Raw genomic sequence first — 56,280 nt, forward strand, 5'->3', positions numbered from 1 at the left:
GGAAACAAAAGCTCTTTGGCCTCGTAGAACCGCAATGTGCGGGGCGTGACATCATAGGTCTCGCACATTTCGCGGATGGTCAGCAGATCTTCGGTCATGGTTCAAACTCTCATCACTGGCGTCATGCAATCTGAGTTGCGCAGTCGATGAGCGTTTTACAACACACAAGTGACGTTTACGTAATGCGGACGCTGCGTCACAAAATAGTTGACGTAACATCCAGTCGCGTAAGCAGGGGTTTCGGCAATTTTCTTGCCGTAGGGGAAGGGGCTATTTCAGCAGGCCGACGGTCTGATCGCGCAATTGCTGAAGCGCATCCATTGCTTCATCCAACTGCGCGCGCTGCTGGCGCAGCTCTTCCATTTGACGATCGGCCATCTCGATAAAGGTCGCCATCTGCGCCTGATTGCCCTGATCTTCGTAGATCAGCAGCCACTGGCGAATCTCTTCCAATGGAAATCCAAACTTTCGACCACGCATGATCAGTTTCATCCGGGCGCATTCACGAGGCCCGTAAAACCGCGATCTGCCTTCACGATCAGGCTGCAGCAATTCGATGTATTCGTAATAGCGCAGGGTGCGTGGGGTCACGTCGAACTCGGCGCACATTTCTTTGAATGACAAACGGGTGTCGGACATTCCGGGTCTCCTTGGCAGCAACCTAGGGCGTCGTTGCGGCAAGCGCAACAGGTGGGCTTGCCCTTGGTGTAAACGCAGGCCCATAAAGGGGCAGGTACAAGGACAGGACCCAACCCCATGGTCGATAAGACAGTTTTAGCGCGCCAGTTCATCGAGGCGATTCCGCACGCCAAGGCCTTGGGGCTTGATCTGACCCACATCGGAGAGGGTGAGGCTGAAATCTCGATGCCCTATAACGAGCAACTGATCGGCGACCCTCGGACTGGCGTGATCCATGGCGGGGCTGTGTCGGCCATGCTGGATACCTGTTGCGGTGCCGCAGTGATGAGCCACCCCTCGGCCCCGGGAGGAACCGCCACCATCGATCTGCGTATTGATTACATGCGGGCCGCAACGCCGGGTCAAAGTATCCGGACCCGCGCGACCTGCTATCACATCACGCGCAACGTGGCTTTTGTGCGGGCGACGGCGACGGATGATGACAGCGACCGTCCCGTTGCCACCGCTTCAGGTGCCTTCACCGTGGAGGGTCGCTAAGATGGCAAGACCTCGCCCCGAACCCATGCAGGTGGTCAAGCAACGCCGTGATGCCGCTCTGACCGCGCTGGTCGAAGGTGTGCCGTATGTACAGTTCCTCAATATAACATTCGACCGGCGGGGGGACGAACTGACAGGCGTTCTGAATTTCGATGAGAAGTTGATCGGTAATCCTTTTCTGCCCGCTATCCACGGTGGGGTGACAGCGGCGTTTCTGGAAGTCACTGCCGTAATCACGCTGAGTTGGGAACATATGTTTCCCAGGATTGAAAGCGGTGAGATCGGTGCGGAAGACATCTTGACTGACGTGAATATCCGCTTTCCCAAAACCATCGACTTCACGGTCGACTACCTGCGGTCGGGCCTGCCGCGAGACGCCTATGCGCGCGCTTTCATCAACCGCTCGGGTCGACGTTATGCCTCTGTCCGGGTCGAAGCCTGGCAAGACAATCACGCCAAACTCTTTGCGCAAGGTACGGGGCACTTCCTGATGCCGCAATCTCCGACATCGAAAGACTAAAGATGGAGGACGCCTCAGCGCCCATTACCCATAGGCGCGTCCTGAAAATCGCGTTGCCGATCGTGCTGTCGAACGCGACCGTACCGATCCTCGGGGCAGTGGATACCGGCGTTGTCGGTCAGATGGGGCAGGCCGCCCCCATCGGGGCTGTGGGTATGGGTGCGGTGATCCTGTCGGCGATCTACTGGATATTCGGCTTTCTGCGGATGGGCACCACCGGGCTGGCGGCACAGGCGCGCGGTGCAGGTGACACTGCAGAAACCGGAGCGTTGCTCATGCGAGGCTTGCTGCTGGGCGGAACAGCAGGATTGGTCTTCATTGCCGCGCAGGTTTGGGTATTCCTTGGAGCTTTTGCACTGTCGCCCGCCAGCGCCGAAGTCGAGTCTCTGACGCGCGCCTATCTGGAGATTCGCATCTGGGGCGCTCCGGCCACGATTGCCCTTTACGCGGTGACAGGCTGGCTGATCGCAGTCGAACGCACGCGCGGCGTGTTCATCCTGCAGATTTGGATGAACGGGCTGAATATTGTGCTCGACCTGTGGTTTGTGCTTGGCTTTGGCTGGGGTGTCGAAGGCGTTGCAATTGCGACACTGATCGCCGAGTGGACGGGGCTTGCGTTGGGCTTGTGGCTCTGTGGTGATGCGTTTGGTGGAAATCAATGGCGGGATTGGCCGCGTATCTTTGATGCCGCCCGGCTGCGCCGGATGATGCAGGTGAATGGCGATATCATGGTGCGCTCGGTTCTATTGACCGGGGCATTCACCACGTTTTTGTTTGTCGGTTCCGACCTGGGCGACGTGAATTTGGCGGCCAATCAGGTGCTGTTGCAGTTTCTCGAAATCACTGCCTTTGCTTTGGACGGCTTTGCCTTTTCGGCTGAAGCGCTTGTCGGTGGAGCCGTCGGCGCGCGCGACCGCCGCAAGGTCCGGCGCGCATCAGTCATGGCCTCGCAATGGGGCGTTGGCGGAGCCATCGGGCTAGGGCTGGTGTTTTATCTGGCAGGGCCGGCGCTGATCGATCTGATGTCAACATCGCCCGAGGTTCGGGCGACGGCACGCGAATATCTGATCTGGGCCGCTCTGGCACCGGTCATCGGAGTGGCAAGCTGGATGTTCGACGGCATCTATATCGGGGCCACCTGGACCCGCGATATGCGCAACGCGATGATCCAGTCGGTCGCGCTATATGTGGTGGCGTTGTTCGTGCTGGTGCCGATGATGGGCAATCATGGGCTTTGGGCCGCGCTGATGGTCTTGAACATCGCGCGGGGCCTTACGCTTGGTTGGCGCTATCCTCGACTCGAGGCACAGATCGCTTAAAGCAAGTCCAGCAGGTTTTCTGGCGGGCGTCCGATGGCGGCTTTGTCGCCCGCGATGGCCAGCGGACGCTCGATCAGGATCGGGTGGTTGGCCATGGCCTGAATAAGCTCCTCATCGGGCGTGGTTTTGGTCAAACCCAGCTCTTTGAACGTCTTCTCTCCGGTGCGCATCATGCTGATCGCCGGGATATTCAGCTTGGCCAGAACCGTCCGGATTTCATCAGCCGAGGGCGCGTCTTCAAGATATTTGCGCACCTCAGGCTGTGCACCGTTTTCCCGCAGCAATGCCAACCCCGAGCGGGACTTGGAGCAGCGCGGGTTGTGCCAATATTCGATCATAGCCAGTCCTCTCGTTTGCTGCCCACGGCCTGCGCGACCGAATCGAAGCCGTCGCGTGCCAGTAGGGTGTCCAACCCCTGCGCGATTTCAGCGGCCAGAGAAATCCCTCCATAGACCATCGCCGTGTAGAACTGCACTGCGGACGCTCCGGCGCAGATCTTGGCATAGGCCTGTTCTGCCGTGCTGATGCCGCCGACCCCGATCAGCGGGATATCTGCGCCCGTCAACTGGCTGAGCTGCGCCAGCACCCGCGTCGATTTCTCGAATAACGGCGCGCCGGACAGGCCTCCGGCCTGATCCTTGTGCGCACTGCGCAGGCCATCGCGCGACAGCGTGGTGTTGGTGGCGATCACCGCGTCCACGCCGGTTTCACGGGCGACAGCGGCGATATCCTGCAATTCGTGCTCAGTTAGATCCGGGGCGATCTTCAGGAAGATCGGGATCGGGCGGGGCAGGGCGTTTCGGGTTTCGATCACACCGCTCAGCAACGCGCTCAGCGCCGCTTTGCCCTGCAGGTCCCGCAGCTTTTCGGTATTAGGAGAGGACACGTTGACGGTGGCAAAGTCCAAATGCGCAGCGCAATGGGCAAGCACTTTTGCGAAGTCTCCGGGGCGATCATCACTGTCTTTGTTGGCCCCAAGGTTCAACCCGATCACCGCGTCCTTTGGACGCCGCGCCAGACGCGCGGCCATGACCTCCATTCCCTCGTTGTTGAAGCCAAAGCGGTTGATGGCGGCGCGATCTTCGGTCAGGCGGAACAAGCGCGGTTTAGGATTGCCGGGCTGCGGACGGGGTGTCACCGCCCCGACTTCGATAAACCCGAACCCGGCACGCGAAAGCGGCAACAGTGCTTCACCATTTTTGTCAAACCCTGCGGCCAGTCCGACGGGGTTGGGCAAATCCAGACCCGCGACTCGGGTCTTCAGCCGGTCCGATGTGACCGCCCCAGGCGTCGGTGCAAGTCCCGAGGTCAGGGCCTTGATCGAAAGCCCATGCGCGGTTTCCGGGTCAAGACGGTGCAGCGCAGCGAGCCCAAGTTTTTCGGTCAGTTTCATCCGAAGGAATCTCCACCCTCTGTCGGCGCGCAACATATCAGGCGCGAGGTTTCAACGGCGGCCTGCCGGTGTATCACCGCGGCGCGATAGGCAGGGTCGGTCACCATCTCAAGAAATGCGTGGGCGGTGGGGTAGCGGGCGATGAACACAGCATCCCAAGCCTCATTTTGTGGACCGATCAGCATAGTCTGAAATGCGCCGCGCCAAAGGATCGACGCTCCTATGCGGGCGACGATAGGCGCGGTTTCAGACCCGTAGTTGCCATAGGCCTGTGCGCCGGTCAGATGTGCGCCGGCCAGTGCGTGATCGGACGGATACTGAGCTGTTTCGCGAAACTTCACCAGATTGAGCATCTCGATAGGATGGTCTCGATCGAGGGCCTTAAACGCCTCGAACTGTTCGCGTTCGGGATCGATGAAGCGGGTCATTCCATCTCCTGCGGGAACTGGTGCGCCTGACCGTCAAAGGGCAGATCGCGTGACCAGACCACATCCGACATTTTAATCTGGCGGTAGAGATGGGGGAACAATGCGCCACCACGCGAAACCTCCCATTTCAGATCATCGCCCATTGCTTGGCTATCACAGGCCAAGAGGGTCAGGCCCTCGATCCCGGCAAAGTGCTTGGCAGCGGTTTCAGCGGCCTGTTCTGCGGTTGAGAAATGAACATATCCATCCGACACATCAATCGGTGCACCATCCGAAGCCCCTTGTGCCTGCAGGTTTGCCCATTCATCGGCGCGGAAGATCTTGTAAATCAGCATGAAGTCCTGATGCCCCGCGCGACGGGTAGAATCAAGCCGGATTTCCCCCTTTGACTCTTCGCCACGCAACGCGCACCATCGCGCAAAACAATCATAGGGAGTTTCACGATGTTCACCCGTTTTCTGGCTTCGGCTGCGGTATTGGCACTCAGCGCCGGTATGGCGGCTGCCGAATACAAGCTTACGATTCTGCACACGAACGACATTCACAGCCGCATCGAGTCGATCAACAAATACGACTCGACCTGCGACGCGGAAGGTGAGGCCGAGGGCAAGTGCTTTGGCGGCGTCGCGCGCCTGAAGACCATGGTGGACTCAAAGCGTGGCGAACTGGCAGATGAAAATGTCCTGCTGCTGGACGCTGGTGATCCGTTCCAGGGTTCGTTGTTCTACACCACCTACAAGGGTGCAGCCGAAGCCGAGTTTATGGAGGCGATCGGCTACGACGTTATGGCGGTTGGCAACCACGAATTCGACGACGGCCCTGCGGGCTTGGCCGCATTTGTTGACACAGTCAGTTTCCCGGTGATTTCGGGCAATCTGGACCTGTCATCTTCGGCGGAACTGAAAGGCAAAGTGGATAACCACGTCGTATTGGATGTTGGCGGCCAGAAAGTTGGCATCATCTCTGCTCTGGCCACGGATACCGTGGAAACTTCGAGCCCCGGCAAAGATGTCGTCTTTCAGGATGAGATCGAAAGCCTTCAGGCCGATGTGGCTGCCCTGCAGGACGAGGGTGTGAACATCATCATCGCGCTGACCCATGTGGGTCTGCCCAAAGATATCGAGATCGCCGAGAAAGTGCCGGGTCTGGATCTGGTGGTCGGCGGTCACTCGCACACATTGCTGTCGAACACGGATGAGGACGCCGCAGGCGCATATCCGACCATGGTTGGCGACGTTCCGGTCGTTCAGGCTTATGCCTATTCAAAATACCTGGGTGAGATCACGCTGACCTTCGACGATGACGGCAACCTGATTTCGGCAGAGGGTGAGCCGATTCTGCTGGACGCCTCGGTCACGCCGGACGCGGATATCGCGGCGCGCGTTGCCGAAATGGGTGCCCCGATTGAAGAGATGAAACAGCGCGTGGTGGCCAATTCTGGCGCAACCATCGAAGGCTCGCGTGATGTTTGCCGTGTGCAGGAATGCGAAATGGGCAATCTAGTCGCGGATGCCATGCTTGCCCGTGTGGCGGATCAGGGCGCTCAGATCGCGATCGCCAACGCGGGTGGGCTGCGTGCCTCGATCGATGAAGGCGAAGTGACCATGGGTGAGGTGCTGACGGTTCTGCCGTTCCAGAACACGCTCTCGACTTTCGAGATCAGCGGTCAGGGTGTCATCGACGCGCTTGAAAATGGGGTGAGCCAAGTTGAAGAGGTCAAAGGCCGCTTCCCTCAGGTGGCAGGAATGACATTTACCTGGGATCCATCGGTTGCCCCGAATGAGGGCCGGATTGTTGAGGTCATGGTCGCCAAGGATGGCGGTTTCGAAGCTATTGATCCCGCGGCGACATATCTGGTGGTGACAAACAACTATGTCCGCAATGGCGGCGATGGTTATTCTGTGTTCTCGGGTGATGACAAGAACGCCTATGATTTCGGGCCTGATCTGGCGGATGTTACGGCGGAGTATCTAGCCGAGAACGCCCCGTATCAGCCTTATTTGGACGGGCGCATCAAACAGAAGTGATGTGACCGGAGAAGCAAAAAAAGGCCGTCTCTCGGGGCGGCCTTTTTTTTTGGTCAATCGAACCTGTATTCGGGCCACAACGCCTGATCCAGCCCATCCAACATCGGCTGAATTTGATCCGCAACCTCTTGCCAGCCACCAATTGACCCGGTTGAGATTTTCTTGCGCACCTGATCGGTGCTGGCGGTGCGGACTTTCATGGTATTTTTCTCAGGGGTCATCATCCGCTCATCCCAGTCGATACCGCAGAAGGCGGCGACTTGCTGGATACAGGTTTTGGGGTCGACTACCAGGTCCTCATATCGAACCGTCAGAATACGATCACCGAACAGCTTTTCCCAATGAGAAAGATAGCACCGGTACAGGTTGGCTGAGTGGGCAATCGATTCAAGATTGGATGCATAGCGCATACCCGGTGAGTGAAAACGCCTGATCCATTTTGATAGCCCCACATCCCTTGGATCGCGCAACATGTTGATCACGCGGGCATTCGGGAACGCTGACATTATGAAGCCGAGCCGCTGATAGTTATGTGGCATCTTGTCAACGAATGCAGTCGAACTTTCGGGTAAGGGTGGCATCAGCCTGCGAAACTCTGCTGCACATTCAGCAGCTGCGTCTGCGTCAAATGGTTTGCCGCTCTCTCTGACCTTCTGGGATAATTCACCTGCAATCGTCAGCTCTCCGCAGCCGGCGATATCCGGTGCCGAACTAAGCATCATTTCCATCAGTGTTGTGCCTGATCGTGGCTGTCCGACCACGAATATCGGCTTGGGCCCATCGCTTACGCCTGCAGTCGCAGGAGGTACATTCAGGGGAAAAAACGTGCTGATTTCTTTGAACCGTTTCTCTTCTTGCGTGCTGTCATACGGATTCACGTTGTGTTGAATGGCATTGGCCCGCGCAAAGTGGGGGAGCGCCGAGAACAGCCCATCACGTTTGGAGATCAAGTGCGCCTTTGCGAATTCAAGCACCGAGTTGGCGTGATCACTTTCTGAAATTGCGGTGTCGACAGCACGCGCAAGGCTCTCGGCATGGTCATTGTCCACCATTAGAGACATTTGGTAGAGCGCCGCCGCGCAAAACTTGTTTCTCTCGAGTACAGCGCGCAAAATGGTTTTTGAGCACTCTTTGTCGCCCGATTGATACAAGTCTACGGCTTTTGACAATGCGATTTTTTCATTTTCAGGTGCGATCCCATAAGCGCGGGCAATGTCCTGAGAGCTGTGATCGGAGAACCCGACCTCTCCGTAGGCGCGGGCCCGCAACCAAAGCAAATCTGCATTGTCAGGGTCTTTTTCCAGTTTTTTCGTCGTATGGTCGATGATCAGGCGCCAATTCTGTCCCTTGAGTTGAATTTCATCAATCACGCGGACCAGTTCTTTGTTATTCGGGAAGCGTTCAAGTTTCTGCTCGGCATAAGACAGCGCACGCGGAATTTGACCTGTCTGCATTAACGCGTTGGCGAGGTTTTCGACAAATTGAGCATCGTCCGGTTTCATTCGCGATGCTTCAGCGAAGTGTGGAATGGATTGCTTGTACCGCTTCATCTCGGTCAGGACAAAGCCTGCGATTGCTTGGTAATCGGCATCCTTGGGGTGTTTCTTGATGCCAAGCTGCGCTTTTTTCAAGGCCTGCGGCAACTTCCCTGTCTCCAGATCGGCCAATGCTTTGCTCTTGAGGGAATTTGCGGTCTGCTGTGCCATTTGTGCGCACGTCCCATGCCAATAAGAAACCAGTATCGATGGTTCATTACCCAAGCGAAGATGGTTTGCAATGGCTGTTCCGTATTATGGTTTGGTACCTTCAACAGCGGCTTGGGTTTTCTTCCGGCACCATGCGGGATAGACCGTTGATATGGTTTTGAAAGTCTCCAGCCTGCAGCAATTCTACAACCACACGTTTGATACGATTATCGACGTGCGTAGCCCGGCTGAGTTCGCCGAAGACCATATGCCGGGCGCTATCAATCTGCCGGTTCTGAACAATGAAGAACGGGCACGGGTCGGTACTATCTACGTCCAGCAAAGCCCGTTTCTGGCCCGCAAGCTGGGTGCTGCGCTGGTGTTTCGCAACGCGGCAGGCCATATCGAGGATCACCTGAGCCATCATGAGGGCGACTGGAAACCGCTGGTCTATTGCTGGCGTGGCGGGCAGCGATCAGGATCATTTACCTGGATGTTGCAACAAATCGGCTGGCGCGCCGAGGTGGTTGAAGGCGGCTATCGCAGCTATCGCCGACTGGTAAAGCAGTTCCTCTATGATGAAGTGTTGCCATATCGATTGGTCGCGCTGGATGGTTATACCGGGACGGCCAAGACAGACCTGTTGGGCCATCTAAAGGCGCAAGGCGCGCAAGTGCTGGACCTTGAAGGGCTGGCCAATCACCGAGGCTCATTGTTGGGCGAAATGCCGGGTGGGCAACCCAGTCAGAAAGCCTTTGAATCCGCGCTTGCCGCTTCCTTGGGCGAGCTGGATGCAGCGCGTCCGGTGGTTGTTGAAGCAGAATCATCCAAGATCGGAAACCTGATGCTCCCGCCCAGCCTGTGGTCGGCCTTGTGTTCTGCACCTCGCATCCAGATCACAGCACCGATTGCTGCGCGCACCGCGTATCTGGTGTCTGCCTACGATGACATTCTGTCGGATAGCGAACGGCTACGTGATCGATTGTCTCCACTGCGCATTCATCGCGGTCATGAGGTTGTGGATGGTTGGCTGGAATTGATCAATGCCGGCGACAAGCGTGGACTGACACAGGCATTGATGGAACAGCATTACGACCCGGCCTATGCCAAATCGCGTAAGGCGCAGCGTGCCGAAGTGATCGCGCAGATTGAGGCACCGTCACTTGATGATACCGGGCTGTCGGCGACGGTGGCTCGGATCAAGAATGTTCTGGATCAGCTTTGAACACGCAGGCCTGGTGCCGCGTCGATGTGACCAATCAAGGCGGCAGGGTAACCGGCGGCGCGTAGTCCCGAGCATACTTGCTCGGCTTCGTTGGCATCGACGGCCGCCAAGAGACCTCCCGCAGTCTGAGGATCGAATAACAAATCCGCCTTGCCGCCGGTCGGAAGGCCTGGGGCGATGGCACGGTTGTCGGTGTAGATTGTAGATCGAATGCCCTGATCACTGAGCTCTGCCGCACCTTCCAGAGCTGGAACCGCGTCCAAAGACAGCGTTGCCCCGCAGCCTGACGCTTCACATATCCCATGCAAATGACCCGCCAGACCAAAACCGGTGACATCCGTCATCGCATGGGCATTTTTCAGGATGCGGGACGCCTCACCCTGCGGCTGTATCATTTGCGCGAAAGCTGCCACGACCCAGGCGCCTTCCGCCTTGCCCGCCATTTCGGCCGCCATCAAAACACCGCTGCCCAACGGCTTTGTCAGGATCAAAGCGTCATTAGGTTTTGCGCCACCCAGCGTGATCGGTTCAGCATCACAGAGCCCGGTCAGAGTGAACCCGATGGTCATTTCGTCACCCATTGAGCTATGGCCGCCGACGATCTCAGCCCCGGCTTGGTGCATGACGTCGCTGGCAATATGCATGATCTCAGCCATTGTGCGCTGCTGCAACTCAGCTGACATGCGCGGCAGGATGATCGTTGCTGTCGCAGCCTGCGGACGAGCGCCCATTGCCCAGATATCACCAAGCGCGTGGACAGCGGCGATACGCGTCATCAAGGCGGGATCGTTGGTGAAGCTGCGTAAGTGATCCGATGTCATAACCTGTCGCGTGCCACCGGTTAGCAGCACCGCCGCATCGTCACCGGGCAGGGGTGTAATGTCGGGCCTGTCGAGCTGCGGCAACTCCTGCAATGCGGCCTGCAAAGCGCCTCGACCCACCTTTGCACCACACCCGCCGCACATTGGTTTTTCTCCCAACGCCTCTTGCAGCCCTGCTGCGTGATGACGGGGCAATGCGGTGGTGGGCATTTGGGGCAGTTCACGGAACCGGTACATGAACTTCTGATCGATATGGTTTTTCCATTGCCACATGAGCGGCCCGCTGAATGATGTTCCCAATCGCTCGGCCAGTGCGGATTTTCCACCCAGAGAGATGAGTTTCAGGTAATCCTTCTGCGGCACGTAACGCCGCATATTCCCAGACCCTAGCGCGGCGCGCAAATTGTCATACAATATTGGTGCCTCGCGCACTGCGTAGACCCCTGCCTTGGGGCGCGGGTTCTCGGACAGATGGGCGCAATCTCCCGCGGCGAAAATCGCCGGATCGCTGGATTGCAGGGACGCGTTCACTTTGATGAAACCGTCATGCAGCGCGAGGCCGGTATTGGATATCCACTCATAGGGCCGCGCGCCTGCAGCACCGGTGATGAAATCGGCTGGTATCTGGCGACCGTCCGTTAGCTCGATTTCGCCCGCAGAAATCTTCTGGATTGATGTGTTTTCCAGAACTTCGATCCCCAGGTGCGCCATCGCCTGCCGGATGGTGGCGGATGCCTTCGGGACAGTCGCTGTCAGGGCCGTTGCACTGTCGATCAAAGTAACCTGCGCTTCACGTCCTTTGGAACGCAGTGCATGGGCCATCGCCATGACTAGCTCTACTCCCGCAACGCCACCACCGATCACGGCGACCGAGGCGCGGCCCGTCCCTGAAAGATAGCTTTGCCATTGCGCGGCGAAGAGGCCGAGCGGCTTGGCCGGAACGGCATGCTCGGCGAATCCCGGCAATGCTGGCATATCCGAGGTGATCCCGACATTGACCGAGGCCACATCAAACGCCACCGGCGGGCGTCCGGGCACATGGATTTGGCGTGTGTCCGGGTCGATACCTTCAACTGCGCCCAGTATCACCCGCGCACCGGCAAAGCGGGCCAGACGCACCAAATCAATATCAAGCTCCCACCGCTGATAGTGACCAGCGACAAATCCTGGCAACATGCCCGAATAGGGTGCGGTGGGACCGGGGTTTATCACCGTAACCCGCGCGCCGGACAGTGGTTTCATACCCCATTTGCGCAGCAGTAGCGCGTGCGTGTGTCCTCCGCCTATCAGAACCAGATCGCGGGTTAGGGGCAGCAGAGGTTTGTGCATAGGTCTCAGTTCGTACTGTGGTCCGGGACGTCCTCGACCTGTTCGACCGCGTGGGTGGCCCAAAGCTCATCCTCGCCTGCGTCTGGTAGATCACTGGGTTTTTCATGGCGATGAATGTGCCATTTGGCAATGAACAGGGCCGTGATCGGGGCCGTCAGGAACAGAAAGAGCGTGATCAACAACTCGTGCATCGACAGTTTGCCCTCAAGCAAAACCGAATGCGCGATCGAGGCCAGTAGGACGCCGCCCACGCCCAGCGTAGTTGCCTTGGTGGGTGCGTGCAGGCGGGACATGGGGTCTTTCAGCTTGATCATGCCGAATGATCCGACAAAGCCGAAAATGCCCGATACGATCAGGAAGAATGCGATGAGCAGTTCGAAGATAAAGGTCATGCCACGCTCATTCGATGATATTGCCACGCAGCATAAAGCGCGCATAAGCCACGGTTGAGACAAAGCCGAGCATGGCGATGATCATGGCGGATTCAAAGAAGATTTCGGTCTCGATACTCAAGCCGTAAAGGATAAGCAGAGCGATGGTGTTGATCACCATTGTATCTAGGGCCAGAACACGGGTACCGACACCGTCGGCAGTAATGATACGCCACAAGCACATCATGATCGCAGCGCCGAAGCAGGCAAAAGCAAAGTAGATCGCATAGGTGATCATTCGAAAATCTCCTTCAGGCGGCGCTCATAGCGTTGTTTGATCTGGTCGCGCACCTCTTCGGGGTTCGGTGCATCCAGACAATGAACCAGCAGGTAGTGCCCTTGTGCGGACAAATCGCAGCTGACGGTGCCGGGGGTCATGGTGATGGTTCCGGCCAGAACTGTGATGGCCTCGGGCGTGCGCAGTTCCAGCGGGACGCTGACAAAGCTTGGCTGGCGGTCTGCGTCGCGTTTGAACAGGATGATCCGGGCCACCGCGATATTGGCCATCACGATATCCCATAAGACAACCAACATGTATTCCGCCACCATCGGCCAATTGCGCAGTTTCGGGCGATCCGGCCAATAGGGCTGAGTGATAAACGGAATGATGATGCCCAGTAGCAGGCCAAAGACCACCGAGTTCAAAGACCCGGTGTTTGCCAGAAACACCCACACCAGTGTAAGTAGTGCGGTCAGATGGGGATGCGGAAATATACGGTGCAGAAGCTTCATCATTCTTCCCCTCCCAGCACGGCCGAAATGTAATCTTCCGGCGCGAACAGTTGCACGGCCGTGTTGCTGGCATATTGCAACGCCGGACCTGCAAATAGCGTCAGCAGCACAAGACCCAGAACCGCCCCGAACACCGAAGTAAAGGCGAGGCCCGGATAGGGCTCGGGCGCGGTTGGTAGGCCGGCTTCTTCGGTTGGCTCAGGCGTCACATTATGTTGGGCGTCGTGACTTTTCCAGAAGATCAGCGTTCCCGCGCGGGCCAGACCCACGATTGTGACGAACGACCCGATCAAGATCACGGCCCAAACCGCATTTGCATCGGGCGCGCCACGTGAGGCGTCCAGTACCAGCAGCTTGCCCACAAAGCCCGATAGTGGCGGCATGCCAGCCATCGCGATGGCGCCGACAAAGAACAGGGCTGAGATCAGACCGGATTGCGGCATCGGCGTCGAAGGGGCTATGGCTCCGCCACGGCGCTCCATTACCATGTCCGCGACAAGGAACAGCAGGGCCGTCGCCAGCGTTGAATGGAAGATATAGTAGAGTGCTGCCGCCGTCGCGGCCTCGCTAAACAACGAGATCGCAATCAGCAATGTGCCCATCGATGCGATGGCGCAAAAGGCCACCATTCGCGCGATATGTTGCGAGCCCAGAATGCCAATAGCGCCAACGGCCAATGTCAGCAGCGCTGCAGGTTGTAGCCAACTACCGACTAGCCCTTCGGTTGCGGCTACATTGGGCCCAAAGACCAGTGTATAGACCCGCAGGATCGAATAAGCACCGACTTTGGTCATGATCGCGAACAGCGCCGCAACGGGCAGCGGCGCATTTGCGTAGCTTGCAGGAAGCCAGAAATGCAGTGGCAACACTGCGGCCTTGATACAGAAAACCAGTAATAGCAAGACTGCTCCAACCCGCAGCAAGGCGGTGTCTTCGGGTGGGATATCGGCCACGCGAACGGCCAGATCAGCCATGTTGAGCGTGCCGGTCACAGCATAAATCGTACCCAATGCAAACAGGAACAAGGTCGAGCCGAGCAGGTTATAGGCGACGTACTGAACCCCGGCCTTCAACCGCACTGCGCCACCTGCATGCGTCATGAGGCCGTAAGAGGCAATCAGCAGGACCTCGAAAAACACAAAGAGGTTGAAGGCGTCGCCGGTGAGAAAAGCACCGCAGACACCCATTAGCTGAAAATGGAGTAGAGCATGGAAGTGTTTGCCTCTCTCATCCCAGCCAGAGCCGATGGCATAAAGGACAACCGGCAGGGCCAGCAGGGCCGTCAACAACACCATCATGGCCGAAAGTTTGTCCAACACCATTACGATGCCGAACGGTGCGGGCCAGTTGCCGAGCTCATAGACCTGAACCTCGCCACCCGATGCCTGGGCGGTAATGGTCAAGGCGATACCCAGCAATCCCACGACGCCGGCGACCGAGAAGATGCGTTGAAGGTCCAAATGATATCGCAACACCATAATGATAAACGGGGCCAGGATCGCGGGCAGGACGATCGGCGCGACGATCCAATGGTTCATGCGTCTTCTCCCGGCGCGTCCACGCTATCGCTTGCGCTCATATCGATATGGTCATCCTTCGAGGACAGATAGGCGGACAGCGAAATCATCACGATCACCGCCGTCATCCCGAATGAGATCACGATGGCCGTCAACACCAGCGCCTGCGGTAGCGGGTCGGTATAGGGGACATCTTCATATTTGTTCAGAACGGCAGGTGCGTTCAGCGCCAGCCGCCCGGTGGCGAATAGGAACACGTTCACCGCATAGGTGATCAGGGACAGGCCCAGAATGACTGGGAATGTACGACGGCGCAGGATCAGAAATATCCCGGCGGCGGTCATGACGCCTACGGCAGAGGCTACGAGCGCTTCCATCAGGCCTGCTCCTTCTCGTTATCTTCATCCTGAGGGCTATCCCGCAGCGGGTTGATATCCATCGGGAATTCTTGTGCCATTCCCGGCTGCCACGCGAAGCGCGACAGGCTGTCGAGCGCCAGCATCACAGCGCCCAGTACCGCAAGGAAGACGCCGGTATCGAACAGAATCGCGGTTGCCCATTCGAATTCTTCTAGCGGGGGCCAGTGGATATAGCCGAAATCGCTGGTCAGGAATGGGCGTTCATTGAACCATGCGCCCAAACCGGTGGCAGCAGCGATCAATACGCCCCAGCCGATGGTGCCGTGATAATAGAATCTCTGCCGTTCAATCGCCCAGGTATAGCCGCTGGCCATGTACTGCATCAGGAAGGCGATCGCGACGATGAGGCCTGCGATGAAGCCGCCGCCGGGCTGGTTGTGGCCTCGGAAGAAGATATAGGCCCCGACCATCAATGCGATGGGCATCATCACGCGGGTGACGACCACCATCATCAATGGGTGAGAGTCACCCGACTGCGGCCAATGTGGTTTACGGTTCAGCAGGTAACTGCGCACATTGGTGCTTAGCACTGCTTCGGTCAGGGCGTAGATGATCAGGGCTGCGATGCCCAGCACGATGATCTCGCCAAAGGTATCAAAACCCCGGAAGTCGACGAGGATCACGTTCACGACGTTGGTGCCACCGCCACCTTTGTACGAATTGGCCAGATGGAATTCCGAGATCGTTGGGAAAGCAAAATCCCGCATCATCAGCGCATAGATCAAAGCGCCTGAGCCGATCCCGGCAACCACCGAAATTGCCGCATCACGCCAACGCCGTGCCGCGCTGCTGTCCCAGGGTGTGTCGGTCGGCAGAAAGTTCAGCGACAACAACAGCAGGATCATCGTCACCACTTCGACCGAAATCTGTGTCAGCGCCAGATCGGGGGCAGAAAGGTAGTTGAATGCCATCGAAACGATCAGGCCAACCACCCCGATCAACACCAGTGACAGCAGACGGTTGCGGTGGAACCACATGATCGCCAGCGTCGCACCCACCAGACAGATCCAGCCGATGATCGGGATGACCTGAGCCTCAAGCGGTACGCGTGTTTCAACGCCAATGGTGCCGGTGGTGTAGGCGTAGTAGCCAAGCCCAACGACAAAAGCCACGAAGATGATCGCATACCGGCTGAGCACACCATTATGCAGCTCGTCCGTAATCCAGCGGCTGAGACGGGTCAGCGCGTCGATGATTGCCTCGAAGATCACCTTTGCCTCGGGCCGGGGCAGGGCGTTCCATATCTGGTCGCCGCGTTTGTGCAACGACAGCAGGAACAGGCCTCCCAGCGTCGCGACCACCGACATATAAAGCGCAGGTGTAAAGCCGTGCCACAGTTTCAGCGAGTAATAAGGCAGCTTCTCGCCCCCGATCACCGCGCTGGAGACAACCGCGACAAGCGGGCCAACAATGGCTGCGGAATAAAGACCGATCAGGACGACCAGCACCACAAGGAACGCCGGCGCCAACCAAAGACCGACAGGCGGGTCATGCGGATGCGCGGGGTAATCGTCTCGCTCGGGCCCAAGGAAGACATGGCTGACAAAGCGAAAGGAGTAGGCCGCTGAAAATAGCGCAGCCAAAAGCGCCAAGCCGGGTACCAAGTAAGGTGAGTTAAGCCAAGTCGTGTGGACTGTCTCTTCCAGCATCATCTCTTTCGAGAGGAAACCATTCAGCGGTGGCAGACCGGCCATCGACAGGGCAGCGATTGTGCCGATAGTAAACGTGATCGGCATCAGATGCCGCAAACCACCCAGCCGTTTGACATCGCGTGTGCCGGTCTCGTGGTCCACGATCCCGGCGGTCATGAACAAGGCCGCCTTGAACGTCGCGTGGTTGATGATGTGGAAGACGGCTGCAACAGCGGCGATCGTCGTGCCAAAGCCCAGTAGCATCGTCACGAGACCCAGATGGGACACCGTCGAAAACGCCAACAGCGCCTTTAGGTCATCCTTGAACAGCGCAATCACGGCACCCAGCAGCATGGTGATCAAACCGGTAGTGGCGACGATGTAGAACCACGCATCCGTACCCGCCAGAACCGGCCACATCCGGGCCATCAGGAACAGGCCTGCCTTCACCATTGTGGCCGAGTGCAGATAGGCCGACACTGGCGTCGGAGCCGCCATCGCGTGCGGCAGCCAGAAATGGAACGGGAATTGCGCCGATTTGGTGAAACAGCCAAGCAAGATCAGGATCAGCGCAGGAAGGTAGTACGGCGAGGACTGGATCAGCTCTTTGTTCTGCAGAATGACACTCAGGTCATAAGATCCCACGATATTGCCGAGGATAAGCATCCCTGCGATCATCGCCAGCCCGCCCGAACCGGTCACGGCCAAAGCCATACGCGCGCCTTGACGACCCTCGGGCAAGTGCTTCCAGTAACCAATCAGCAAGAATGAACTGAGCGACGTAAGTTCCCAGAATATTAGCAGAAGCAGGATATTGTCGGACAGAACAATTCCCACCATCGCGCCCTGAAACAGCAGCAGATAGGTATAGAACTGCCCCATCGGATCCTCGCGCGACAAGTAGAATCGTGCGTAGAGGATGATCAGAAGACCGATGCCCAGGATCAGCAGGGCGAACAAAAAACCCAGACCGTCCAGCATGAAGTTCGCGTTTAGTCCAAGCCCGGGTATCCAGTCGAACCGCGCGGTCACAACATCACCGCGCATGACGCTGGGAATGTGGATCAGCAATCCCATCAACGCGAGGAAGGTGGTCAACCCAGCCGCTGATGCTGCTGCGTTTCGTCCTGCCCGAATAAGGAGGGCCGGAAAGACAGCTCCGAGGAAGGGAAGGGCCGCGATAAGGAATAGGGACAAGTGCGATACTCCGGTCTGTGCGGTCAATATGACTGAATTACTAGGGATAATTTATTGACTGTCCGGAAATTGCAAGGTTCCGAAAGGTCCTAAAGCGCACATATTGGACGTGATCCACCTGTGTAACTATGACGCGAACTTGATCTGAGGGTTGGATTTCCTGAAAGCGTCGCGAATTGCCATATGATAATACCGATCTGACAATGCAGGAGAGTGCCGCATGGCGGAAGGGAAACGCCGAACCCGCAGATGGGTCCTATTGGGCGGAGGGGCCGCCATTGCAGCGGGTTTCGCAATCCGCGAATACCGGCTGATCCCGCAGGCCTATGCTGGTGGTCAGATTGCGGCGGCCACAGCCCATCAACAGGCTCTCGACGGCGCGATCCATCTTATCGATATCCGAACTCCACGCGAATGGCGGGCGACCGGGGTCGCCGAAGCGGCCCACCCGCTCGACATGCGCCGTGAGGATTTCGTGCAGGCCTTGGATCACCTGCTCGGGGGGGACCGATCTGCACCTGTCGCACTGATCTGTGCACGCGGGGTGCGCTCGGCACGATTAAGCAATCGACTGACCGAGGCTGGATTTACCAATATCATCGACGTGCCCGAGGGCATGCTGGGTTCGGCGGCCGGGCCCGGTTGGGTGCGGGCTGGGTTGCCTGTCAACGATTATGAAGAGGAAACGGGATGAGTGTCAGACACTGGTTGGCCGCGTGCTTTGTTTTTGCCGGGCAACCCGGCCTTGCGGCTTGTGGCGATACCGAGGGGATGTGCGAAACCGCATCAGGCGGATATTACATCGAACTGCCGAAAGCGGAGAACCCTCCGCTGGTTGTGTTCCTGCACGGCTATGGCGGCAGCGCCACCGGTACGCTCAAGAACCGATCCATGGTCGAGCCACTGCTGGCGCGCGGCTACGCGGTGATGGCACCGGAAGGGTCCGAGAGAAACGGCCGAAAAAGCTGGAACTTCTTTCCCGGTTGGGAAGGTCGGGATGAACCCGCGTTTCTTCGTGAAGTAGTGCAGGACGCTGCCGACCGGTTTGATATCGACCCGGATCGCGTGGTGCTGGGCGGCTTCTCGGCTGGCGCGTTCATGGTTTATTACCTCGCCTGCGCTGCGCCGGATTCATTTTCTGCTTATGTCCCGGTTTCAGGCGGGTTCTGGCGGCCACATCCCGAAAGCTGTGATGGTCAGGTACGCATGTTCCACACCCATGGTTGGACGGACAATGTGGTGCCGCTGGAGGGCCGCCTTTTGGGCGGAGGCCGTTTCCACCAGGGCGATATCTTTGCCGGATTGGAAATCTGGCGGGTCGCCAATGAGTGTGCCGATACCAAGCCCAGCGGGTTTTCTACCACGCGCCAGTTTATGCGTCGCAACTGGATGGGGTGTGCCGAAGGTAGCGCCTTGGAATTTGCTCTGTTCCCGGGCGGCCATACGGTGCCAAACGGCTGGGCCGATATGATGGTAGACTGGTACGAGGGCCTGCCCGGCGGGTGATCATTCCGCCGGTGTGACCACGCCCTTGCCTTCGATCAATCGCTTCAACTCATCGCGATAGCGCCGGGCCGAGCGCGTAATTGCAGGCTCACTGACATCTTCGCGCATACCAACCATACGGCGCGCGGTGCCTGCCGATACGCCGCTGAGCGCAGACAGTGGGATCGCCAGTGCCAGGCTGATCGCAATCGGGGCCAGCCAGACCGAGACCAGACCGGCGAGTATGCCAACGCTAAGCGCACCGCCAATGATAGTCTCTAGGCTATGGCACAGGATCAGCGTGCGCAGCCCGTAGCTGCCACCATCGCGCGCTTGCGGGGACCAGCCCTTTTGAATGCCCAACGCGGTGCGGAACACTGCAATCATCTGCTGCACCATCAGAATCGGGGCATAGAGGATCGACAGGATGACTTCAGACAGAAATGAAGTGAAGAATTTCCGCGTTCCGCCGAAATCGGAATAGCGCACACCGCTGAGGGGCAGGGCAGCGACGCCCAAAACCTTGGGTGCCAATAGCATCGCATACATCACCAGAATGATCAGCACATGGCGTGTTTCGGACATTTCTGGCCATTGCGGGAACAGCGGATTGTCCGGGCTGAAGTAATGCAGGACCGAGGCGTCCTTGCCCTGACCGATCAAGGCCCACATCACCAAAAGTGCGAACCATAGCGGCGACATCAGATATCCGACCGCTCCGTGGAACATATGGAACCGCGAGACTGCGCGGAAGCCGGTTGAACCCAGCAGTTTCAGGTGCTGCAGGTTGCCCTGACACCAGCGGCGATCGCGCATTGCGTGGTCAATGAGGGTGGGGGGCGTTTCTTCATATGATCCTCGTATGCGCGGCAGAAAGCGCACGGCCCATCCGGCGCGGCGCAGCAATCCGGCCTCGACGAAATCGTGGCTCATGATCAGCTTGTCTTGTCCGTTGAGCGACCGCAACTTGGGCAGACCTGCGCTAGAAGCAAATGCACAGGTGCGAATGATGGCGTTGTGGCCCCAATAATTGCCTTCTTGCCCGCACCAGCGCGCGAGGCCTTCGGCAAAGGCGATACCATAGACGCCGTTGGCAAACTGCTGCATCCGGGCAAAGACCGATTGCGCGCCAATCAGCTGCGGATAGCTTTGGATAAGGCCTGCACCGGGATCGCGCGCCAGCGCATCTGTCAGGCGCGAGATCGCGCGACCCGTCATCAGGCTGTCGGCATCCAACACCAACATCGCATCCCAGTCCGCGCCCCAGCGGCTGACCCAATCGGCAATATTACCGACCTTGCGATCCGTATTCTGGGGGCGGCGGCGGTAATAGAGTTCAAGCCCCGGTGCCAGCGTGGTCCGCAACGCCTCAACGCTGGCCTGTTCCTGCGCGGCGATCTCGGGGTCGCGCGTGTCGGATAAAATGAACATGGCATAGTGGTGCTGACCACCGCGTTTCTGCAGGTCTTCCAGCATCGTACGGGCGTTCCCCAGCACGTTCCACGGCACCTCGTTATAGACAGGCGTCAACAGCGCCACGCGCAACGGTTGCGAGCCTCCTTCACGCTTTGGCTGCTCTTGCCGGGACAGCGAGACCATGCCAAGCAGTACGGTACAGACCGTGAAGGAAATCCAGAAGAAATTGAACGAGATTAGCGTCAGCAGGATACCTTCGACCAGATTGATCCCTTCGGCGCTGAACCAGTCGGACATGACCCAGAGCAGACCCAAAGCCGCCGCCATGGCAGGTGAGAAGACCAGCGCGCGCCAGAACCCGACAGAGGGATTTCGACCCCCGGCAGGTACCTGCGCATCGCGGAATCCCTGCGCAAAGTTCTGCGCTGGCATCGCCAGAGGGGCCTCGGGCGGCATGATATGAAGATCGCGGTTCATATGGTCCAACGGTAAAGCCAGACTTCAGAGGCTGGTTGTTTGTCTTTCAGCAACTGCGCGCGCAGTTCCACGTGGTTGCGTTCGCCTGGTTCGAATGAGAACGCCAGCCGCAACCCGCCCGTGTCTGGGTTACGCTGCAGAACGCCTTCTGAAGTTTCGGCATGGGGCGAGTCGACAAACACCGTGATGGCCTCGGGATCGTCAAGCAGCTCACTGGCTTCGAAATCAATCACAGCCAAACGGCCCTCGCCGAACGTGTTGTCGCCCATCGCAGTGTTGATCACGCGGGCCATAGGGGTGTGCTGCGGTTCCTCGCCCCAGATCAGGCGATAGGACAGATCAATCTGGCTGCCTGCGGCGTAGGGTTCCATCGGGCGCCAATAGGCGACGATGTTGTCATAAATCTCCTGATCCGCCGGGATTTCAACAAGCGTGACGGTGCCTTTACCCCAGTCTTCGCTGGGTTCGACCCACAAGCTTGGGCGTTTGTGATAATTGGCTTCAAGATCCGCATAGTCCGAGAACTTGCGCTTGCGTTGCATCAGACCAAAGCCGCGGGGGTTTGTGTCGACAAAAGACGAGATCTGCAGGCGAGTCGGGTTCGCAAGCGGGCGCCACAGAACCTCTCCTGCGCCGTTGCGGATCATCAACCCGTCACTGTCGTGCACTGCGGGGCGAAAATCATCGAAACGGCTGTGATTGGTCTGATCGAACAGGAACATAGATGTGCCGGGCGCGATGCCGACATGGGGCAGTTCGGTACGTGGGAACAGGGTGGCTTCAATATCCATCACGCAATCTGAACCGGCAGTAACGTGGAAGCGGTAGGCCCCTGTAACGCTTGGGCTGTCCATGAGCGCATGAACGACCATGTTACGTTGATCCGGTTCTGGACGCTCCAACCAGAAACGAATGAATTCGGGGAATTCCTCGCCATCCGGGTCGCCGGTCTTCAAGGCGAGCCCTCTGGCCGAAAGGCCATAGACTTCGTGCAAACCGATGGCGCGGAAATAGCTGGCCCCTTGCCAAACGCAGAACTCGTCTGTCTCGCCAGGGCGGTGCATCTCAGTACGCAGGCGTAGACCTGAAAAGCCCAGCGTGTCGTCAATGGGCAGCTCAGGTACGTCTTCAGACTTATCGAACATGGCTAGATCAAAGGCGACCGGCTTGGTCATACCGTCCTCGACGGTCGATACTTTCACTGTGCGTGGAAAATACAGGCCCGGCGTGAAAAAATCGACGTTGAAGGGCGTCTCGGTCTCGTACCAGAGCGCGCGATCCAGCCGGAACCGGATTGAACGGTATTGCTGATACGTCAGGTCCTGCCACTCCTGCGGAACCATCTCACGCTCGGCATAATCACGGCTGGCCAGGTCGCGGGCCATTGCGATGACGTCGTCTCGGCTGAACGGGGTCTCTCCACCTGTGGCATATGCCGCCGGGGCGAAGGCCAGAGCGGTTGATGAGGCGAGAAAAGCGCGACGTGTAAAGTTCATTTCTTTGATTTCCAAGGTTGTGACTTGAACCAGGCGGCCAGATAAGCCACGCCGATGATCATGGCAAAGCCAATCATGTTGGCGATGAACACACTGGCAACATCCCGCCCACTCAGGTCCAGTCCGACGCCGATAAGTCGTGCTGCTGCCATAGAAAATACGAACACCGCGAGCGATTGCTGACCCACTTTGGTGATGATCGTCAGCAGGAACTGCCAGACTTTTGCAGCTGCCCCCTGACCGGTCGCTATCAGGCGGTGGCCGTGCTCACCAGCGATAACCCAACCCAGATAGGCAAGCGACAGGAAATGCAGATATCGGAATAGACCAAAGTCGGTCTTGTCGCGAAATTCTTTGGTCACTGGCCAGACCTTGCGAATCTCATCAGCCAGATCAGGGGCTGCTGCATTGATCCAAGTGAATACCTTCCACGAGCCGAACGGCATCGAGAAGATCAAAAACAATGCTGCTGCCCAGATCAGAGTTTTCGACACCGGCGGCGCTGGAATCCAACCTCGCATGAACGCAAAGCCGGTGAAGAACAGCAATTGCCACCCGAATGGGTTGAAGAACCACTGGCGCTCTGACCAGGGCTCGGCTGGCAGGTCAAGGTAGTCTAATTGTGCTACGAGCCAGATCGTGACCGAGGCCATGGCGACCGCCCAGAATCCGATACGATATAGCCCCATAAATAGGGGCATCATCGCCAGTACCACCAGATACATCGGTAGAATATCGAAGTAGTTCGGCACATAGGTCAGGGTGAACAGTCCGACGATCTGTGACGCCGGATCGTTGAAGAAATGCTGTAGATTGAGAGAGGAGATATAGTTTTTCTCGAACAGCCCACTCTGGTTCAGGGCCGCCATTGTCATCGCGACAAAGAAGAACAGGCAGATATGCGCCCAGTAGACCTGCCAGATGCGAAAGCTCACGCGTGCGGTGCCCATCCACCAGCCTTTGCGCATGAACGCCCCCCCAAAAGCAATTGCCGAAGCCATGCCTGAACAGAATACGAAGATCTCGGTTGCGTCCGAAAAGCCAAAGCGGGCAGGTATCCATTTGGCCCACGGATCGTTCGGAATATGGGCAATCAGGATGATGAACATCGCGATGCCGCGATAGAAATCCAACCGCGGATCGCGCGTAGCGGCGGGGGCGGCGACCTGAGACGCCACCGGAGCAAAATCAGAAGCGGGCGATGCGGTCGCCATACGGTTTCTGTCCTTCTTGGTCTTTTATTGTTGTTATTCGGCGGGGACGCTTTGTGCGTCGCCGCTGTCGCGTGCGGCCTCGATCAATTCTCGGCGGGCGAGGGCGTAATTGTCCTCTCCCCCGGCACGTTTGGCGCGGCGGTCGTCCAGGATGCGCTCGACAGCATCCAGGCGGCCAGCGCGCAGGCCGGAATCAATGGTGATACGCTCGAATACATCACGTTGGGCGTGGCTGCCACCCGCCAGTTGCATCCCACCCCGGGCATTTGAAAGAAAATCAAAGGCTTGGCCGTAAAGGCCTTCTCCAAAGGCCTCAAGCCCCTTGGCGGCGGCAATGCCCGGGTCGGACATGCGGATCGGCGTGTCACCCTGATTGCGCTGGGCGTCATTTTGAATACGCTGCAGCATATTTGCCGTAGCCTCCGAACGATTGTCCCCGGTCAATGCCAGCAAGTAGTGAAGATCGGCGAAGATCAAGCATCCGTCTTCGGTTCGGGCTGCGCTGAGATCGGCCAGTTCTTCCCAGCGGTTGCCAACATCAACGCCCTCAAGCTCTAGCCGGGACAGCAGCGAGGTTGCATTCGAGATATCGCGATAGTCGTCGGTTTTGTCCTGGCGGATGTGATGATCGTAAAGCGCCATAACTTGATCGACTTGCCCCAAATCCAGATGCATCAGCGCCTTGTGCCACCAGACATGATAGCGGAAATTGTTGCAATGCGCCCAAGCGTCCTCACGTCCCGCGAGCCAGTCCAGTCCCAGCTGCGCGTTGCCCGTCATCTCGTGCACGTGCGCTACAGCGTGCAATCCCCAGGCGTCGTCCGAAACCATCCATAGGGCCTGACGACCGGCGATTTCGGCTTTCTCGTAGGCGCCGGTTTCCTCCAGCGCGAACGAGTGGCATCCCAGCAAGTATCCACGTCCGGCGTGGTCGGGTTCATACGCTGGCATCACCCGTTCGATCGACCGACGCATCCCCGCAGCATCGCCCAGAACGAAACGCGTCGCATGGCTGAGCTTCATGGCCAAAGTATCAGTTGGGTGCGCTCGCAGAATCTCTTCAAATTTCTGAACGGCCTGTGATGGAAGGTCGGCCATATACAAACCCAGCGCCTCGACATATAGCCTTTCCCGGGCTGAAACTGGCTGACGCTCCATTGCTGCATTCGCGGCACTCAGCGCTTCGGCAGCGACCACGATCATCTCGCGCCGGCCCAGCAGAACCATGAACAGCCCCTTGACCGCATGGCCCAGCGCAAAGTCCGGCTCAAGCTCCAGAACCTTGCCCAGATGTTGCGGTGTGACAGCGGCATGCGCCATGAACCCAAGGAGAACACCATCCCATGCCTCGACGCTTGCGGGCTGGTTCAGGGTGTTCATCTGTCCAAAGACGTCTTGTTTCATACTCGGGTCCAATCTGATTGCGACGTTCTACACTGTTCGATGTAACAGAGTGTGCAGCCGGGTCGTAACAGTATCGACCCTGCTCTCGAATTGGTGAAATCCCGTGTGTGAGAAACGCGAAAAAAACCGCCGATTCAAGGGCATGTTTCAGCAACTTGCCGCCTAAACGGGCAGAGTGTTTCAATCTTCGAAGGGATTTTCCGCGTTCAGAACAGCCTGTGTGTCAGCCCCACAGACCGGTGGTGCGCTGCGATATGTTACAGGCGTGCGTGACAGGTTCAGGGGATTCCCGATCAGTTGCACCTCGCCAGGCTCAGCTTGCATCGAGATCTGCATCTGGCGGGCAGCGACCTGATCCGAGGCAAAAACCTGATCGAGCGTCCGCACCGGGCCAACAGGGACTTTCAGGTCTTCAAGCCCCGCGATAACGCTGCCTGTATCCAGCGCCTGAACTGCCGGGCGCAGGATCGCATTCAACGCATCCCTATTTTCAAGACGGGCCGGGTTGGTGGCAAATCGGGGATCGTCGGCAAGCTCTGGCTTTTCGATGAAGCTGCAAAATCTTTTGAACTGACTGTCATTTCCAACGGCCAGAATCACGTGCCCATCCGCCGTCTGATAGACCTCGTAAGGCACAATATTGGGATGCCCGTTGCCGCGCCGCTGAGGCACTTCGCCCGAGGTCAGATAATTCACGCCCTCATTTATCAGCCAAGCGATCTGTGCATCCACCAGCGCCAGATCGATCTGCTGACCCTCGCCAGTCATGTCGCGATGACGCAGCGCAGCCAGAATACCAACGCAGGCATACATACCACACATCACGTCAGCAATTCCGACGCCTACTTTCATCGGCGCGCCGTCGGCGTCTCCGGTCAGAGACATGATCCCGCCATATCCTTGCGCCATAAGATCATATCCGGGCTTCGATGAGTTGGGGCCTGTCTGCCCGTAGCCTGAGATTGAACAGTAGACGAGGTCGGGAAACTCATTGGACAAGGTTGCGTAGTCGAGCCCGTATTTCGCCAGTCCACCGGGTTTGAAATTCTCGATCAGTATATCAGCGTGCGAGGCTAGGCGTCGGACTTCTGCCTGTCCTTCGGGTGTTGCGATATCCAAGGCGACCGATTTCTTGTTGCGGTTGGAGGACATGAAATATGCGCTCAGGTCTGAGCGGTTGCCATCCGCATCCTCGGCGTAAGGAGGGCCCCATTGCCGCGTATCATCACCACCGGTCGCCGGGTTTTCGACTTTGATGACGGTAGCGCCAAGGTCGCCCAACAACTGCGTACAAGTGGGTCCTGCCAGAATGCGAGACAGGTCCAGTACCTTGACGCCTTTCAGCGGTCCTTCAGATGCGGCCATCATATCCTCCACGGTCAATTTCCGCAGCAATGACAGTGAATTTGTCTGCTTTCAACGCCTGATCCAATGCAGCCCGCAAATCGTCGCGGCTACGAACTGTGTGACCATAACCGCCGAATGCGCGGCCTAAAGCCGCAAAGTTATGGCGGTCAAAGTCCACGCCGCGATTGCCCATCTGGCGCTGGCGCTGTTTCAGTTCGATCAGCGCAAGGCTGGCATCGACAAAGACCAGAAAAATTGGGTTGCCACCCAATTCGGCGGCAGTCGACAGCTCTCCGGCAACCATCAGAAAGCCGGCATCGCCAGAAAAGCTGATCACGGGGCGATCCGGTTCGGCCAATTTCAGACCGATCGCCATCGGAACGGCACACCCCATGGTGCAGAGCGCCGAGGACTGGATCAACCCTCGTGCCTCCGAACACTCCCACATCTGACTGAGCAGAATGCGATGCGCGCCGCTGTCTGCCGTGGCGAGGGTCTCGGGTGGCAGAACGGCACGAGTTTCTGCGATGATCGCCGCCGGTCCCCAGTCTTCATCTATCGGAAAAGCATTCGCCAGCGCAGCCTTGACCTGTTCAGACTCACCATTCGGCCAAGTCTTGCCGGCAGGGTTGCCCTTGGCAATGGCCTCAAGCGTTGCGCCGGTGTCGGCGACCAGATTTAGCCCAGCCTGATGCATGTAATGATCGTTCACCACGGCTGATATGTCGATCACGCGCTTGGTTTCTGGGTTCCATATCTCGCGCCAGCCGGGGCGCATCTCGATAGGGTCATATCCCAAACACAGTACCAGATCAGCCTGTTCCACCAGCGGGACTAGGTGCTTATCGGCCAGCGGAGACAAACCCGCCCCGCCCAGGCAGAGTGGATGATCCTCGGGCACCACCCCCTTGGCCTTGTAGGTGGTGAGAAAGGGAATGTTGAAATGCTCTAGAAATGCTAGCACCACACAGCGCGAGTCGTCGTAAAGAACATCAAGACCGATGATCGCCAAAGGTCGCTCAGCCTCGGCCACCCAGCGGCGGGCCTTTTCCAGACATTCCGCGCCAGGCGCGACAGGAGCAACTTTTGCCAGTCGACGACGTTTAACCCCTGATACGCGCGTATCGGCCACCGAGATAGGCACATCGATGTGTACCGGGCCGGGGCGCGCTTGGTTGGCAAGCGATACCGCCTTGTCGGCGATGATATCGGCCCCGTCGGCCGTCAGCATGAAGCTGCCTTTGGTGATCGAGCGATAGACTTGCGCGTGATCCATCACCTGATGGGTGTAGGTCAACGCCTCATCCGCGTCGACACATCCGGTCAGCACGATCATCGGCACCCGATCCTGCAGGGCGTTGGCGACAACATTGATCCCGTTCATCGCTCCGGGTCCGAGCGTGGCCACGAGGATTGCAGGTGCACCATCGCGATGGTGGACCGCTTCGGCCATGAAACCTGCTGAGTTTTCGTGTTTTGCAAGGTGGAAAGCAATGCCCGCGCGTTCCAACGCATCCACCAATGTCAGAACCTCGCCGCCGGGCATTCCGAACGCATGGCGGCATCCGGCCTCGAAAAGGCGTTGTGCCAACAAATCCGCAGCGCGGGGAGACAGGTCCTGCATTAATCAAGCTCCGACAAAGTTATCTGTCAGCAGATTGCGGAGGACGCGTCCGGACGCAAGCAGGTTCACGTCAGTGTGACTATTTGACGGCGTTTTCCGCTACGGCCTGAAACTTTGCGTCCAATTCTATGGCAATCTCGCGCAGAGCGTCTCCGCCCTCGTCTGCGTAAGGGGCAAAGACGAAGCTTGGTGTCTTGTAAGAAAGGGTTGCAGTGCCGTCCTCGTTCTCGGTTACGTAGAAGCGGATGGGCGCTTCGATCATCGCGTTGGTCGAGGTTTCAAGAACACGAACCGCGTAATCGTTGTTGAATGCGCCAATCACCCGGTTGCCCGGAATGGTGATACCGCGCGAGGCCGCCGCTTTGGTCGGCCCGGCCTGTGTCACAACGATCAGGCCGTTTTCCTTTACCGCGGCCTTTGTGTCATCCACGAGGGTCTCATAGCTTTTTCCGCTGGAGTAAACCGCCCATCCAGTAAGAGGTTCGATGCCGTCGGCCCAAGCAGGCATCGCCAGCAGGCAGATCGCAGCCCAAAGCGCCCTCATGTTCTTTCCCTTCCTGTTGACTGGGGAATTGATGACAGAAAAGCGCTGAAACGGGGCTCACAATCCTGTGCGCGCGTCAGGCCGCACGTTTCTTCAGCAGATAGATATCCATGATCCAGCCGTGATCAGAACGGGCCTGCGCGCGGGTATCCAGAATGTCTTGCGCCACATCCGCCAATGGGCCTTTGATCAGAATCTCTTCTTTCATGCCCACATATGCCCCCCACCAGATGTCATAATCGGTCATCTTCAGGCTCTGGAACGAGCATTCGCCATCCAGCATTACGGCCACTTTCGACGCCGTTTCAGGCCATCCATCATCGCGGATGCGACGGCCTGTGGTCACGACATAGGGCGCGCCCAGATCATTGATCGGGATCGCATGGGCTGCAGTCAACGCCTGTAACGCTGTGATTCCCGGCATAACCTGGACTCGCGGTTGCGGGTCCAGCCGCGCTGCAATTCTTAGCGAACTGTCATACAGCGACGGATCACCCCAGATCAGCAACGCCACCTTCTGCGCGTCCGGGTAGGCTGAAATCGACTCGTGCCAGCGCAGGGCAATTGCGTCGTGCCATTCATCGACGCCTCGGAGATAACCGTCATCTGCCCGGCGTTTGGGAACGTCGAAATAGGCGATCCGTGCAGGTTTGTCGGTGACCTGCGTGATGATGTCTTCGCGCAAACCGGCCAGATCGGCTTTGTTCTCTCCTTTTCGCGGAATCAGGATCAGGTCCGCTGATCTGATCGCCTTCGCCCCCTGAAAGGTCAGGTGGTCGGGATTACCCGTTCCGATTCCGATCAGGATCAGTTCAAACATATTCGAACTCTGCCAGCGGGCCATACAGGATCAGGGCCGGGGCGGTTCCAACCTCGGATCGCAGCTTGTCGGACAGGTCTCCGATTGTGGAGCGCTCCAAGGATTGCTCTGGAGTTGAAACAGATTCGGCCATCAATGCAGGCGTCTCCAACGGCAAGCCATGCGCGCTCAGGGCTTCGACCAGCAAGGGAAAAGTGCGCTTGCCCATAAATACGACCGTTGTCGCGCTAGCATCAGCCAGGGCGGGAAGGTTCAGATCGGTCGGCAATTTGCCACTTACGTCATGCCCGGTGACGAATTGAACACGACGTGCAGTCAGGCGTCGGGTCAGAGGAATACCAGCGGCAGCTGCCGCCGCGACGGCAGAGGGGATGCCGGGAATGATCTCATATTTGATGCCGGCTGCCTGCAACGCGACCAGTTCTTCTTCCAGTCGACCGAACAATCCTCCGTCACCGGATTTCAGGCGTACCACCTGCTGACCGGTCTGCGCATACTCCACCAACAATCGGCTGACGTGATCCTGCTTGGGCGAAGGGCGACCGGCGCGTTTGCCAACACCAACCAGATCAGCATCGTCACGCGCATGGGTCAGGATCGGGCCGCTGCTGAGATCATCAAACAGCACCGCATCGGCCTTCTGCATCCGGTCTACGGCCTTGAGCGTTAGTAGCTCTGGATCACCCGGACCGGAGCCAATGAAAGAGACAAAACCGGTCATGCCGAGGCCTCTGCAATAAGATGGAAAAATGTGCCGGTGACATTGCCACGTCGCGATCCTGTCTGAGGGCCTTCGGCCCCCTCGGCATCGAAGACTCGCGCAAGAGGAGCGTCAGGTTGTTCGATGATCGAGGAATAGTGGAACTCATGTCCGCGCAAGGCTGTACCCTTGGCAAAGCCCGGCATCGACGCCAAAAGCTCAGCCCTGCGATAACCAAGGTTGAATTTGCGCTTTTGGTATGAGGTTTGCAGACCCAACAACCCCGCCATCTGATGTGGGGCGCCTTCCTTGTCGACCAGAACTTCCCCCAATGCCATGTACCCCCCGCATTCACCATGCACGGGCCGCGTTTCCGCGTGTTTCCGTAGGCCGGTCAAGAAGATATCTGCCGCGGCTAATGTTCCCGCATGCAGCTCAGGATATCCCCCGGGTAACCAGACCAGATCGGCATCTGCAGCTGGCGCTTCGTTTGCCAGAGGTGAAAAGGGCAGTATCTCTGCACCCGCGCTGCGCCACCCTTCCAGAAGATGCGGATAGGTAAATGAAAACGCTGCATCACGGGCCAGTGCGATCCTCTGCGCCGGGGGTCGCGGCAACGCGGCTGACGATGGTCCAGCAGGGCCTGAGGAGGCCGCCTGTTTGATCGCATCCAAATCGACATGTTCACGCAGGAATGCGGCGTATCCGGCGATTGCCGTTTCCAGATCCGGATGCTCAACCGCCTGGATCAGGCCTAGATGTCTTTCGGGCAGAGTCAGATCACCTCGGCGCGGAAGAACGCCCAGAACCGGCAATCCAGCCCGTTCCATGCCCAGCCGCGTCAGCCGCTCATGTCTTGGGCTGGCACAGCGGTTCAGGATCACCCCGGCAAAAGGTAGATCGGGGTTATACATCCGAAAGCCAAGCGCGGTCGCCGCCGCCGATTGCGCCTGTCCTCCGACATCCAGGACCAGAACGACCGGCCATCCCATGCGCAGCGCCGTTTCAGCGCTCGACCCATGCCCCAGCTCTCCGGGTTTGGCGACACCATCAAACAGACCCATCGAGCCCTCGGCCACTACAATATCCGCGCCCGTCGCCTGCTCAGAGATCGCGCTTAGCAGCGTCTCCCCCATCGCCCAGCTATCCAGATTGAACGAGGCACGGCCTGCCGCAGCCCGGTGAAAAGCCGGGTCGATGTAGTCCGGTCCGCTTTTGAACGGTTGTACGGTCAAGCCGTCCTCGGCCAGCGCCCGGAGCAATCCTAGCGTTACTGTGGTCTTGCCTGTACCCGAAGACGGAGCGGAAATCAGTATTCCCGGTGGGTTAGTCATCACCATGGCTCCAGCTCGACCACGGACTGTCGGCGCTTTGAGGGCGATAGCGGCGGTCATATGTCTTGGAATACAGGCAGCTTTCGTCAAACCCTTCACCTGCAAGCGCCGGACCAACCATGATCAGTGCGGTGCGCGAGATGCTGTTGTCCAGCGCCTCCTTCAATGTGGCAAGCGTTGCGCGGATGATCTTCTCATCCGGCCAACTAGCGCGGTAGACCACGGCGACCGGGCAGTCTGCCCCATAGGCAGGTGTCAGGTCGGCGATGACGTTATCCAGATTTCCGATCGAAAGGTGGATAGCCAATGTCGCACCTGTTTTAGCGAAGTTTTTCAGTGTCTCGCCTTCCGGCATCGAAGACGCACGCCCGGGCGTGCGGGTCAAGACCACTGATTGCGCCAGACCGGGCAGTGTCAGCTCGGTCCCGAGCGCTGCAGCCGCAGCCGCAAACGAGGGTACACCGGGCGTGACGCTGACCGGGACACCCATCTCTTTCAGACGTCTGATTTGCTCACCCATCGCCGACCAGACCGAGAGGTCCCCGGAATGCAGCCGCGCCACGTCCTGTCCAGCTTTATGCGCTGCTTCGATTTCGGCCATGATCTGATCCAGATCCATGGGTGCGGTGTTTACGATCTTCGCGCCTTTGGGGCAGTGGCCCAGAATCTCCTCGGGTACCAATGAACCCGCATAAAGGCACACCGGGCAGGAGGCGATGATATCGCGCCCGCGCAGGGTCAGCAGGTCGGCGGCGCCCGGTCCGGCGCCGATGAAATGAACGGTCATGTCTGTCCTCCGATGGCGACGGCGCAGGTTGCAAGCCGGTCGTCCGAGATTTGTCTGGGTGAAATCAGCCGCGCGCCATGTCCGGCGGCAGCAAGAGCGGATGCTTCGGCCACGCTGCCGGTGCCATATGTGGCGCGACTGCGGGTTGAGCAAGTAAGTGTGCGTTGTTCGGCAAGATCATTTGCCGGAATGAAATGTATCGGCAGCTCAGTTGCTTCTGCAAGCGCGGCAAGTGCGGCGTGTCCGTCCTTGTCCGCAACGGTCGCAAGGGCATCGACAGTTTTTCCTGTCGAGGCAAGCTCGAAAGCGGCACGAAGACTGGCCAGCGTAGCAGAGGATGAGAAACCTAACCCCGCGACGATCATAACGTGAGGCTCCACTGCACCACTGGGTAGGCAGATTTCCAGGCTCGCCGTGGACCAAGCGCAGCTGCCTGCGCCAGTTCGATGCGCAGCAGGTCTCCGCCGAGCTTGTCGTGCCATTCAGCTAGTAACGCTTCGCTTTCCAATGTCACAGCGTTGGCGATCAGCCGCGTGCCGGCCTGAAGATTAGCGTGTAGCCAGTTCAGCAGATCCGCTCTCAGACCTCCACCGATGAACACCACATCGGGTCGGTCAAGATCAGCCAACGACTCTGGTGCAGAACCGTGCACAACGCACAACCGATCCTGCCCTAACGTATTGGCATTGCGGCGAATGCGTTCGGCCCGATCAGCACGCGGCTCGATAGTCGTTGCAGTTAGCGTCGGATCGCACATCAGCCATTCGATGCTGATCGAACCGGTGCCACCACCGATATCCCACAGATGCTCACCCCGCTGAGGAGCAAGCGCCGACAGGGTTAGCGCGCGAATGGGGCGCTTGGTGATCTGGCCGTCGGTTTCAAAGATGTCATCGGGCTTTCCCGAGGCTTTGGGAAAGGCACGCCCAGTACCCGCGACATCAAGACCGACACAAACCGGATGTTCGAATGTACCAAGCAACGCCTCGGTCAGCGACACGCTGCGCGCGCGTTCACGGGGGCCACCGAGCGCTTCCATGACGTGCAGAGTACAATCCGCAAAATCGGTTTTGCCCAGATAGGTCGCAAGCTCGGCTACGGCTTTGCCGTCGCGCAGCAAGAGAATCGCGCGCAGGCCGGGTGCCAAGTGAGGGCGAAGGCGCGTCAGAGGCGCGGCATGTAGCCCGAAGGTCAACGTGTTTTCAAGCGGCCAACCAAGCCGCGCAGCAGCAAGCGAAAAGGTCGACTGGCCGGGTAGGGCAATCCATTCGTTCGTTTCGAAATTACGCGCGATAACGGACCCGGCCCCGAACCAGAACGGATCACCCGAGGCCAGCACAACGGTTTGCCGACCGCGCAATGCGGTCAGAATTGGCAGGCCATCGGCAAATGGGACCGGCCATTCAATCCGTTCCGCCGCGCTGTCTGGGATCAACGACAGGTGGCGTGTCGGACCCATGACAATCTCAGCGCGGTCCAGCACTTGACGGCTTGCAGGGGACAGGCCATCCAGTCCATCTTCGCCCAAACCCAGAACGGTCAACCACGGAGTTTCAGACATGCCCAACCTCCTGATTCTTGGTGGCACGACCGAGGCGAATGCTCTGGCAAAATCGGTTGCCGATCAAGGCATTCCCGCTACATATTCCTACGCTGGACGTGTCGATAACCCGCGCTCGCAACCCGTGCCGATGCGCGTGGGCGGGTTTGGTGGTGCAGCGGGACTGGCGCGGTACATTCACGAGCACGGCGTCAGCCATGTTGTCGATGCGACTCATCCCTTTGCCGCGCAGATGAGCCGAAATGCGGTGGATGCCTGTGCGAGGGCTGCAACGCCCTTGGCCGCTCTGACCCGGCCTGCCTGGGTCGCGCAAGACGGAGATAACTGGCAGCACGTACCGGATATTGAAGCTGCGGTTGAAGCTTTGGCTGGTCCAGCCCGCCGCGTCTTCCTGGCAGTTGGCCGCATGCATCTTCATGACTTCGCAGCCCAACCTCAGCATCACTATCTTTTGCGGCTTGTAGACGATCCGGACGCATTGCCGCTTCCGAAAAGCGATGTGATCGTTTCGCGGGGCCCGTTTTCTGTTGAAGAGGACCGGGCCTTGATGGAACGTCACCATACGCAATTGATTGTGTCCAAGAATGCGGGTGGCACCGGTGCGCGGGCCAAACTGGATGCCGCAAGGGCGCTGGGCTTGCCGGTTCTGATGATAGACCGTCCGACCCTGCCGAAGCGGACCGAGTTGGCAAATGTCACGCAGGTCTTGGACTGGCTGGCGCATACTTAATCCTTGGCCAGCGTGAATCTCGGGGTGTAGACGATCGGGGCGCTGTTGCGCTCGACTATGCGGGTCAGGGACGAGCCGACGATGACGACGGTCTGCATGTCCGCCATATCTGCCGTGGCTTCTTCCAGAGTTGAAATCCGCAAAGCCTCATTCTCGCGGGATACAGCGCGTGCAAACAGGATCAGGCGTTCCGGCTCACATTCTTCCCGCAGGATTTCCAGCGTTTTTTCAAACCCTTCCGGTCGAGACTTCGAGCGAGGGTTATAGAACGCCATGGCGAAATCGCCCTGCGCGGCAAGTCGGAGGCGCTTTTCGATCAGTGGCCATGGCTTCAGGTTGTCGCTCAGGTTGATGGCGCAGAAATCATGCCCTAACGGTGCCCCAGCGCGGGCCGAAGCCGCCAGCATCGCAGTGATCCCCGGCAGCACGTCGATCTGTATGTCACGCCAGTCTTTCGGCCCGTTTTCAAGCGCTTCAAACACCGCAGCGGCCATTGCAAACACGCCGGGATCCCCTGACGAGACTACAACGACGCGCTTACCGTCGGCCGCCATTTGCAAAGCGTGCTGAGAGCGGTCGATCTCGACCCGGTTATCGCTGGCGTGCAGGGTCAACCCCTCTCGCTCGGCCACCCGAGCAACATAAGGGATGTAGCCAACCACGTCCGTCGCTTCTGCCAGAGCGGCAGTGACTTCGGGAGTGACCAGTGCTTCGTTTCCAGGCCCAAGGCCAGCGATCTTGACCCAACCGCTCATGGTCGGCGTCCCTGTCCATGAACCAGTATGATTGAGAAATAGGGCGTGATTCCTTCGCAATTATCAGACAGTTTGCAGACCCGTTGGTTCGGCATCTGAGCGTATTCGACGATCCACGCGCGGTCATACAGCCCGGCCTGTTTCAGCGCGCGCTTTACCTTGTCGAAGTTCCGCCCGATCTTCATGACAACCAGCGCGTCGGTCTGGGTCATGCGTTCAGTCAGCGTATCCTCGGGCAAGGTTCCAACAAGAACCGTGAGGACATCGTCGCCCCAAGTTATCGGGTCACCGGTTGCGGTCCAAGCGCCGGACATGCCGGTTATGGCAGGTACGACTTCGACTTCAGATATGTCTCGTAGTCGATTGTAAAGGTGCATAAATGATCCATAGAAGAACGGATCGCCTTCGCACAGAACCACTACATCCTCACCATTTTCGGTAAGCGACTTCAGATGTGCGGCACAGTCTTCGTAAAACACCGAAAGGAGTTCATTATACCTTGGATCCGTCACCGGGATTTCGGTGGTTACCGGGTACTCCATTGGAAACTCGATGGCGTCGCCGGGGATCATTCCATTGACGATCTTGCGGGCCTGACCTGTGCGGCCAGGTTTGCGAAAAAACGCCACATGGCGGGCATTGCGCAGCAGGCGGTCCGCACGGACACTCATCAGGTCCGGATCGCCGGGGCCGAGGCCCACGCCGTATATTTTACCCCCGCTCATTCCGTGCGGCTCGCGATAGCATTGATGGCAGCAACTGTGATCGCACTGCCTCCCAAACGGCCTTTGACGATACAGGATGGTACGGGCTGCGCTTCCCACAAGGCATCCTTGGACTCGACCGCTCCGACGAAGCCCACCGGGCAGCCGATAATGGCAGCGGGGCGTGGGCAGTCGGGATCTTCCAACATGTTCAGAAGGTGGAAAAGCGCGGTAGGGGCGTTACCGATCGCGACCAGTGCTCCTTCCAGATGCGGACGCCACAGCTCTAGCGCGGCGGCAGAGCGCGTGTTGCTCATTTCGGCAGCCAGAGGGCGAACACGCTCGTCATGCAGGGTGCAGATCACTTCGTTGTCAGCGGGCAGGCGAAAGCGCGTGACGCCTTCGCTGACCATGCGGGCGTCACACAGGATCGGTGCGCCATTTTCCAGCGCGGTGCGGGCGGCGGCGACGAAACCGGGCGAGAAATGGACGAATTCTTCCAGCCCGACCATCCCTGCGGCGTGGATCATCCGAACGGCGACCTGTTCTTCATCGGTATCGAACCGGGCCAGATCAGCCTCGGATCGGATGGTGGCAAAGCTCTGCTTGTAGATCGCCGCGCCGTCGGTTTCGTATTCATAGGGCATCAGGTGAAGTCCATGGTCATGAGTGTTTCTTCGGTCAGGCCGCGTTGGCAGGGCTCATCCCCCGCGCGGCCTTGTTTGACAAGGTCAAATCGTCCGGAATTACCAACCAAAGTGACATCGGCCGGACCCATTCGGGCGCATCCCTTGGCGCAGCCCGACACATGCAGGCTGCCTGCAACGCGCGCGGCCAGGGCGCACGCCACACCGCGGGTTTCGACCTGCGCCTGCGGGCAGTATGGCGCGCCGGGGCAGGCGTCGGTTGTTCTCAGCGGGTCGGTGCCATCTGTGACAAAGTCAGGGGCGGGTATCGCCGCCCCGCCTTCCAACAGGAACAGCCGCCATGGTGTGACCCGCAGGGCAGTGGCGTTGCTGTTTTCAATCAGCGAATGGAGTTGCCGCGCCGGTAGCTGCCCAAAGGCAGCGCCATAGAGTGTCCCCCGCGCGCAGGCTCCCGGTTGAAGAGGCACGCCAATGGGGCCGAGCGCGCTGCGTTGCCACTCGCTGGGCAAACCATATGTGGCAACGGTCCGCGCCATGCGGCGGGTCTCGGTTGTGTGGGTTTGCGCAAACCACTTCGCCAACGCGATCACTTGGTCGATTGCTTGGGCTTCGCTCACCGCTCGCCCGGTTTCGGCCCCGTCCGCGCGCAGGATCAGGCTGCCCGAACCGAGTTCAAGCCGGATATCCGCCGAGTCATCGGCCAATAAACGCTCGGAACCTGTGTCGATGGCAAAGCCGAACTTGGCAGGTAAATCCGGAAGCTCGGCCAGACGCTGGATCAATTCCTGTGTCAGCCGAGCGGTCAGATCACCGGCTTCATAGAGTGGCGAGACCAGAATGTTGCGGCGAATTTCGATTCCGGGTTCGGCGTCCAGCAGGTTCAGCGAGGAAAGCGCGGCCAACAAGGATTGATGGTCGGTTTCCTTTACTCCACGCAGCTGAAGGTTGGCGCGGTTGGTAAGGTCGATCGTGCCATTGCCGAACCGTTCCGCCAATTCGCACAGCCCTATCGCCTGTTGGGCATCCAGGCGCGCCAGCCGAGGGCGCACACGCACGACCAGCCCATCACCGGACATCATCGGGCGATGGGCACCGGGGCACCAGCCCTGCACGATGGGCGCACTCATCCCAACCCCTCCAGGTCGGCGCGGATCGAGTTCCGGCGGGTATGCCATAGCCCTGCCTCCAGCAGTGCCCGGAACCGATCCTGCATGGCCTGATGTGCTTGCGGGTTTGCCTGTTGCAGGAAGGCGTCGACCTCTTCATTGCCCAGCGTGGCGTCGTGGTACAGATCGAACAGATGCGGTGCGACTGTGCCGGACAGATGCGCAAAAGATGCCATATGATCCAGCGTCGCCGCGATTTCAGCGGCACCCCGAAACCCGTGCCGCTGCATTCCGGCAATCCATCCCGGGTTGGCGGCGCGGGCATAGACGACGCGGCTGATTTCCTCGGGCAGGGTGCGGGCGCGCGGGTTGTCCGGGTTGGTATTGTCCAGATGATAAAGCTGCGCAGTACCACCAGTGATTTTCTTGGCGGCAGCAAATCCGGCCTCGTGCGTTGCATAATCATTGGCCAGCAACAAGTCCGTCTCGGTCAGGTCCTGTAGGTGCACAAAGCTGTCGGCGTTGGCGACGCGTTGCGAGATACCGTCCTTATCTTGCGCTATATGCTCGCCTTCCAAAGCGAAGGAACTGGCATCAAGCCAAGCCTCACCCGCTTGCACGCGTGCCTCATCCGTATAGGTTTCGGACAGATGAGTCATGTTCAGACCATAGCTGCCGGGGGCTGGCCCATAGACCCGCGCCGCAGGCTCCTGACCGGCGTAAGGATTCCAGTCGGGTGCTTCATCTCGTTTGGTCAATGCGCGGACAGCCTGACCGTACAGCGCTGAAAGCGTCGGGAACACGTCCCGGAACAGGCCAGAGACGCGCAGTGTTACGTCCAGACGCGGGCGGCTGAGATCGGTGATCGGCAAAACTTCGATGCCCGAGACCCGCTCAGACCCTTTATCCCAAACCGGCTTCACTCCCAGCAGGTGTAGCGCCATGGCGAATTCCTCGCCCGCTGTGCGCATAGTGGCCGAACCCCATAGATCGACGATCAAGCCCTTGGGGTAGTCGCCTTCTTCCTGCAGATGCCGCCGAACCAGCTCTTCGGCGAGCTTGACGCCTTGTGTGTAGGCCGCGCGCGTGGGAACCGAGCGTGGGTCGGTCGTATATAGATTCCGCCCGGTCGGCAAAACATCCGTACGCCCGCGATAGGGGGATCCGGACGGCCCGGCCTCGATCCGTTTGCCCGCTAAAGCGTCAATCAGGGCAGAGCGTTCAGCTTGGGCTGAGGGGGCAGCGTCGAATTTGCCCGTCTCATCGGGGACGCGCCCATAGATATGCAGCCCATCACCGAACTGGCTTTCCTTGATGTCGCAGACAAATCGGTCAATGCGCGTGATCGCCTCGGCGGTACAGGTGGCCTGATCGAGGCCAAGATCGCTTTCCAGCCCGATGGCCTGCGCCTCGTCCCGGATATCTTCCTGCAGGCGGTCACGGCGTTTGGGGTCGAGGCCATCCGCATTCGAGAACTCGTCCAACAGCGATTCCAGCCGCACCATGCGATCTGGTGTGCCGCTTTCCTTCATCGGGGGTGGGATATGGCCCAACGTAACCGCCCCGATCCGACGCTTGGCCTGCGCGGCCTCGCCGGGGTCGTTGACTATGAAGGGGTAGATCACCGGCAGATCGCCGATTAACGCCTCGGGCCAACATTCGTTGCACAAGGCGACTGATTTTCCCGGCAACCATTCCAGCGTGCCATGTGCGCCGATATGGATCAGCGCATCCGCGACCAATCCTTTGCGCAGCCACAAGTAAAAGGCGACGTAGGCGTGGCGCGGTGTGCGCGACAGATCGTGATAGTCGTCATCGCGCAGTTCGGGTGTGCCGCGCTCGGGCTGCAGCGCGATCAGAGCCTTTCCGCGACGCAGCGCAGTGAAGTGGAACGCGCCATTTGTGAAAGCAGGGTCGTCTTCGGGAGTGCCCCAAACCTTATTGAGATCGGCGCGGAGTGTTTCCGGCAGCGCCGCCAGCGCCGCCTGATAATCCTCTAGCGGCCATGAAATCCGGGCATCAAGAAGAGTTTCAGCAATCGGCTCGGTAGGCGCGGTGTCATACCCTTCGCCTTGCAGATCGAGCAACATTGCCTCAGCCGAGGCCAGCGCATCCAGACCCACTGCATGTGCCATCTGCCAGTCTTTGCCGGGATAGGTCGATAGTACCAGCGCCGGAACCTGCTCCGCTTTGGGTTTGTCGTGAAGGTTCAGCCAGCCGGAGACGCGGTTGATGATGGCTTCGATCCGTTCGGGTTCAGCCCGATGAGCGAAGCGAGAATACTCGAGATGCGGGTCGCGTTTGCCCGGCTCTTTGAAGGATACGATGCCCGCGTTGATCCGCCCGTCCACTTCCGGAAGGACCACATGCATGGCAAGATCAGCTGGTGAAAGGCCACGTTCCGCTTCGGCCCACGCTTTGCGGCGTGAGGTGGCCAGCGCCACCTGAAAGACCGGCACCTCTGCCACATCGAGAGGTGAGGTGCCTGATGCGCCCTTGCCTGAGAATGAGGTGGCGTTGACGATCGCCGAAGGCTTCAGCGCTACAATAGTCTCGCGCAGCCAATCGGCGGCATTTGGTGCTTTGAGCGACGGGGCAAACAGGCCGACGGCCTCAAAACCTCGCGCGCGCAAGCTGCGGATCAGCGCTGCGATTGGGGCTGTGTCCGCCGAGGTCAGATAAGCACGATAGAAGGTTACGATGATACGTTTCGCATCACCGGGCAGAGCGTTTTCTGCAGGGATCACGCCGTGATCTGGGCACCAGGCACCGCATTCGGGGATGGTCTTGGCGCCCATGACCGGACCTGCATACAACCCCGCAGCCAGTGCCATCTGCGCCAGAGCGGCCTGCGCCGCGACCTCACCGCCGGTGTCGCACAGATGCGCCAGCCGCCGCAGGGTCGAGACAGGCAGGGTAGAGTAATCATCCAGCCGCGTATCCTCGCGACCGTCTGCGGGCAGTACGGCCAGTGCAATCCCTTTGGCCTGCGCCAGCGCCAGAACCTGCTGCAAGCCGTAGGCCCAATAGGGCACTCCACCGATCAGACGGATCAGGATGCCCTTTGCGCCCTCCAGTGTCTGCTCGACATAGGTGTCGACTGAGAGGGGATGCTTCAGCGCCGTCAGATTGGCCAGCCGCATCGTTGGCATGCGTCCTTCAGGCCCACCTCCACGATGCCATCCCGCCGCGAAAGCGCCAAGGTCACTGTCGGAAAAGGACAGCACCACCAGATCAGCCGGGCTTTGGCCCAGATCGGTCGGGGTCTCGGTTTCTTCGAGCCCATGGCTTTCGCGGAAGACGACGTGCATAGGTCTTACTCGGCAGCCTCGGTTACACCCACGAGGATATCCCGGATCTCGGCCTCTTTGATATCGTCATGCTCGGCAATGACCACAAGGCGCGAGCGACGGTCTTCGCCGGGCTCCCACGGGCGGTCATATTGGTGACGCACGCGCGCACCGACGGCCTGAACCAGTAGGCGCATGGGCTTGCCCTGAACGGCGGCATAGCCTTTGACGCGCAGGATATTCAACTCGTTGGCCAATCGTTCAATCTTGGCGACCAGATCAATCGGATCGGTTTGCTCGGGCAGTTCAACGATGATGCTTTCGAAATCGTCATGCTCGTGATCGTGATGGCCGTCGTGATGGCTGGGACGCGCGTCCATGTCATCCTCGGCCGCGGCTTCTAGACCCAGCACGACGCGGACGTCCACGGCACCCTCAGCCACTTCGACTACGGGCAGGGGGCGGGGCGCTTCGGCGGCGATGATCTCTTTCGCTTTCGCAACGCCTTCCGGGCCAGCCAGATCGGGCTTGGTCAGCAGAATGATGTCGGCGCAGGAAATCTGATCCTCGAACACCTCGGACAAGGGAGTTTCATGATCAATCGAGTCATCTGCCATGCGTTGCGCATCCACCGCCTCGACATTCGGTGCAAACCGACCAGCGGCCACAGCCTCGGCATCGGCCAGAGCAATCACGCCATCGACGGTGATTTTCGAGCGGATATCGGGCCAGTCGAACGCCTTCAGCAGGGGTTTTGGCAGGGCAAGACCGGAGGTTTCGATCAGGATGTGATCGGGGCGCGGCTCTAGTGCCATCAGGGCTTCAATGGTCGGGATGAAATCATCGGCCACGGTGCAGCAGATGCAACCATTGGCCAGTTCCATGATGTTTTCTGCGGGGCAATCAGGAATGGCGCAGGACTTCAGGATATCGCCATCGACGCCGACATCGCCGAATTCGTTGACGACCACCGCCAGACGCTTGCCCTGCGGGTTCTGCATCAGGTGTTGCACCAAAGTGGTTTTGCCCGAGCCCAAAAAGCCGGTGATCACAGTGACGGGGAGTTTCTCAAGATTGCTCATTTCAGGGCTCCAATCGGGGGAATGCGGGCCGCACAGTTTTTGCGGAAATGTTCAGGACGTTCGCGCCATTTGACCAAACCGTCCTCGGTGGCGAGGTATTTGGCTGCGCCTTCGACGATGGTTTCGACATGGTCGATCTCGTTCAGATGTTCATACACGAAAGTCCAGCGATCCGGTCCTCCGCGTAGCACGATCGAGCAGCCTTCATCGCAATTCGACAGGCATTCCACAGCTTTCAAGGTAATGCCTTCGGGCAGGCCCGCCTGTTCAAGCGCCTTGTGCAGCAACGTGCCGGGGCGCTGGGCGTCATCCTCGACAGGCAGCCCGCGACGGCAGGTAGTGCAAACCAGCAGTTCGACCGGTGCGGTCTCGGTCATGTCTCTCATCCCCCCAAATCCTCTTCGTGGGGGACGGGGTTTCATGCGGGCCGATCACAGCCCCACACCGGAACACCCCGTCCGGTTTCATCTTCGGGCGTTGGCAGGTCTCCCGGCTTGCGGATGTCAGAGGAGGCCTCTGTCGGATGTCCCGCCTTCCCGGCCATACTGCCAGTGGCTTTGGGCACCCTCTCCGGTCACGGTCGCGGGGGCGGCTGCGTTTGACGGCAAAAACCGCTGACGCATTCCCTTTTCATCTGCTCTCGCAGACACCAACGAAAGGGACATGCGGCAGGGCAGGGTTGCTTGTCAAGCGAGTCGCGCCGATCCGTGAAAAAGCGGATAAAAAGCGACCTGTCGGGGTCGCTGGGCGGCATGATACTTCTGCAACGACGTGCTGGCATGGCAGCAAGATGCGAACAGGAGGATACCGCGCATGAAAGTAGGGTTTATCGGGCTGGGGAATGTAGGGGGCAAGCTATCTGGATCGCTGCTACGAAACGGTATCGATCTGACGGTTCATGACCTGAACCCGGATCTGGTGACCGAATTCGTCGCCAAGGGTGCCAAAGCCGCCAAAAGCCCGGCGCAACTGATGCGCAATTGCGATGCTGTTATAACCTGTTTGCCTTCTCCTGCGGCCTCGGATGCGGTGATGCAGGAAATGTTGCCAGAGGTCGGCCCTGGCAAAATCTGGATGGAAATGTCGACCACCGATGAAGCCGAAGTCAAACGCCTTGGCGCAATGGTCATTGAACGAGGTGGGGCTGCAGTGGATTGCCCGGTTTCCGGCGGATGTCACCGGGCAGCGACGGGTAATATCTCGATCTTCGCAGGCTGTGATCGTGAGACTTTTGAACGTATCCTGCCATTCCTGACCACCATGGGGCGGCGCATTTTGCACACGGGCGATCTGGGCTCGGCCTCTGTTCTGAAGGTGTTGACCAATTATCTGGCTACCGCCAACCTGATCACCTGCGCCGAGGCTTTGGTGACAGCCAAGGCCGCCGGTATGGACCTTGGAACCACCTATGAAGCGATCAAGATATCGTCAGGCACATCCTTCGTGCACGAGACCGAAAGTCAGGTCATCCTGAACGGCTCGCGCGATATTTCCTTCACCATGGACCTGGTGAAAAAAGATATCGGTCTGTTTCAGGAGGTCGCCGACCGTGCCGGAGTTCCCCTTGAGATAAACCCATTGATGATCAAGATTTTCGAAGATGGTATCGCGCGATATGGTGAGCGTGAACTGTCCCCGAACATCATCAGGCGGCTAGAGGACGCGACCGGACTGGAGATCCAGGCGCCAGGGTTCCCAACCGAGATGCTGGACGACGAGCCAGAAGAACCGGGTTACGAGGTGATCCCGCAGAATCGGTAGATCAAATAATCGGCAAGCGTTGCGGCTGTCTGGCGACCTGGTTGGACAAAATTCTGGGGCTATTCTAAATAGGTCAACAGGAATCCGACACCGGCACAGGCAAGAGAACAACTTATGACCAATGAGACCTTTCTCATCGTAACAACGATGAAAAACGAAGGGCCTTTCATGATCGATTGGGTGGCCTACAACCACGCAATCGGCTTTGATGACATTCTGATTTATACCAATGATTGCGCTGATGGTACCGATGCCATGGGCAAACGGTTGCAAGCGCTTGGCTGGGCTCACCACGAACGAAACAGGCTGGGTCCGCGCGCCGCGCCGCAGGTTCGTGCATTTTCGCTTGCGCGGAATCATCCAAGCTATCTGTCATCGGATTGGATTCTCAGTTTGGATGTGGACGAGTATATCAATATCCGTTTGCCCAATAGTGATATAAGAAGCCTCGTTGAGGCCAGCGGCGTGGCGGACGCGATCTCGATCTGCTGGCGCATGTTCGGAAACGCGGGTCAGAACGATTTCGTTGATCGACCCGTACCTGAGACTTTCTTTCAGGCCGCCACGGAAGACGGCTATCCGCATCACCGGACCAAAGGGTTCAAAACGCTGTTCCGCAACAACGGAAAATTCAGCCGTTTTCGCGCCCACCGTCCCAGGATCAATCCAGAAGATGCACCGAACCCTGACGCGCCATACGAAGGCGTGTTGTGGCGGGATTCGGGCGGGAACCTGTACCCAGCAGACCAAGTGAAATGGAAAGCATGGCGTGGTTTCAGCCATGAATTTGCGCGCATTCATCATTATGCTGTGCGCAGCACTGATAGCTTTTTGGTCAAGCGCGACCGTGGGCGCACCAATCATGTGGGGCAGGATCAAGGGCTCAAATACTGGCTCATGATGAACCACAATGATGTTGAGGATCGCTCAATTCTGGAACACATGCCGGCTATGCACGACATCAAATCTGAGATGATGGCAGATCCGCAATTGGCAGACCTCCATCACCAAGCATGTGAGTGGCACAGGTCGAAAGCCGAAGAATTGAGAGCCAGACCGGACTGGGTTGATCTGGTTGAAGCGTTGCAAAATTCCTCTACCGGAGAAGACGTCTATGGGTGAAGCTGTATCTGCTGAGGATCGCCGCAAGAAGCAAGCTGAGCAGCGCGAGCGGAAGGATTCCCTGCGGCGCGAAGTGCTCAAGACCATGCCGCATGGACGGCTGAGCGTTGAAATTGGCGTTTGGAAGGGCGAGTTTTCGCGGATTCTGCTGGAAGAGCTGCAGCCCTCGAAATTGTGCCTCATCGATCCCTGGCAAGTACAGCAAGACCCGGATGGCGGTGCTTCGCTTGCCGGAGCGCGCACGCAAAAGGATATGGATCGAATTTACGAGGCAGTGACTGGCAAATACAGCACCGAGATTGCCAAGGGGCAAATTTCGATCATTCGCGACTATTCGCGACCAGCGCTGCGTTTGTTTGAAGATCAAAGCATCGGGTTCGCCTATCTGGACGGCGACCATTCCTACGAGGGCGTAAAAACGGATCTGAGTGCTTTGCTGCCCAAGATGATCGAAGGCGGCGTAATCATGCTTGACGATTATCACAGGCGCGGTTGGTGGAAAGATGACGTGATGCGTGCGTTCCACGAATTCCTCGGGGCACATTCTGCGGGGCTGCGGCTCAAGGCCATCATGGGGGCGCAAGTGGCCGTCGAGAAACTTTGAGCCGAGATCATTTTCTGATTATAGATTCGTGCGACGTAATCTGGGCTGGCTGATGTCTTCCAGCGTCAACAGTGTTAAGCAACAAGTTCAGCGATGACGGATAGGGTTGTTGTCTAAGTCCGATCATTTTTGAATAGCGGCACTTTCCCAGGCAGACAGGAACTTTCTGCGCTTCAGCGTATCGAGGAACGTCAACAGCGCAGGGTCCAGCGCTATCGCTGCGCTTTCGGTCGTGGAGTCCTGCGTGTCCAGAAGTGGCAGTGCTGCCATTGATTCCGGATTCAGCGTGGTCAGGTGCCGGACAAAGGTCTCCGCTTCCTCCGGCAAGCGGCTTTTGCCAGTTACCATGGCGGTTCGCATCATCGTCGTCTGAAAATCCGAAGGCAGAATGATCTGAAGGGCATCCTTTCCTTCTGTTCGTACCGCCGCATAACTGCCAAGCACGTTGTAGGCCACCGCGATCGTACCATCCGCCAGGTCGTTAATCATGTCGCCCGAACAACAATACAGCCGCACGTCCAGGCCGCCCAAAACCTCCATCAAGCGCCAATAGGTTTCCGAGGCGCGGGCGTCCTGCGTGGCGAACAAATAGCCCAATCCCGACTGGCGCACGTCATAAGTGCCGACTTTGCCCCGAAAATCATCCGGGCGGGCGCGCAGCGCTTCGATCAGTTCCTGCCGCGTTTGCGGCATTGGTTGTCCTTCGAACGCGGTGCGGTTGACAACGATGGTTGCGGGTTCCGAAGTGAAGGCGAACAGGCTTTGATGCCATTGCGCCCAAGGGGGGTGCGGAAGATCGTTAAGCGCCAGCGCATATCCGTCATTCGCGAGCTTCAGTTGCAGGTCCATCGCGCTGGAAACGACAACGTCGAACGCTTCTGGCGTGGCTCGGACGCGTCGGTCGATATCGGCCGTGCCGGTCACCAGATATTCGACCGATATCGCTGGATTCTGGGCGACGAAATCCTCGATCAGCGGCGCAAACAGGGCGGTATCGGTGCTGGAAATGACCCGCAGTCGGGGGCCGTCGGCACTTTCGTTGAATATTTGTCGGTCTTCCCAATCCTGAGCCCCTGCGCCGCTGGCGAACAGGCACAGGATCAGAGTGACAAGATAACGCATGCGCCGCCCTCCGCTTTGTTTGACAGTACCAGCGTGCCGCCATGGGCGACCGCGACGTCCTGGGCAATGGTTAGCCCGAGGCCCGATCCGATGGTTCCCGCCGCGTTCTGACCACGTTCGAAACGTCTTGTGAGCGTTTCGATTTCATCTGGCGGAAAGCCTGGCCCCTGGTCACTGACCGTGATCCGGGCTGTGGGTGACCCTGCGACATCGATGACTACGGTACTGTCCGCTGGCGCATATTTAAGCGCATTGTCTACCATGTTCCGCACCGCATTTTGGATGAGGATGGGGTCGCCCGAATACATGACCTGCGGTTCGCCGCTCAAAGCAAGCGAAAGGTCTTTCATTTCAGCGATGGGCGTCAAGCGCTGGACAAGCTCACGGATCAGAGTCACCAGATCGATATCCTCGCGCTCCAGATGGTCGGCGCGGAATGTGATCATGGCGTGATCCAGTAGTTGCCCCGCAGCCCGAGAGCTTTCGTCGATGGCGCGCATCATTGATCGTAACGCCTCGCGGTTGTCTTCTCTCTCGACCCGTTGCAGCGTCGCCTCGGCATAAGACCTGACCGTTGCCAGCGGGGTGCGGACCCTATGGGCGGCCTCGGCGATAAAGTCCTCGGATTGGCTGAGAGACTGGTCCAGGCGTCCCATCAGCGAATTCAGCGATGACACCAAAGGCGCCATTTCACGCGGTACTGGTTTTTTGAATGGGCTGAGATCTTGCGGTCCCCGACGGGTGACGGATGTCGTTAATCTGTCGAGCTGGCCGATGGTGGCCGAACTCACCCAGAAGGACAATACAGCCGCAAGCACAAAGAACCCCAATCCCAAAAGGCCGGCATTGCGTGAGATTTGATCCAGCGTCTCCGACAGCGCATCTTGGGTCTGTCCCAAGGCCACTTCGATTTCTGTCTGATTTCCCAGCCCAACCAGTGTGCGGCTGGCACTGACCTGACGAACGTTTTCACCGCGCACCTCACCGAAGCGAAAGGTCCACTTTCCATCAGCGGGTCCTTGAGTTGGGGTCAGGTCTTCGTAGCCGGACAGGAACTCGCCATCCTGAAAGATCGCATAAAACACCCGGTCGTCCGACGGCGTGCTCAGCATTGAAAAGGCAGCATAGGGGATATCGACTTCAAGCTCGCCTCCGCGCAGCGCCGCGGCGTCGAGGATCGAGGTGACTGAGGCACCCAGAATGTTGTCCTGACCTTGCTGGGCAACCTGAACTGCATAGTCGCGGACAGCAAAGAACAGCACAAGGGCCAGAACCGCGGCACCGCCGATTAGCGTTAGCGCAAGACGGTTTCGCAGTGATCCGGAAACGTTTGGATTAGTTGCCATGATCCAGCCTGTAGCCCAAACCGCGCAACGTTGTGATCCTGAGCTCCGATTTTTCCAGATGCTTGCGCAGTCGGCCGACATAGACCTCGATGGCATTGTCCGAAACATTGTCGTCGTAGGAGAACAACCGGTCCGCCAGCTTCTGCTTAGAAAACACCTGACCGGGGGCGTTGATCAGCAGTTCCAACAAGCGCAGTTCGCGGTTGCGAAGCGAGACGATATCGTCGCCGACCGTCAAATGACCTGCAACCGGATCAAAGACGACGCCGCCAATTTCAATCGTCGTTTTGGTCTTGCCGGATTTGCGTCTCAGCACTGCGCGGCAGCGCGCCTCAAGTTCGGCATGGTCGAAGGGTTTGGTGACATAATCGTCCGCCCCAAGATCGAGTGAGCCGATTCGATCCGACACTTGACTGCGGGCGGTCAGAACGATGACAGGTGTGTCCAGATGGCTGGCGCGATGCCGTTTGAGGAAATCCCGCCCGTCCCCGTCGGGAAGCATGATGTCCAGCAGGATCAGGTCATACTCATCGATTTCAACAAAGGCCACAGCATCTTCTATTTTCTCTACGTGATCAACCACATGTCCGTCCAGTCGCATGCGCGAACTTATGGCATTGGCGAGGTCCAGATTGTCTTCGACCAAGAGGAATTTCATCGGGATCCAATAGTAATTTCACCCATGACAGGTTGATGTCAGGTTGATGTGTTTAGGTTTCGAATAATCTGAGCCGCACTGCGGCCGGTTGTCAAACGGGAGGAATTCATGACGACAATCAAACTGGGCCGTCGCGCCCTAATCGCGGCTGTGACCGCTATTGGTCTGGCTGGACCGACTTTCGCTGAAGAGGTCGTAGATAGCATCCACTTTCTGATCCCCGGTGGCGCAGGAGGCGGCTGGGACGGCACGGCCCGTGGCACCGGTGAGGCGCTGACGAATGCGGGTCTCGTGGGAACTGCATCCTACGAAAACATGTCGGGCGGCGGCGGTGGTAAAGCCATCGGATATCTGATCGAAAACGCCGACAGCAACCACGGCACGCTTATGGTCAACTCGACCCCGATCGTGATCCGCTCTCTGACCGGAGTGTTCCCGCACAATTTCCGCGACCTGACACTGGTCTCGGGCACGATTGGCGATTACGCCGCGATTGTTGTGGGCAAAGACAGCCCCATCAATTCAATGGCGGACCTGCTAGCCGCGTATGACGCCGATCCAAGTACAACGGCCATTGGCGGCGGTTCTGTGCCGGGTGGGATGGACCATCTGGTCGCGGCCATGGTTATGGAAGCGGCAGGCAAGGACGCTTTGGGCGTGAAATACATCCCCTATGATGCAGGTGGCAAAGCGATGGCCGCGCTCCTGTCCGGTGAGATCGCCGCGCTATCGACCGGTTTCTCGGAGGCTGTCGATCTGGCGAATGCGGGTGAGGTGAAGATCATTGGCGTCACCGCAGAAGAGCGAGTGGATGCAGCCCCTGATGCGCAGACCATGAAAGAGCAGGGCATCGACACAACTTTCGTGAACTGGCGTGGGTTCTTTGCTGCTCCTGGTCTGCCCGACGACAAGCTGGTCGCTTATCAAGAAGCCATCGCCAAGATGTATGACACACCTGAGTGGGAAGAGGTCCGCGCCCGTAACGGTTGGGTGAACATCCACAACTCGGGTGCTGATTTCCAATCGTTCCTGGAACAGCAGGAAAAGCAGATCGGCGATCTGATGAAAAAGTTGGGTTTCCTGTAAGGATACCTCGGGCAGAGCGGGCAACCGCTCTGCCTCAACCAACAATAAATCAAAGGAGGGGGAAACATGGCGCTGGATCGCTGGATCGCGCTCGTTTTGCTGGGCATATGCCTGACATATGGCTACACCGCCTGGTTCACGATGGATGGCAGTCTGCCCCCCTTCATGCAGCGCAACCCCATTTGGCCGAGCACCTTTCCCAAGGTGCTGTCGATTTTGGGGATAATTGCCACAACGATTATTTTGCTGGGATTTGAAAAGGCTGAGCCCAAAGAGGCTGATATCGATTATAGGAGGCTGGGCGAATATCATCTGGGCCAGGCGTTGCTGTTGTTGGCTTTGATGGTTGCCTATGCGCTGTGCCTGCGTCCGGTTGGATTTCTGATCTCGACATCCGGGTTCCTGATCCTCGGTTCTTTCATTCTGGGCGAACGCAAATGGCACGTCATGCTGCCGGTTGCCGTAATCGCTACAGGTTCAGTCTGGTACCTCGTGCAAGAGGTTCTTGGCATCTACATGCGACCCTTGCCGGGCGTTTTCGGAGGCTGACATGCTTGAAGGATTGTTGATCGGCCTACAAACGGCATTCTCCATCCAAAACTTGTTGATGGTCATAGCGGGCTGTCTGATTGGTACATTCATCGGCATGCTGCCCGGTCTTGGGCCGATGTCGATCATCGCCATTATGATTCCGGTCGCCATTTCGATGGGCGATCCGTCCGCCGCATTGATCCTGCTTGCCGGTGTCTATTACGGCGCGATCTTTGGTGGCTCGACATCTTCCATTCTTCTGAACGCGCCGGGGGTCGCGGGAACCGTGGCCTCAAGCTTCGACGGCTATCCGATGGCTCGTCAGGGCAAAGCCGGGAAGGCGCTCACAGTTGCCGCTATCGCCAGTTTCGCCGGGGGCACGATAGGCGCGCTGCTGCTGATGGTCTTTGCGCCTGCATTATCCTCGGTCGCACTGCTGTTCCACTCGGCTGAGTACTTTGCCTTGATGGTAGTGGGTCTGTCCGCCATCGCCGCTTTTGCGGGAACCGGGCAGGTGGCCAAGGCAATTGTCATGACCATTCTCGGGCTGATCATGGCCACCGTCGGCGAGGGCGCGCTGTTCAACTTGCCGCGTTTCACGATGGGGATCATGGATCTGCAGTCCGGCTTTGGTTTCATCACGCTTGCAATGGCGATGTTTGCCCTGCCCGAAGCGCTGTTTCTGGTTCTCAAACCCAAGGACCTGCAAGGCGACGAAGGCGAAATCAAGGACCTGCGCATCACAGGATCCGAGGCAAAGGCCATCGCTCCGGTGGTTGGTCGCCAATCTGTGCAGGGTTTCTTTATCGGTGTGCTTCCGGGGGCAGGGGCAACGATTGCCAGTTTCCTTGGCTATGCGGTTGAACGCAATATTGCCCCGAAAGAAGAGCAGGAGGAGTTCGGCAAAGGCTCGATCAAAGGTCTGGCAGCACCCGAGACAGCTAACAATGCTGCCTGTACCGGTTCCTTTGTTCCGTTGCTGACGCTCGGCATTCCAGGTTCCGGAACTACGGCCATTTTGTTGGGCGCCCTGATCGCGCTGAATGTGACACCGGGTCCGCGCCTGATGATCGACGAGCCACAGGTATTCTGGGCTGTCATCATGTCGATGTTCATTGGCAATCTGGTGCTGCTGATCCTGAACCTGCCGTTGATCCCCTATATCGCCAAGGTGCTTGCAGTACCGCGCAACTATCTGATCCCGTTCATTTTGTTCTTCACCCTCATGGGGGCCTATATCGGGCAGAACAATGCCACGGAACTGCTGATATTGGTCGGCTTCGGCGTCTGCGCCACAGCACTGAAATTTGCCGATTACCCTCTGGCACCGCTGCTGATCGGTTTCATCCTTGGCGGCATGATGGAGGATAACTTCGCCCGTTCCATGCAGCTGTATGACGGCATCGCCTTTATCTGGGAACGTCCGATGACGCTGGGCCTGTTGGTGATTGCCCTCCTTCTGGTGCTGTTGCCCAGTTACCGCGCACGTCGCGCCAAGGCGCGAGCGGCAGGCGTGGCCGATGGCGACTGAGCCACTTTCAGGCATCCGGGTTCTTGACCTGACTAATGTCCTGGCCGGGCCGTATTGTTGCTACCAACTGGCCCTGATGGGGGCCGAAGTGATCAAGGTCGAACGCCCCGGCAGCGGAGATCTGGCCCGTGTGCTGGGGGCGGATCCTGATCGGAACAAGGCCGGCATGGGCATCAGCTTTCTGGCGCAGAATGCAGACAAGAAATCCGTGACTTTGGATATGAAGGCTGATCGGGGAAAGGCTCTGCTCAAGCGGCTGGTCAAGACTGCCGATGTGCTGGTCGAGAACTTCCGGCCCGGCGTGATGGACCGGCTTGGGCTGGGGTATCAGGTTCTGCGCGCCGAGAACCCCAGACTGATTTATTGTGCCATCAGCGGGTTTGGTCAGGATGGACCACGCCGGGATGACCCGGCCTATGACCAGATCGTGCAGGGGATCAGCGGTGTCATGTCAATCACAGGTGCGTCGGATACCGCGCCTTACCGGGTCGGCTATCCTCTGGCAGATACCGTCGGCGGGATGACGGCGGCCTTTGCCATAAGCGCGGCCTTGAATGCCAACCCGCGCGGGGCATTCCTTGATGTCGCAATGAACGAGGCGGTGGTTTCGACCATGGGGTGGGTGGTGTCCAACTATCTGGTCGGTGGCGTGACTCCTGCGCCGCATGGGAACGAAAACACAACCTCGGCCCCGTCCGGAACTTTTGCCACATCCGACAACCCTATTAATATCGCCGCCAATCGCGACGAACAATGGCATGCGCTCGCCCAACATCTGGGCCGCGCCGACCTTTTGACGCATCCGGACTACCTAACCCGCGAGGATCGCAAGACCAACCGGCATGAATTGCGTCAAGAGCTGGAACGCACGCTTTCTACCCGTCCATCCAGTGATTGGGTCCAAGAGTTGAATGCGTTGGGTGTACCGGCCGGGCCGGTTATGACGGTGCCGCAGGCTTTGTCCGACGATCAACTCTCAGGTCGCGGGCTGATTGGAACTCTGTCGGCGCACGGAGAGAGGTTACGCCTTGCGGGCAGCCCAGTGGTCATTGATGGCGCACGCCGCATGCCACGATCCGCGCCACCGGATCTTGGGGCCGACAACCTCTCGATTTGGGCCGAGCTTGGACTGTCGGACGCAGAGATCGAAACGTTGCGACATGAGAGGGTGATATGAGCGATGTTGCCGATTGGTGGCGCACCGCCATCATCGATATGGAGCCCGGGCGCATTGAACTGCGTGGCCAGCCGATTCAAGACCTGATCGGCAATCTGGGTTTCGCTGAAATGATCTGGTTTATGGTGCGGGGTGACAGACCGACACCTGCGCAGGCTCGATTGTTCGAGGCCGCTTTGGTCGCCGCCGTGGATCACGGCCCGCAAGCCCCTTCGATCGCGGCTGCGCGAATGGCGGTGACCTGCGGGCTGTCTCTTAACAACGCGATGGCGAGTGCTGTTAATATGCTGGGTGACATCCATGGTGGTGCCGGCGAGCAGGCGATGGAGCTTTATCACTTTGTAGACGCCCATGCCGAAGGCCCAGAACAGGCATTGGACGACTGGATCGCCGAGCGCGGGAAGATACTGCCGGGTTTCGGGCATCGGTTCCATACACCGACGGACCCGCGCGCACCCCGGCTGATGGCCCTGGTTGCCGATGCAGTCGAACAGGACGCCTGCGAGGGTCGGTTCATGAAAGTCGGGCAAGCCGTGGAAACCGACCTGATGCGCCGGAAAGGCAAGCCGGTGCCGATGAATATCGATGGTGTCACGGCAGTGATCTATGCAGAGCTAGGCTTTGCCCCTCCATTGGCACGGGGTTTGTTTTGCCTTTCGCGGTCGGTCGGTATTCTGGCCCATGCCTGGGAGCAGACCCAGCAAGGCGGACGTAACAAAGGTCCTACGCCGCCCCACTATCGCTGGACATATCTACGCAATGGAAGTTGAGTTATGCCGCCTGTCGTTCCTCATGGCTTCGGATGCCTTTTATCCAGATTCTGAAACACAGCGACATAGTTTGTCGCCAGCGCCTTCGCTTTTCAGCCAACACCGTCTAGAACTGCGTAGTACAGGAGCTGGATAATTTGGGAGAAGTGACGTCGCAGCTGACACAGGTAGGACTGGCGTAGCGTGTTGTCGTTTTCCAGGAAAATGCGCACAAGGCGGACAACGTAATCGCCCTAAGTCAATGATCTAGAGTGAATTGGAGGCGAGTACCGGACTCGCTACCATTTTTCTAAGCCATTGAACACCAACAGTTATCGGGGGTGAGTTTGGCTTTTGTGTCTCACTTTGTGTTACACACGCTGGAGCTTGGCGCGGGTATTGTCAATGCCCAAAAAGCGATGGCAATGGATGCTAACCTCCAGTGCCAAAGTCTGATGGGCTAGATACTTTGTAAAGGCTCGGCTAAGGAGCCCTTTAACAACCAAAACGGCCAAAAGTGAGGGGTATGGGGGAAGTGGGTTCACCAAAGAATATAGATAGGTACGCACAAAAATATGCCGGATTTTTGTAATGAACCAAGACCGGAACCAAGAGTTTCTGGGGCACATTAGGCAAGCTATAGAAGAGGCTAACATACCCGATCAAAGTGCCGCACAGTCTTGGGCTTTCGAGCCGTATCTACAAATTCACAACGAGCATGCGCAGGCTAGGCTAGACGCCACGCTAGATAGACTTTGCGCACAGTGGCAATCAAGCTACGCGCGCAAACGCAATCCAAAAGAACAGCAAAAGTTCAGTGACTGCGCAAGGACTGTGCTTGTTAATTTGTTGCGGGCCCACGTGAAGAAGCGTGGCATGTCCGTAGGCATAGGGCGGCAGAAGCAGCGCCTTGATCGTGAGACCAGGTATAGACCGGCATACATGACTACCCATCGCTTCCGCATGGTACTTGATTGGCTGTTGAGAACAGACCTCATATGCATCACCGCGGATGGATACCAAAACGGGGACAATGCACAGTACACCCGTTTCGCAATGACGCCAACGTCGATACGGGCGCTGTACACCGAACATTTGACCATGAAGGCCTTCAAGACTGCAGAGCCAGATGAGGTGCTGATACTAAGGGATTGCGAAAAGCAACCCATTAAGTACCACGACAGTAGACATACCCGTGCCATGAGGGCAGCACTGCTCTTGATCAACGAGGTGAATGGGCAGGCTGACATAACCTCAACAAGGCCATTGGGGTACGAAGACGTAAGCAAGGATTACGCAGACCTAGCGTTTTCAGAGAATACAAAGTACCTGCGCCGGATCTTTAACAACGGCAAGTTTGAACAGGGTGGTAGATTCTATGGAGGATGGTGGCAGTACGTGCGCAAGCATGTGAGGCGTACTGTGAGGATCAATGGTGAGGAAACTGTAGAGGTCGACTACAGAGGCTTTAATCCTGCAGTATTATTGGCAAAGGCAAATGCCACTATACCCGCGGACCCATACTCAGCAATAAAGGGTGTTGTTGCCAGTGACATACTTCGTGATCATGCCAAGTCCACATTGGCTGCTCTACTTAATGCCCCGACCAAACACATCGCTGAGCCTAGAGGATTTGATGAAGGCAAGCATGGAATGACCGCTATCGAATTCCGGCAAGCCGTTTTGGATGCTTTCCCAATGGTCGGAGAATTGATTGGGCAAAATGCGGGCTTAAAGCTGCAACGCGAAGAAAGTGATCTAGCAGAGAGTGTCATGTTGCACTTTGTCCAACAAGGGCATTCGATATTGCCTATTCATGATGCTTTTATCGTGCAGGCACATCTACTAGACGAGCTCGTTTCTGTCATGAAAGAAAAGTTTTACAACAAGTATGATCAACTTCCAGAAGTGACAGTAAAAGCTTCGGTGATAAAATCGGAATGAGTGCAGCTTCCCTTTCCAACTGATACTCAACCATTACCGGGGCGAATAAGAAACCTTTGTGCAGCTCGCGCAAATTGTCGTGTTTGCAATCGCTATCTCATTTCCCGGGCAGTTTGCCTGTATGGAGAAGCCTGTCACAAGAAGCCCGTACAGCTGGGAATTGGGCGCAACTATAAAATGATTGAGCGGCCTAGAATTCTATTATTTGCCGCATTAAGAAATTGAAAACACTCCAAGAGGGGAGCAGCCAATGACAACAGTCGATATTACGCCGTC

At 58.1% G+C, this 56,280-nt stretch carries 55 protein-coding genes and 1 riboswitch (2 of these 56 cut by a window edge); of the genes, 18 read left to right on the forward strand and 37 right to left on the reverse strand.

The genetic code is table 11. The features are described from left to right. Together ACRZ9U_RS04545 and ACRZ9U_RS04550 are read right to left on the reverse strand one after the other, a co-directional pair. Nucleotides 1–98: the 5' portion of a MerR family transcriptional regulator gene (locus ACRZ9U_RS04545; protein ID WP_039536426.1), read on the reverse strand. Its footprint begins 304 nt before the window's first position; the window shows 98 of its 402 coding nt (coding positions 1–98); it begins with the start codon at nt 96–98; the stop codon falls past the left edge of the window. Between the two features lie 172 nt (nt 99–270). Then, nucleotides 271–639 carry a MerR family transcriptional regulator gene (locus ACRZ9U_RS04550; protein WP_170391912.1) on the reverse strand — a complete coding sequence of 123 codons (369 nt, stop codon included), beginning with the start codon at nt 637–639 and terminating at the stop codon, nt 271–273. 117 nt (nt 640–756) lie between these two features. Between ACRZ9U_RS04550 and ACRZ9U_RS04555 the strand changes: the two genes are divergently transcribed. Genes ACRZ9U_RS04555 through ACRZ9U_RS04565 form a run of 3 tightly spaced genes read left to right on the forward strand, consistent with a single transcriptional unit; the run spans nt 757 to nt 3,015 of the window. Then, nucleotides 757–1,176: a PaaI family thioesterase gene (locus tag ACRZ9U_RS04555; protein ID WP_010438901.1), complete on the forward strand. Its 420-nt coding sequence runs from the start codon at nt 757–759 to the stop codon at nt 1,174–1,176. Between the two features lies 1 nt (nt 1,177). Then, nucleotides 1,178–1,696 carry a PaaI family thioesterase gene (locus ACRZ9U_RS04560; protein ID WP_170401296.1) on the forward strand — a complete coding sequence of 173 codons (519 nt, stop codon included), beginning with the start codon at nt 1,178–1,180 and terminating at the stop codon, nt 1,694–1,696. A gap of 2 nt (nt 1,697–1,698) precedes the next feature. Continuing rightward, a complete protein-coding gene (locus tag ACRZ9U_RS04565) occupies nt 1,699–3,015 on the forward strand; it encodes an MATE family efflux transporter (RefSeq protein ID WP_170401294.1) in 1,317 nt (438 codons plus the stop codon). Here ACRZ9U_RS04565 and arsC read toward each other — a convergent pair. The 4 genes from arsC to ACRZ9U_RS04585 are packed head-to-tail and all read right to left on the reverse strand — an operon-like array spanning nt 3,012 to nt 5,171. Then, nucleotides 3,012–3,353: an arsenate reductase (glutaredoxin) gene (gene arsC, locus ACRZ9U_RS04570; protein WP_170401292.1), complete on the reverse strand. Its 342-nt coding sequence runs from the start codon at nt 3,351–3,353 to the stop codon at nt 3,012–3,014. The two genes, ACRZ9U_RS04565 and arsC, sit on opposite strands and share 4 nt — an antisense overlap. Next, a complete protein-coding gene (locus ACRZ9U_RS04575; protein ID WP_170401290.1) occupies nt 3,350–4,408 on the reverse strand; it encodes a quinone-dependent dihydroorotate dehydrogenase in 1,059 nt (352 codons plus the stop codon). The genes arsC and ACRZ9U_RS04575 overlap by 4 nt, the downstream gene beginning before the upstream one ends. Beyond that, complete coding sequence (locus ACRZ9U_RS04580; protein WP_170401288.1) at nt 4,405–4,836, reverse strand: DUF1330 domain-containing protein; 432 nt, start codon at nt 4,834–4,836, stop codon at nt 4,405–4,407. The genes ACRZ9U_RS04575 and ACRZ9U_RS04580 overlap by 4 nt, the downstream gene beginning before the upstream one ends. Continuing rightward, nucleotides 4,833–5,171: a DUF952 domain-containing protein gene (locus ACRZ9U_RS04585; RefSeq protein ID WP_170401286.1), complete on the reverse strand. Its 339-nt coding sequence runs from the start codon at nt 5,169–5,171 to the stop codon at nt 4,833–4,835. Before ACRZ9U_RS04585 ends, ACRZ9U_RS04580 begins: the two co-directional genes overlap by 4 nt. 108 nt (nt 5,172–5,279) lie before the next feature. On the opposite strand from ACRZ9U_RS04585, the gene ACRZ9U_RS04590 reads away from it, so the two are divergent. After that, on the forward strand, nt 5,280–6,863 hold the full coding sequence (locus tag ACRZ9U_RS04590; protein WP_170401284.1) for a bifunctional metallophosphatase/5'-nucleotidase: 1,584 nt from the start codon (nt 5,280–5,282) through the stop codon (nt 6,861–6,863). Nucleotides 6,864–6,916: 53 nt separating this feature from the next. Here ACRZ9U_RS04590 and ACRZ9U_RS04595 read toward each other — a convergent pair whose 3' ends face one another. Then, nucleotides 6,917–8,569 carry a tetratricopeptide repeat-containing sulfotransferase family protein gene (locus ACRZ9U_RS04595; protein WP_170401282.1) on the reverse strand — a complete coding sequence of 551 codons (1,653 nt, stop codon included), beginning with the start codon at nt 8,567–8,569 and terminating at the stop codon, nt 6,917–6,919. 151 nt (nt 8,570–8,720) lie between these two features. On the opposite strand from ACRZ9U_RS04595, the gene mnmH reads away from it, so the two are divergent. Beyond that, nucleotides 8,721–9,773, forward strand: a complete 1,053-nt coding sequence (gene mnmH, locus ACRZ9U_RS04600) for a tRNA 2-selenouridine(34) synthase MnmH (RefSeq protein ID WP_170401280.1) — start codon at nt 8,721–8,723, stop codon at nt 9,771–9,773. Here mnmH and selD read toward each other — a convergent pair. Genes selD through ACRZ9U_RS04635 form a run of 7 tightly spaced genes read right to left on the reverse strand, consistent with a single transcriptional unit; the run spans nt 9,764 to nt 17,850 of the window. Next, nucleotides 9,764–11,923, reverse strand: a complete 2,160-nt coding sequence (gene selD, locus ACRZ9U_RS04605; RefSeq protein ID WP_170401278.1) for a selenide, water dikinase SelD — start codon at nt 11,921–11,923, stop codon at nt 9,764–9,766. The genes mnmH and selD overlap by 10 nt on opposite strands. Before the next feature lie 5 nt (nt 11,924–11,928). Then, nucleotides 11,929–12,315 carry a Na+/H+ antiporter subunit G gene (locus ACRZ9U_RS04610; protein WP_170401276.1) on the reverse strand — a complete coding sequence of 129 codons (387 nt, stop codon included), beginning with the start codon at nt 12,313–12,315 and terminating at the stop codon, nt 11,929–11,931. Nucleotides 12,316–12,322: 7 nt separating this feature from the next. Then, entirely contained in the window at nt 12,323–12,592 is a 270-nt protein-coding gene (locus tag ACRZ9U_RS04615; protein ID WP_170391889.1) for a K+/H+ antiporter subunit F, read from the reverse strand. Beyond that, a complete protein-coding gene (locus ACRZ9U_RS04620; RefSeq protein ID WP_170392908.1) occupies nt 12,589–13,086 on the reverse strand; it encodes a Na+/H+ antiporter subunit E in 498 nt (165 codons plus the stop codon). Before ACRZ9U_RS04620 ends, ACRZ9U_RS04615 begins: the two co-directional genes overlap by 4 nt. After that, a complete protein-coding gene (locus ACRZ9U_RS04625) occupies nt 13,086–14,624 on the reverse strand; it encodes a monovalent cation/H+ antiporter subunit D (protein WP_170391887.1) in 1,539 nt (512 codons plus the stop codon). Before ACRZ9U_RS04625 ends, ACRZ9U_RS04620 begins: the two co-directional genes overlap by 1 nt. Continuing rightward, entirely contained in the window at nt 14,621–14,980 is a 360-nt protein-coding gene (locus tag ACRZ9U_RS04630; RefSeq protein ID WP_170391885.1) for a Na+/H+ antiporter subunit C, read from the reverse strand. Before ACRZ9U_RS04630 ends, ACRZ9U_RS04625 begins: the two co-directional genes overlap by 4 nt. Further along, complete coding sequence (locus tag ACRZ9U_RS04635; RefSeq protein WP_170401275.1) at nt 14,980–17,850, reverse strand: monovalent cation/H+ antiporter subunit A; 2,871 nt, start codon at nt 17,848–17,850, stop codon at nt 14,980–14,982. Before ACRZ9U_RS04635 ends, ACRZ9U_RS04630 begins: the two co-directional genes overlap by 1 nt. A gap of 220 nt (nt 17,851–18,070) precedes the next feature. Between ACRZ9U_RS04635 and ACRZ9U_RS04640 the strand changes: the two genes are divergently transcribed. Both ACRZ9U_RS04640 and ACRZ9U_RS04645 read left to right on the forward strand, forming a co-directional pair. After that, complete coding sequence (locus ACRZ9U_RS04640; RefSeq protein ID WP_170401273.1) at nt 18,071–18,544, forward strand: rhodanese-like domain-containing protein; 474 nt, start codon at nt 18,071–18,073, stop codon at nt 18,542–18,544. Then, entirely contained in the window at nt 18,541–19,356 is an 816-nt protein-coding gene (locus ACRZ9U_RS04645; protein WP_170401271.1) for a PHB depolymerase family esterase, read from the forward strand. The genes ACRZ9U_RS04640 and ACRZ9U_RS04645 overlap by 4 nt, the downstream gene beginning before the upstream one ends. On the opposite strand, the gene mdoH is transcribed toward ACRZ9U_RS04645, so the two are convergent. The 13 genes from mdoH to cbiE form a co-directional block, all read right to left on the reverse strand. Further along, nucleotides 19,357–21,228 (reverse strand): glucans biosynthesis glucosyltransferase MdoH, encoded by a 1,872-nt coding sequence (gene mdoH, locus ACRZ9U_RS04650; protein ID WP_170401269.1) that lies wholly within the window; start codon nt 21,226–21,228, stop codon nt 19,357–19,359. Continuing rightward, entirely contained in the window at nt 21,225–22,724 is a 1,500-nt protein-coding gene (locus ACRZ9U_RS04655) for a glucan biosynthesis protein G (RefSeq protein WP_170401267.1), read from the reverse strand. The genes mdoH and ACRZ9U_RS04655 overlap by 4 nt, the downstream gene beginning before the upstream one ends. After that, on the reverse strand, nt 22,721–23,938 hold the full coding sequence (locus ACRZ9U_RS04660; protein ID WP_170401265.1) for an OpgC domain-containing protein: 1,218 nt from the start codon (nt 23,936–23,938) through the stop codon (nt 22,721–22,723). Before ACRZ9U_RS04660 ends, ACRZ9U_RS04655 begins: the two co-directional genes overlap by 4 nt. A 33-nt stretch (nt 23,939–23,971) precedes the next feature. Further along, on the reverse strand, nt 23,972–25,342 hold the full coding sequence (locus ACRZ9U_RS04665; protein ID WP_170401263.1) for a tetratricopeptide repeat protein: 1,371 nt from the start codon (nt 25,340–25,342) through the stop codon (nt 23,972–23,974). Nucleotides 25,343–25,522: 180 nt separating this feature from the next. Then, entirely contained in the window at nt 25,523–26,707 is a 1,185-nt protein-coding gene (locus ACRZ9U_RS04670) for a CoA transferase (protein ID WP_170401261.1), read from the reverse strand. Further along, nucleotides 26,694–28,313: a thiamine pyrophosphate-binding protein gene (locus tag ACRZ9U_RS04675; RefSeq protein WP_480901311.1), complete on the reverse strand. Its 1,620-nt coding sequence runs from the start codon at nt 28,311–28,313 to the stop codon at nt 26,694–26,696. The genes ACRZ9U_RS04670 and ACRZ9U_RS04675 overlap by 14 nt, the downstream gene beginning before the upstream one ends. Nucleotides 28,314–28,392: 79 nt before the next feature. Then, a complete protein-coding gene (locus tag ACRZ9U_RS04680; protein ID WP_170401258.1) occupies nt 28,393–28,857 on the reverse strand; it encodes a DUF302 domain-containing protein in 465 nt (154 codons plus the stop codon). Nucleotides 28,858–28,933: 76 nt separating this feature from the next. Then, nucleotides 28,934–29,677: a precorrin-6A synthase (deacetylating) gene (cobF, locus tag ACRZ9U_RS04685; protein WP_170401255.1), complete on the reverse strand. Its 744-nt coding sequence runs from the start codon at nt 29,675–29,677 to the stop codon at nt 28,934–28,936. Then, a complete protein-coding gene (gene cobA / locus ACRZ9U_RS04690; protein ID WP_480901312.1) occupies nt 29,670–30,398 on the reverse strand; it encodes a uroporphyrinogen-III C-methyltransferase in 729 nt (242 codons plus the stop codon). The genes cobF and cobA overlap by 8 nt, the downstream gene beginning before the upstream one ends. Beyond that, the gene (locus ACRZ9U_RS04695) at nt 30,395–31,717 is read right to left on the reverse strand and encodes a cobyrinic acid a,c-diamide synthase CobB (protein WP_170401252.1); all 1,323 of its coding nucleotides are present in this window, start codon (nt 31,715–31,717) and stop codon (nt 30,395–30,397) included. Before ACRZ9U_RS04695 ends, cobA begins: the two co-directional genes overlap by 4 nt. Further along, a complete protein-coding gene (cobM, locus tag ACRZ9U_RS04700) occupies nt 31,704–32,498 on the reverse strand; it encodes a precorrin-4 C(11)-methyltransferase (protein ID WP_170401250.1) in 795 nt (264 codons plus the stop codon). Before cobM ends, ACRZ9U_RS04695 begins: the two co-directional genes overlap by 14 nt. Continuing rightward, nucleotides 32,495–32,863, reverse strand: a complete 369-nt coding sequence (locus tag ACRZ9U_RS04705) for a cobalamin biosynthesis protein (RefSeq protein ID WP_170401248.1) — start codon at nt 32,861–32,863, stop codon at nt 32,495–32,497. Before ACRZ9U_RS04705 ends, cobM begins: the two co-directional genes overlap by 4 nt. Next, a complete protein-coding gene (gene cbiE, locus ACRZ9U_RS04710; RefSeq protein WP_170401246.1) occupies nt 32,860–34,059 on the reverse strand; it encodes a precorrin-6y C5,15-methyltransferase (decarboxylating) subunit CbiE in 1,200 nt (399 codons plus the stop codon). The genes ACRZ9U_RS04705 and cbiE overlap by 4 nt, the downstream gene beginning before the upstream one ends. On the opposite strand from cbiE, the gene ACRZ9U_RS04715 reads away from it, so the two are divergent. Then, nucleotides 34,058–34,789, forward strand: coding sequence for a cobalt-precorrin-6A reductase (locus ACRZ9U_RS04715; protein ID WP_170401244.1), 732 nt, complete (start codon nt 34,058–34,060; stop codon nt 34,787–34,789). The two genes, cbiE and ACRZ9U_RS04715, sit on opposite strands and share 2 nt — an antisense overlap. Here ACRZ9U_RS04715 and cobJ read toward each other — a convergent pair. Genes cobJ through ACRZ9U_RS04750 form a run of 7 tightly spaced genes read right to left on the reverse strand, consistent with a single transcriptional unit; the run spans nt 34,786 to nt 42,750 of the window. Next, entirely contained in the window at nt 34,786–35,544 is a 759-nt protein-coding gene (gene cobJ, locus ACRZ9U_RS04720) for a precorrin-3B C(17)-methyltransferase (RefSeq protein WP_170401242.1), read from the reverse strand. The two genes, ACRZ9U_RS04715 and cobJ, sit on opposite strands and share 4 nt — an antisense overlap. Then, a complete protein-coding gene (locus ACRZ9U_RS04725) occupies nt 35,541–36,269 on the reverse strand; it encodes a precorrin-2 C(20)-methyltransferase (RefSeq protein ID WP_170401239.1) in 729 nt (242 codons plus the stop codon). Before ACRZ9U_RS04725 ends, cobJ begins: the two co-directional genes overlap by 4 nt. Continuing rightward, nucleotides 36,266–36,895 (reverse strand): precorrin-8X methylmutase, encoded by a 630-nt coding sequence (locus ACRZ9U_RS04730; RefSeq protein ID WP_170401236.1) that lies wholly within the window; start codon nt 36,893–36,895, stop codon nt 36,266–36,268. The genes ACRZ9U_RS04725 and ACRZ9U_RS04730 overlap by 4 nt, the downstream gene beginning before the upstream one ends. Continuing rightward, a complete protein-coding gene (cobG, locus tag ACRZ9U_RS04735) occupies nt 36,895–38,022 on the reverse strand; it encodes a precorrin-3B synthase (RefSeq protein ID WP_170401234.1) in 1,128 nt (375 codons plus the stop codon). Before cobG ends, ACRZ9U_RS04730 begins: the two co-directional genes overlap by 1 nt. Continuing rightward, the gene (gene cobN, locus ACRZ9U_RS04740) at nt 38,019–41,312 is read right to left on the reverse strand and encodes a cobaltochelatase subunit CobN (protein ID WP_170401232.1); all 3,294 of its coding nucleotides are present in this window, start codon (nt 41,310–41,312) and stop codon (nt 38,019–38,021) included. The genes cobG and cobN overlap by 4 nt, the downstream gene beginning before the upstream one ends. A 5-nt stretch (nt 41,313–41,317) precedes the next feature. Beyond that, nucleotides 41,318–42,373: a cobalamin biosynthesis protein CobW gene (gene cobW / locus ACRZ9U_RS04745; RefSeq protein WP_170401230.1), complete on the reverse strand. Its 1,056-nt coding sequence runs from the start codon at nt 42,371–42,373 to the stop codon at nt 41,318–41,320. After that, nucleotides 42,370–42,750 (reverse strand): DUF1636 family protein, encoded by a 381-nt coding sequence (locus ACRZ9U_RS04750; protein WP_170391837.1) that lies wholly within the window; start codon nt 42,748–42,750, stop codon nt 42,370–42,372. The genes cobW and ACRZ9U_RS04750 overlap by 4 nt, the downstream gene beginning before the upstream one ends. A gap of 85 nt (nt 42,751–42,835) precedes the next feature. Then, nucleotides 42,836–43,042: riboswitch (cobalamin riboswitch) on the reverse strand. Nucleotides 43,043–43,147: 105 nt separating this feature from the next. On the opposite strand from ACRZ9U_RS04750, the gene ACRZ9U_RS04755 reads away from it, so the two are divergent. The 3 genes from ACRZ9U_RS04755 to ACRZ9U_RS04765 all read left to right on the forward strand — a co-directional run bounded on the left by ACRZ9U_RS04755 (nt 43,148) and on the right by ACRZ9U_RS04765 (nt 45,860). Further along, a complete protein-coding gene (locus tag ACRZ9U_RS04755; protein WP_370644452.1) occupies nt 43,148–44,134 on the forward strand; it encodes an NAD(P)-dependent oxidoreductase in 987 nt (328 codons plus the stop codon). Nucleotides 44,135–44,248: 114 nt separating this feature from the next. Continuing rightward, nucleotides 44,249–45,256, forward strand: a complete 1,008-nt coding sequence (locus ACRZ9U_RS04760; RefSeq protein WP_480886379.1) for a glycosyltransferase family 2 protein — start codon at nt 44,249–44,251, stop codon at nt 45,254–45,256. Further along, on the forward strand, nt 45,249–45,860 hold the full coding sequence (locus ACRZ9U_RS04765; RefSeq protein WP_170401226.1) for a class I SAM-dependent methyltransferase: 612 nt from the start codon (nt 45,249–45,251) through the stop codon (nt 45,858–45,860). The genes ACRZ9U_RS04760 and ACRZ9U_RS04765 overlap by 8 nt, the downstream gene beginning before the upstream one ends. A gap of 123 nt (nt 45,861–45,983) precedes the next feature. Here ACRZ9U_RS04765 and ACRZ9U_RS04770 read toward each other — a convergent pair whose 3' ends face one another. Genes ACRZ9U_RS04770 through ACRZ9U_RS04780 form a run of 3 tightly spaced genes read right to left on the reverse strand, consistent with a single transcriptional unit; the run spans nt 45,984 to nt 48,986 of the window. Further along, nucleotides 45,984–46,982, reverse strand: coding sequence for an ABC transporter substrate-binding protein (locus ACRZ9U_RS04770; protein WP_170401224.1), 999 nt, complete (start codon nt 46,980–46,982; stop codon nt 45,984–45,986). Beyond that, nucleotides 46,961–48,328 (reverse strand): sensor histidine kinase, encoded by a 1,368-nt coding sequence (locus tag ACRZ9U_RS04775; protein ID WP_170401222.1) that lies wholly within the window; start codon nt 48,326–48,328, stop codon nt 46,961–46,963. Before ACRZ9U_RS04775 ends, ACRZ9U_RS04770 begins: the two co-directional genes overlap by 22 nt. Further along, a complete protein-coding gene (locus tag ACRZ9U_RS04780) occupies nt 48,318–48,986 on the reverse strand; it encodes a response regulator transcription factor (RefSeq protein ID WP_170401221.1) in 669 nt (222 codons plus the stop codon). Before ACRZ9U_RS04780 ends, ACRZ9U_RS04775 begins: the two co-directional genes overlap by 11 nt. Nucleotides 48,987–49,094: 108 nt before the next feature. On the opposite strand from ACRZ9U_RS04780, the gene ACRZ9U_RS04785 reads away from it, so the two are divergent. From ACRZ9U_RS04785 to ACRZ9U_RS04815, 7 genes are all read left to right on the forward strand, one after another. After that, on the forward strand, nt 49,095–50,072 hold the full coding sequence (locus ACRZ9U_RS04785) for a tripartite tricarboxylate transporter substrate-binding protein (protein WP_170401219.1): 978 nt from the start codon (nt 49,095–49,097) through the stop codon (nt 50,070–50,072). Between the two features lie 66 nt (nt 50,073–50,138). Beyond that, a complete protein-coding gene (locus tag ACRZ9U_RS04790) occupies nt 50,139–50,621 on the forward strand; it encodes a tripartite tricarboxylate transporter TctB family protein (protein ID WP_170401217.1) in 483 nt (160 codons plus the stop codon). Nucleotide 50,622: 1 nt separating this feature from the next. Further along, entirely contained in the window at nt 50,623–52,134 is a 1,512-nt protein-coding gene (locus ACRZ9U_RS04795; protein ID WP_170391820.1) for a tripartite tricarboxylate transporter permease, read from the forward strand. Next, nucleotides 52,124–53,311, forward strand: a complete 1,188-nt coding sequence (locus ACRZ9U_RS04800) for a CoA transferase (protein ID WP_170401215.1) — start codon at nt 52,124–52,126, stop codon at nt 53,309–53,311. The genes ACRZ9U_RS04795 and ACRZ9U_RS04800 overlap by 11 nt, the downstream gene beginning before the upstream one ends. Then, a complete protein-coding gene (locus ACRZ9U_RS04805) occupies nt 53,308–54,081 on the forward strand; it encodes a citryl-CoA lyase (protein WP_170401213.1) in 774 nt (257 codons plus the stop codon). Before ACRZ9U_RS04800 ends, ACRZ9U_RS04805 begins: the two co-directional genes overlap by 4 nt. A gap of 921 nt (nt 54,082–55,002) precedes the next feature. Then, nucleotides 55,003–56,004: a hypothetical protein gene (locus tag ACRZ9U_RS04810; RefSeq protein WP_480901313.1), complete on the forward strand. Its 1,002-nt coding sequence runs from the start codon at nt 55,003–55,005 to the stop codon at nt 56,002–56,004. Nucleotides 56,005–56,254: 250 nt separating this feature from the next. Beyond that, on the forward strand, nt 56,255–56,280 hold the beginning of the coding sequence (locus ACRZ9U_RS04815) for an ATP-binding protein (protein ID WP_480901314.1). Its footprint extends 2,302 nt past the window's final position; 26 of the gene's 2,328 nt are visible here — the first part of the coding sequence; it begins with the start codon at nt 56,255–56,257; the stop codon falls past the right edge of the window.

It is taken from the genome of Ruegeria sp. D7 (assembly GCF_056534355.1).

Bases quoted from the DNA above. Each gene is read 5' to 3' on its own strand.
- ACRZ9U_RS04550 (WP_170391912.1), bottom strand. From the start codon at position 639: ATGTCCGACACCCGTTTGTCATTCAAAGAAATGTGCGCCGAGTTCGAC.
- ACRZ9U_RS04555 (WP_010438901.1), top strand. From the start codon at position 757: ATGGTCGATAAGACAGTTTTAGCGCGCCAGTTCATCGAGGCGATTCCG.
- ACRZ9U_RS04560 (WP_170401296.1), top strand. From the start codon at position 1,178: ATGGCAAGACCTCGCCCCGAACCCATGCAGGTGGTCAAGCAACGCCGT.
- ACRZ9U_RS04565 (WP_170401294.1), top strand. From the start codon at position 1,699: ATGGAGGACGCCTCAGCGCCCATTACCCATAGGCGCGTCCTGAAAATC.
- arsC (WP_170401292.1), bottom strand. From the start codon at position 3,353: ATGATCGAATATTGGCACAACCCGCGCTGCTCCAAGTCCCGCTCGGGG.
- ACRZ9U_RS04575 (WP_170401290.1), bottom strand. From the start codon at position 4,408: ATGAAACTGACCGAAAAACTTGGGCTCGCTGCGCTGCACCGTCTTGAC.
- ACRZ9U_RS04580 (WP_170401288.1), bottom strand. From the start codon at position 4,836: ATGACCCGCTTCATCGATCCCGAACGCGAACAGTTCGAGGCGTTTAAG.
- ACRZ9U_RS04585 (WP_170401286.1), bottom strand. From the start codon at position 5,171: ATGCTGATTTACAAGATCTTCCGCGCCGATGAATGGGCAAACCTGCAG.
- ACRZ9U_RS04590 (WP_170401284.1), top strand. From the start codon at position 5,280: ATGTTCACCCGTTTTCTGGCTTCGGCTGCGGTATTGGCACTCAGCGCC.
- ACRZ9U_RS04595 (WP_170401282.1), bottom strand. From the start codon at position 8,569: ATGGCACAGCAGACCGCAAATTCCCTCAAGAGCAAAGCATTGGCCGAT.
- mnmH (WP_170401280.1), top strand. From the start codon at position 8,721: ATGGTTTTGAAAGTCTCCAGCCTGCAGCAATTCTACAACCACACGTTT.
- selD (WP_170401278.1), bottom strand. From the start codon at position 11,923: ATGCACAAACCTCTGCTGCCCCTAACCCGCGATCTGGTTCTGATAGGC.
- ACRZ9U_RS04610 (WP_170401276.1), bottom strand. From the start codon at position 12,315: ATGACCTTTATCTTCGAACTGCTCATCGCATTCTTCCTGATCGTATCG.
- ACRZ9U_RS04615 (WP_170391889.1), bottom strand. From the start codon at position 12,592: ATGATCACCTATGCGATCTACTTTGCTTTTGCCTGCTTCGGCGCTGCG.
- ACRZ9U_RS04620 (WP_170392908.1), bottom strand. From the start codon at position 13,086: ATGAAGCTTCTGCACCGTATATTTCCGCATCCCCATCTGACCGCACTA.
- ACRZ9U_RS04625 (WP_170391887.1), bottom strand. From the start codon at position 14,624: ATGAACCATTGGATCGTCGCGCCGATCGTCCTGCCCGCGATCCTGGCC.
- ACRZ9U_RS04630 (WP_170391885.1), bottom strand. From the start codon at position 14,980: ATGGAAGCGCTCGTAGCCTCTGCCGTAGGCGTCATGACCGCCGCCGGG.
- ACRZ9U_RS04640 (WP_170401273.1), top strand. From the start codon at position 18,071: ATGGCGGAAGGGAAACGCCGAACCCGCAGATGGGTCCTATTGGGCGGA.
- ACRZ9U_RS04645 (WP_170401271.1), top strand. From the start codon at position 18,541: ATGAGTGTCAGACACTGGTTGGCCGCGTGCTTTGTTTTTGCCGGGCAA.
- mdoH (WP_170401269.1), bottom strand. From the start codon at position 21,228: ATGAACCGCGATCTTCATATCATGCCGCCCGAGGCCCCTCTGGCGATG.
- ACRZ9U_RS04655 (WP_170401267.1), bottom strand. From the start codon at position 22,724: ATGAACTTTACACGTCGCGCTTTTCTCGCCTCATCAACCGCTCTGGCC.
- ACRZ9U_RS04660 (WP_170401265.1), bottom strand. From the start codon at position 23,938: ATGGCGACCGCATCGCCCGCTTCTGATTTTGCTCCGGTGGCGTCTCAG.
- ACRZ9U_RS04665 (WP_170401263.1), bottom strand. From the start codon at position 25,342: ATGAAACAAGACGTCTTTGGACAGATGAACACCCTGAACCAGCCCGCA.
- ACRZ9U_RS04670 (WP_170401261.1), bottom strand. From the start codon at position 26,707: ATGGCCGCATCTGAAGGACCGCTGAAAGGCGTCAAGGTACTGGACCTG.
- ACRZ9U_RS04675 (WP_480901311.1), bottom strand. From the start codon at position 28,313: ATGCAGGACCTGTCTCCCCGCGCTGCGGATTTGTTGGCACAACGCCTT.
- ACRZ9U_RS04680 (WP_170401258.1), bottom strand. From the start codon at position 28,857: ATGAGGGCGCTTTGGGCTGCGATCTGCCTGCTGGCGATGCCTGCTTGG.
- cobF (WP_170401255.1), bottom strand. From the start codon at position 29,677: ATGTTTGAACTGATCCTGATCGGAATCGGAACGGGTAATCCCGACCAC.
- cobA (WP_480901312.1), bottom strand. From the start codon at position 30,398: ATGACCGGTTTTGTCTCTTTCATTGGCTCCGGTCCGGGTGATCCAGAG.
- ACRZ9U_RS04695 (WP_170401252.1), bottom strand. From the start codon at position 31,717: ATGGTGATGACTAACCCACCGGGAATACTGATTTCCGCTCCGTCTTCG.
- cobM (WP_170401250.1), bottom strand. From the start codon at position 32,498: ATGACCGTTCATTTCATCGGCGCCGGACCGGGCGCCGCCGACCTGCTG.
- ACRZ9U_RS04705 (WP_170401248.1), bottom strand. From the start codon at position 32,863: ATGATCGTCGCGGGGTTAGGTTTCTCATCCTCTGCTACGCTGGCCAGT.
- ACRZ9U_RS04715 (WP_170401244.1), top strand. From the start codon at position 34,058: ATGCCCAACCTCCTGATTCTTGGTGGCACGACCGAGGCGAATGCTCTG.
- cbiE (WP_170401246.1), bottom strand. From the start codon at position 34,059: ATGTCTGAAACTCCGTGGTTGACCGTTCTGGGTTTGGGCGAAGATGGA.
- cobJ (WP_170401242.1), bottom strand. From the start codon at position 35,544: ATGAGCGGTTGGGTCAAGATCGCTGGCCTTGGGCCTGGAAACGAAGCA.
- ACRZ9U_RS04725 (WP_170401239.1), bottom strand. From the start codon at position 36,269: ATGAGCGGGGGTAAAATATACGGCGTGGGCCTCGGCCCCGGCGATCCG.
- ACRZ9U_RS04730 (WP_170401236.1), bottom strand. From the start codon at position 36,895: ATGCCCTATGAATACGAAACCGACGGCGCGGCGATCTACAAGCAGAGC.
- cobG (WP_170401234.1), bottom strand. From the start codon at position 38,022: ATGAGTGCGCCCATCGTGCAGGGCTGGTGCCCCGGTGCCCATCGCCCG.
- cobN (WP_170401232.1), bottom strand. From the start codon at position 41,312: ATGCACGTCGTCTTCCGCGAAAGCCATGGGCTCGAAGAAACCGAGACC.
- cobW (WP_170401230.1), bottom strand. From the start codon at position 42,373: ATGAGCAATCTTGAGAAACTCCCCGTCACTGTGATCACCGGCTTTTTG.
- ACRZ9U_RS04750 (WP_170391837.1), bottom strand. From the start codon at position 42,750: ATGACCGAGACCGCACCGGTCGAACTGCTGGTTTGCACTACCTGCCGT.
- ACRZ9U_RS04760 (WP_480886379.1), top strand. From the start codon at position 44,249: ATGACCAATGAGACCTTTCTCATCGTAACAACGATGAAAAACGAAGGG.
- ACRZ9U_RS04765 (WP_170401226.1), top strand. From the start codon at position 45,249: ATGGGTGAAGCTGTATCTGCTGAGGATCGCCGCAAGAAGCAAGCTGAG.
- ACRZ9U_RS04770 (WP_170401224.1), bottom strand. From the start codon at position 46,982: ATGCGTTATCTTGTCACTCTGATCCTGTGCCTGTTCGCCAGCGGCGCA.
- ACRZ9U_RS04775 (WP_170401222.1), bottom strand. From the start codon at position 48,328: ATGGCAACTAATCCAAACGTTTCCGGATCACTGCGAAACCGTCTTGCG.
- ACRZ9U_RS04780 (WP_170401221.1), bottom strand. From the start codon at position 48,986: ATGAAATTCCTCTTGGTCGAAGACAATCTGGACCTCGCCAATGCCATA.
- ACRZ9U_RS04785 (WP_170401219.1), top strand. From the start codon at position 49,095: ATGACGACAATCAAACTGGGCCGTCGCGCCCTAATCGCGGCTGTGACC.
- ACRZ9U_RS04790 (WP_170401217.1), top strand. From the start codon at position 50,139: ATGGCGCTGGATCGCTGGATCGCGCTCGTTTTGCTGGGCATATGCCTG.
- ACRZ9U_RS04795 (WP_170391820.1), top strand. From the start codon at position 50,623: ATGCTTGAAGGATTGTTGATCGGCCTACAAACGGCATTCTCCATCCAA.
- ACRZ9U_RS04800 (WP_170401215.1), top strand. From the start codon at position 52,124: ATGGCGACTGAGCCACTTTCAGGCATCCGGGTTCTTGACCTGACTAAT.
- ACRZ9U_RS04805 (WP_170401213.1), top strand. From the start codon at position 53,308: ATGAGCGATGTTGCCGATTGGTGGCGCACCGCCATCATCGATATGGAG.
- ACRZ9U_RS04810 (WP_480901313.1), top strand. From the start codon at position 55,003: ATGACTACCCATCGCTTCCGCATGGTACTTGATTGGCTGTTGAGAACA.